This is a genomic window from Paenibacillus ilasis, assembly GCF_043195395.1.
Lineage (GTDB): Bacteria > Bacillota > Bacilli > Paenibacillales > Paenibacillaceae > Paenibacillus_AQ > Paenibacillus_AQ lautus.
The window spans coordinates 4,366,758-4,424,428 of sequence record NZ_JBHDJG010000001.1 but is presented as its reverse complement, the minus strand read 5'-3'; the positions used below and the strand labels follow the sequence as shown (position 1 = coordinate 4,424,428).

Here is a 57,671-nt window from a genome sequence, read left to right as displayed (position 1 = left end):
ATCAAACTCGCCAAGAAGCCGGGCGACGAGAAATAATAAGCCTGTTGTTCTTGAAAAAGGAGGTTGCTTGAATTATGCTGCACCAATTTTCCCGTACGGAATTAGCCATAGGGCCTGAAGGCCTTGAAGTCATGAAGAACAGCACCGTGGCGGTGCTCGGTATCGGCGGCGTGGGCGCCATTGCGGTGGAGGCCCTCGCCCGTACCGGGGTCGGCCGTATCATTCTGATCGACAAAGACGTGGTGGATATCACCAACATCAATCGGCAGATACATGCGTTAACGACCACGGTAGGTCAGAAGAAAGCGGATCTGATGGTGGATCGGGTTAAACTGATCAATCCGGAATGTGAAGCGATTGCCCTGAACATGTTCTACACTGAAGAAACGTATGAAGAGTTGTTTAAATTCGAACTGGATTATGTGATTGATGCATCGGATACGATTATTTATAAAGTGCACCTGATCAAGGAATGCCTGCGGCGCGGTATTCCGATCATCTCCAGCATGGGGGCAGCCAACAAAATGGACCCCACGAAGTTCCAGGTAGCCGACATCTCCAAAACCTCCATGGACCCGATTGCCCGTATTGTACGCACCAAGCTGCGCAAAGATGGCATCAAGAAAGGGGTCAAGGTCGTATTCTCTCTAGAGGAGCCGATGAAACCCCGCCAGGACGTTACGGAGAAGATCGTACCCGAGAATGCCCCTGAAATCCGGAAGGCGAAGCAGCCGCCGGCAAGCAATGCCTTCGTTCCGCCCGTGGCCGGACTTATTATGGTCAGCGTGACGGTGAAAGAACTGCTCGAAAAAGGCGGCGTCTCGTTGTAACAGGCATCTAGACAAACTCAAACTCGGATCGAGAAAACGATAGACAAACGGAAGGCAGGGAGAAACAGCCTTTCGGCAAAGGTTAGCGTGGTTAATAAAACGCAGTGTCCCAAGCAAGGGACGCTGCGTTTTTTTATGGTCATTGACGAAACGATTATGATGGCAAGCCGGCACCATGGGATTCCGATGACAGAGCTTTGCTAGTATATCCGGGCCAGGTGTGCTACAATGGAACTCCTTTTTGTGTCACGGCCCTTAAAGCCAGACTTTCGATGCGAAAAAAATATGTTTCTTAGGAGGTAACTGAAAGTGTCAGAATCTTTTCAAAGTGCCTATCAAGAAGAAGAGTCAAGGCTAAACGAGGTTATCGTTGAAATTGACCGTCAGCTTGAACGTTTGCGCGGGATTCCGGTATACACGGGCCATGATTTTACGGAGCAGGTGCTCGAAGCGGGGCGTGAAGAGAAACGGCAGGCCCTCGCCAAAAGTTTGCCGGAGCCTTACTTCGGGAGGCTGGATTTTCAGGAGAGCGGTACGGGAGCAAAGAAACCGCTCTACATCGGGAAGATCGGCTTCGATAAGGAAGATGCCGGGGATCACCCGATGGTGATTGATTGGCGAGCGCCGGTTGCGAGTCTTTTTTATTCGTTTACCGGCGGTACCGACCCGGCTTCGTTCGAAGCACCCGAAGGAATCATCGAGGGGCTGGTGTATTTAAAACGCAACGTCGTGATCCGAAAGCAAATTTTGGAACGGGTATCGGATACGTACAATCGGGAAAGCGGCGGGCCTGCGGTATCCGATGAGTTCTTGGTTTACCGTCTCGGGGAGAACAAGGATAACCGGCTGCGGGACATCGTGTCCACGATTCAGGCCGAGCAGGACAAAATCATCCGGGCAGCCAAAAACACCGCCCTCATCATCCAAGGGGTGGCGGGAAGCGGAAAAACGACGGTGGCACTGCATCGGCTGGCTTATTTGCTCTATCAGTACAAAGAGCAGGTAACCGCGGAGAAAATGATCATATTCGCGCCCAACCTGATGTTTCTGGATTACATATCCGACGTGCTGCCGGAGCTCGGAGTCGGTGATATACAGCAGCGGACCTTTGGCGATTGGGCAGCGGAGCTGCTCGATATTCAGCTCGCTTCGGACGATCATACCCACACGCTTCATCAATGGTTCGAGACGGAGCCGGGTCAGGGGACACCGGATATTGACGATAATGTCAGCGGGCGCTATAAAGGCTCATTGAGACTGATGGAGATCATCCGGCGCTGCGTGGTGGCTATCGAATCCGAAGCTCTCCCGGACGGGGACTTCTCTCCATGGGAGGGGGCCGTTCTGAAACAGGAGACGATCGCGGAATGGTTCTACCAGGAATATAAACCATACCCATTAGCAAAACGGAAGGAACGGCTGCTGGCCAGATTGCACCGCTGGGTCGAGATGGAACTGAAGAAATCGCCATCAGCGGTCTTGATGAAAGAACGAAAGAAAAAAGCGGCTCAACGAGAAAAGGCTTATGCAAACCGATGGCCTAAATTTGAGCCGGTCTCACTATATAAACAATTGTTTGGGGCGGTTAAGGCAACCGGATCGTGGTTTGAAGAGCTATCCGCTCTGATTCCGCCCGAGGTGCTCGCCGCAACGCGTAAAGATTTGAAGAAGAACGTGGTCCGCGAAGAGGATTTGCCTGCCTTGCTGTATTTCCACTGTTTATTGAATGATATTACCGGAGAGCAGCGTTTTGACCATATCGTTATTGATGAGGCTCAGGATTTCTCGCCATTCCAGGTGGCTGTGCTGGACCTGTTCGTCAGAGGACATTCCTTCACTATATTAGGTGATTTGTCGCAGGGCATTCATGCCTATCGCGGCGTTCATGCGTGGGAAGAGATGAGCTCCCTGTTCAAGGAAGAGGAGACAGCCTATTTTGCCTTGACACGCAGTTATCGCTCCACGATGGAGATTATCGAATTTGCGAACGGCATTTTGGAGAAGGGGGTTAGCAGTGATCTGCTCGCCGTACCCGTATTCCGAAGCGGCGATGCCGTTCGCTTGATTCCTTATGATTCGGCGAAATCCAGAACGAGAGATTTGGAACGGGCGATGGAGGCACTCATCGCTAAGGAATATCGGACGGTCGCTATACTCACTCGGACCTTGCGAGAAGCGCAAGAGCTGCATGAGGGGTTAAGTTCGAAATGGCCGGAGCTGAACCTGATTGATGGCAGCAAAGGAACGTATCAGGGCGGTTATTCCGTGCTTCCTGTTTATTTGTCCAAGGGGCTTGAGTTCGATGCGGTTGTGGTGGCGGATGCAGATCAGGCGCATTACGCGGAGAAAGCTTGGGATGCCAAGCTGATGTATGTGGGATGTACGCGGGCACTGCATGAGCTGTGGCTGCTGCATGGGGAGCCGCTGCCTTCGTATATCATGACGGAGACCTCAGAAATTACGGCCAGCGGCTGGCCTGCGGAGTAAGGTGAGATGGTGTTACTAACGAAGTAACGTTAAGCGTGAAGAGGAAAGAACGGAAAATGTCCCGTGGGGTGGTACATGTCGGCATGTGCTTGTCTCTGCGGGTCATTTTGTTGTGCTTGTGCCTAACCAAGCATTTGGTAGGAAGAGCCCAGATTTTCGATAAACCGGATCAAAGTCCATACAGCGAGGATGGAACCTGCAGTTGCCAGGATGATGAAGAGTGTCATTTTTCGCATAGGCTTTCGTTTCAATTCAATAGCCTCCCTTCGTGCGTGGTATTCGAGTGATACGTTTATAATGAAACCTCGTCCTCTTCCTCATTTCGGATGCCCTGCTTATATTCATAGAGAATGATGGATGAACGAGTGAAGGCATAAAGGCCGACCAGGAACTGCAAGATGAGGATGGCATACAGCAGGTTAATCGCGAGTCTCTCATCGTCGAGGTATTCGGGCCCAAAGATCTCTTTTAATAGATTGTTATGGTTAACATGGGTATAGAGTCCAAGTAAACTGATCCCCATATTGATAGCCCCGTTTGATAAATTACGTTTGGACTTCTTGCGAGTTGTCATAGCCACTCTCCTTGGATAAGGATTCTCTATAGTCTCCTATAATATTGAACGCTCTGGAAAGATAAAAGTTGGTTATCATGTTAAACGAGCAGCGAATATCGATGGATTATTCGAATCACCAGATTGGATCTCATAGGCTAGCTACAGGCATAACGAAATCGAATATGGTATGATAGAGGCTGACGGATTTGATTGAAACCGGCTATCTTTGCATTGATATCAGACAAGGAAGTGTAGCAATGGATTTATTCAGTATCGGGCGTGAAGGGGACCGTGATTCCCGGCTGCTGGCCGATCGGATGCGCCCTTCGTCGCTGGATGAATATATAGGACAAGAACACATTATCGGTCCGGGCAAGCTGCTTAGACGGGCCATAGAGGCAGACCAGGTTTCTTCCATTTTATTGTACGGGCCGCCGGGATGCGGCAAAACAACGCTGGCCCATATTATCTCACAGCAAACGAAGGGGTACTTCGTTCGGCTGAATGCGGTGGAAGCCTCGGTTAAGGACGTGAGGGAAGTCATCGAGCAAGCCCAAAGCAACCGCAGCCTGTACGGCACCAAAACGATCCTGTTTCTGGATGAGGTTCACCGCTTTAACAGCTCAAGACAGGACGCGCTGCTGCCTGCCGTGGAGAACGGGACGATTATATTTATCGGCGCGACGACAGAGAACCCCTTTCATTACGTAAATGGGGCCTTGATGAGCCGTTCAACCTTGTTCCAGCTTGAGCCGCTGACTAAGAACCATTCCATGATCGCCATGTTGCGCGCGCTATCCGACCCAGATAAAGGTCTTGGCTTCATGGATCTCCAGGCCGATGAGGAAGCATTGGAGCATATTGCAACCATGGCGAACGGGGATATCCGGCGTGCACTGAATGCGCTTGAGCTGGCGGCGATGACGACCCCGCCTGATGCAGGCGGTACGGTTCATATTACGCTCGAAGTGGCCGAGGAATCGATCCGCAAGCCGCTCGTCAAGGCGGACGAGTCCACGCAGTATGACGTGCTATCCGCCTTTCATAAGAGCATTCGAGGTTCCAGCGATGCGGCCTTGTTCTGGTTCTTGTATGCGGTCGAAAAGCTGGGGATGGACCCGATGGTGTTCATCCGCCGTTTGATTGCTGCCAGCAGCGAGGATATCGGACTTGCCAATCCGCAAGCGATGGTGCAGGCGGTGAGTGCACTTGATGCCTACCGGAACAACGGGTGGCCGGAAGCCAAGCTTAACATTGCCCAGGCCATCCTGTTTGCGGTGGAGAGCCCGAAATCCGATGGCGTTGTGTCAGCCATATCCCGGGCGATGTCCGCCATGGATGAAGTGAAATCGGCAGAGGTTCCGCTTCATCTGCGTGATGCGCATTACTCGGGGGCGGTGAAGCTGGGACATGTCGGCTATAAGTATCCGCACGATTATCCGGGCCATTACGTCAAGCAGGAATATTTGCCGAAGGAGCTCTCCCGCCGGGTGTTCTATCAGGCGACGGAGCAGGGGAACGAAGCCAAGATCGCACATAATCAGCGATTACGACGCGAAGAATAGGGTCGTATTAACATGAATGGTAACTACGGCCGCGCAAATGGGGGAAATGAATGATGAAAACAGGGAAACAACGGTTTGCCATCCTGCTGCTGTCCGTCGGCATGGTGCTGAGCGGCTGCTCGGGAAAAAGCGCTTCGGAACAGGTCTCCAATGGACAGGCCGAGGCCGTGCATGAGCATGGGCATCAGACCCAGCTGTCCAATGGGGATATCCAGGAGGCGACGGCCTCGATAGACGAGCTGCCTGCCTTTTTGAAGAGCCAGACCAGCGAGCTCCAAACGATCTATGCATTATCCGCCCAGGTGAGTGATGTCCTGAAATATATTCCTTGTTATTGCGGCTGCGGGGACAGTGCCGGTCATGAGAGCAACCTGAACTGTTTTATTGATGAGATTCAGGAGGACGGCAGCGTGGTGTGGGACGATCATGGCACCCGCTGCGGGGTTTGCTTGGACATTGCCGTGGAATCTGCCAAAATGAGCAGCGAGGGCAAGAGTCTGATGGAGATTCGGATCGCAATCGACGAAAAATACAGCACAGGTTATGCTAAGCCGACACCAACCCCGATGCCGCCTGCCGAAAGTTAATCCTACTGCAGCTAAACCAAGAGGCACCCGATGTGATCGATATGATCGCTCGAGTGCCTTTTTGCTGTTGGGTATCAGGCCCTTCTTGGATGTTTTCAGGAATCGCCTGATCCGTTTCTCGGATTAATAAGCGTGATCTATCTCACAGCATTAAACTATATATGGATGTAAATTAATAAAATAAAACTATATATAGTATGTTGATGAGATGTAGACGAGGAGTTGATTATATTCATGAAAGTTATGAAGAGAGACGGATGCCTGGTGAATTTTGAGATAAGCCGGATCGTGGAGGCGGTGGATAAAGCATTTATTGCGGTTGAGGGTGCTTCCCGCAAGGAAGCCTCCTTGCGGATTGGGGATGAGGTTGCTCATGCCACCGCGGGTATGGAACAGGTGAGCGTGGAGGAAATTCAGGATATCGTTGTCGAGCATTTGCAAAGTACAGGATACGCAAAGGTGGCGTCAGCTTATCAACATTACAGGGAAACCCGTGATCTGGAGCGGATGCGGCGGGGAGAACTCTACAAGATCAGCAGGGATGTGATTGGGGTAACGAATCTGGATCTGCTCCGGGAGAATGCAAATCTGAACGGAGAATCCTTCAGTGGAAAAATGAGTCGGATCGGCTCCGAGTACGCCAAATGGATGGCAAGCAAATTCATCCTGCCTGGAGAACTCATGAGAGCGGTGAGGGATGGCTATGTGTACGTGCACGACCTGGACCAGTATGCACTCGGAACGACGAACTGCATTTTCATCCCATTTGACCGTCTATTGGCCAAGGGCTTCAATACCGGTAACGGATCGGTCAGGCCGCCGCAGAGCATCATGACCGCGATGGCGCTGGTGGCCATCATCTTTCAATCCCAGCAGAACAGTCAATTCGGCGGCGTGTCCGGAAATAAAATCGATTGGGATCTAGCGCCGTATGTCGGCAAATCGTTTCGTCGGCATTTCCGCAAAGGGCTTGCCTACTTCGGGGAAGCGGAGCATGGAGAGGATTGGTCATATGAACGAGCTCTTCAGGATAACGAAATATACATAGACAATGGGCTACTGAAGGACATGTACCCGACAATATATCACTACGCATATAACGAAACGGTAAATGAAGTAAAGCAGGCTGCGGAATCCCTGATCCATAATTTAAACACGATGAGCAGCCGGGCCGGCGGGCAAATTCCCTTTACATCGCTGAACTACGGCATGTGCACGTCAACCGAAGGTAGGCTGGTATCCCACGCTTTGCTGGATGCCACGATGAAAGGGCTCGGCGGCGGCGAGACGCCGATATTTCCGCAGCATATTTTTCAGTGCAAGCAAGGGGTTAACCAGGCGCAAGGGGAGCCCAATTACGATCTGTTCCTGAAAGCCGTTGAGTGCTCCAGCCGCAGGCTCTACCCGAATTTTGTCAATGTGGATGCGTCGTTTAATCTGGTCTACTATAACCCGGACGAGCCAGACACGATTATTGCCACCATGGGCTGCCGGACACGGACAATTTCAGACCGGTTCGGGCGAAACCGCCTGAGCGGCAAAGGCAACTTATCCTTTAATACGATCAATCTGGTTCGTCTCGGCATTGAGCATGGCATCATCGAAGGGAAACGGGATATGCCTGACCTGAATCTCTTCTATGAGCAGCTGGATCAGTATATGACCATTGCGGTAGAGGGTTTGATTCACCGTTACGAGCTGCAGGCCGACCAACCGGCCAAAGCGTCGGATTTTATGATGCGGGAAGGCGTGTGGGAAGGCGGCGAAACCCTGGCCCCGGAGGACAAGGTACGCGAACTGATTAAGCACGGTACCCTGGCGCTTGGATTTATCGGGCTGGCCGAATGCCTGAAGGCGTTGACCGGACTGCATCACGGAGAGGATGAGAACAGTCGCGTTCTGGGAATTGAGATCATCCGGCATATGCGCCAGTTTTGCGATGCAGCCAGTGAAAGATATAACCTGAACATCACGTTGTTTGCCACGCCGGCAGAAGGGTTGTCCGGAAAATTCACGAAGCTGGACCGGCAAACCTTCGGGGTGATCGAGGGTGTGACAGACCGCGAATATTATACGAACTCGTTTCATATTCCGGTGTACTATCCGATGGCCGCGTACCGCAAAATCCGTTCCGAAGCTCCTTTCCATGAGCTGTGTAATGCAGGAGCGATTTCGTATGTGGAGCTGGACGGCAACGCAAGGCAGAATACGGCTGCTTTTCAGGACATCGTGAAGTTTGCGCTGAAGCAGAACATTGGATATTTCTCTGTAAACCATCCCGTCGACCGTTGTCCGGCATGCAACTACGAAGGGATTATCGGAAGTGCTTGCCCTGGATGCGGCGCCTTGGAGGCGGATGGAAACTTCCAGCGGCTGCGGAGAGTGACGGGATACTTAACGGGCAATTATACCGAGCGCTTCAATTCGGCCAAGCAGGCTGAGGTCAGGGATCGGGTGAAGCATCTGTGAATGTGTGCGGATACATTCCCGAGAGCATCAATGAAGGTCCGGGACTTCGGGCAGTTCTATTCGTGAGCGGCTGCCGTCATGCGTGCGCCGGATGTTTTAATACAGATCCCTGGGACTTTGAAGCGGGGGAGCCGTTTACAGAAGAGTTGTCCGCGTCCATCCTGCAGGATATCATCGACAACCCCTTGCTGGATGGCGTGACCTTATGCGGTGGAGACCCGTTCTTCTCGCCGGAGGAATGCACGGTATTTGTACGCAAGCTCAGAACCCTCTGTCCCGGGAAAAGTGTATGGGCCTACACGGGCTTCACCTTTGAAGCGCTGCTGAGGCAGCCGAAGCTGCGCGAATTGGCGATGCAGTGCGATGTAATCGTGGATGGCAAATTCCAGCTGGAGTTAAGGGATGTCTCGCTTCCCTTTCGAGGCAGCTCCAATCAGCGTTTCATTGACGTAGCCGTCAGCCTAGAACGGGGAGAAACGGTAGAATATGTTCTTCGCTAGCAGGTAAAAAAAGAGCACACACTTTACGGATTCCTCCGTGTTAAGTGTGTGCTCTTTTCGTTCAGGCCAGCGGATTAATATGGAACTTTATCCGCCGTTTCGATCGTTCCTCCGCCAAGGCAGTCGTCCCCTTGGTAGAAGACAACGGCTTGTCCCGGCGTGATTGCTTTTTGCGGCTTCGCAAAAGCGACATGAACGGTTCCGTCTTCGCGCGGAGTTATCGTAACTTCCTGATCCGGCTGACGGTAGCGGAATTTCGCGGTGCAGGTGTAGGCGTCTTTGGGCATAGCGTCTTGTCCTGCAATCCAGTTGATTCCGGAGGCAACGAGTCCGGTTGAATACAAACTCGGATGATCGCCTTGAACAACGTACAGAATATTGTTAGTTAAATCTTTGTCGGCAACAAACCAAGGCTCTCCGGAGCCTGATCCGCCGATTCCGAGACCTTGGCGTTGTCCCAGCGTGTAGTACATCAAACCATCATGACGGCCCTTCACTTCGCCGGTGACAATGTCCACCATATCGCCGGATTGGGCGGGGAGGTATTGTCCAAGAAATTCTTTGAAATTCCGTTCGCCGATGAAGCAAACGCCGGTGCTGTCTTTTTTCTTGGCGGTGTACAGTCCGGCTTCCTCAGCGAGTCGGCGAACCTCCGGTTTCGGCAGATGCCCAATTGGGAACATCGCCTTGGAGAGCTGCTCTTGGCTCAGCGCATTGAGGAAGTAGGTTTGATCCTTGTTGCTGTCGACGCCGCGCAGTAACCGGTACTGTCCGTCTTCCTCGATGACGCGGGCGTAATGGCCGGTAGCCACGTAGTCGGCTCCCAGATCCATGGCCTTGTTCAGAAATTCGCCGAATTTGATTTCACGGTTGCACATGACATCGGGGTTCGGCGTTCTCCCGGCTTTATATTCATCGAGGAAATAGGAAAATACTTTATCAAAGTATTCCTTCTCGAAATTGACGGTATAGTAGGGAATGTCGAGCTGCTCGCACACGCGGCGCACGTCTTCAGCGTCCGCTTCAGCTGTGCAGTAGCCAAGCTCATCGGTATCATCCCAGTTTTTCATAAAGATGCCGATCACTTCATAGCCCTGCTGTTTGAGCAGGAGCGCTGTTACGGAGGAGTCGACTCCTCCCGACATGCCGACAACGATACGAGTGTTATGTTTTTCTTTTGACATCGTTATCACCATTTTCATATTGAATTGTGCCCATGGAGGTATTTTAACATATTGGAACAAGGTTCACACGTTTCATTTTGTCCACTCAGGGTGAACATTTTTCAGGTTTCCGATTGGAATATTACCCATTGAGGTTCAGGATATGTTACCATAAGCTGAGGGTAATGATCGGAATACGGAGAAAAACACAGGATAAGCCGCTTCACGTGTGGATTACGCCGTATTTGTCGCTCACCCGCCACCTACAATTCATGTACAGGATGGACATAATATACAAATTGCCGAAAGAGGTGTCACCTTTGAAGATATCAACAAAAGGAAGATACGGATTAACGATTATGATGGAGCTGGCCGCCAGGTTTGGGGAAGGGCCGACTTCGCTGAAGAGCATTGCTGAGAAGAACCAGCTGTCGGAACATTATCTTGAGCAGCTGATCGCACCGCTGCGGAATGCGGGTCTGGTCAAAAGCATCCGCGGCGCATACGGAGGATATATCCTTTCCCGTGATCCGGCATCCATAACGGCTGGAGATGTCATCCGCGTGCTGGAAGGACCGATATCCCCTGTGGATTTCACGGAAGAGGACGATCCGGCGAAGCGGGATCTATGGCTTCGTATCCGCGACAGCATCGCTGAAGTGCTGGATTCCACGACGCTGGACTATCTGATCAACTATCAGGAACAGTCTGCTGCAGACAACTATATGTTCTACATTTAAGGGTGACGACGGATATGAGATCAGTATATTTGGATCATGCCGCCTCAACCCCGGTACATCCGGAGGTTGCCGAGCGGATGATGAATGTGATGACAAGCCAATACGGCAATGCTTCAAGCGTTCACGCTTTTGGACGGGAAGCGAAGAAGATCGTGAACGGGGCGCGTGATCGAATTGCGTCCCTTTTAGGATGCCAATCGGACGAGCTGGTGTTCACCGCAGGCGGAACCGAGAGCGATAATCTGGCTATATTTGGATTGCTGGAATCGCTTGGCGTGAAGGGCAAGCATGTGATTACGTCGGCGGTTGAACACCATGCGGTGCTTCATACATGTCATGAGCTGGAACGGCGGGGCTGCGAGGTTACCTATGTCCCCGTCGACTCTACTGGGCGTGTCTCTGTGGAGGACATTGCGGGCGCGATTCAGGACAACACGGTGCTGGTCACCATCATGTATGGCAACAATGAAGTAGGCACCGTTCAGCCGATTTTCGAAATCGGCGAGCTCTGCCGCAGCCGGGACATCGTATTCCATACCGATGCTGTTCAGGCATTGGGATCGGAACCGATCAACTGCCGCGAGCTGCCGGTGGATATGTGGAGTTTTTCCGCCCACAAAATCAACGGGCCCCAAGGCGTCGGTGCCTTGGTTGTCCGCAGAGGACTCAGCGTATCTCCACGTCTGTTCGGAGGGCTGCAGGAGAAGAAACGTCGTGCCGGAACAGAGAATATGGCTGGAATCGCCGGTTTTACAGCAGCAGTGGAATGGACCGTTAAGAATATGGAAGCGCGGATCCAGCATTATCGTGAGCTGAGATCGACGCTGCTTGAAGGGCTTCGTCAGGAGATTGGCGAGGATGCTTTTGTGATCAACGGAAATTCGGAACATTACCTACCTCACATCCTAAATATCAGCTTTCCCGGTGCCAATACGGAGACGATGCTGATGAACCTCGATATGGAAGGAATTGCGGCGGCAAGCGGCTCGGCTTGTACGTCGGGATCTCTGGAAATATCCCATGTACTCCAAGCAATGAAACTTTCTGATCCTGTTTTGCGCTCCGCGATTCGTTTTAGTTTCGGTTTGGGTAATACTACTCAAGAAATGGAGTACACTGCCCAAAAAATTGGAACCATCCTTAATCGGTTACGTAAATAGATGTTAAGGGATTTCTCCTTCTAGGGAATAGGGGGTATGCGTTCGTCCATTTCATCCTTGGAAATGGCCCGTCAGGCTAACGAAATTTTGACCGGCGGCTGATTTCAAACCATGAAGGATGAGGAGGTGTCCACTGTATATGAAACTTCAAGAAATGATTGGACTGGCTGTATTCGACGTGGAGAACGGTAAGGAAATCGGCAAAATCCACGATTTTATACTAGATGAGAACTGGTTGATTACCGGGTTGGAGCTGGAAGGCAAGGCTTTGTTTTCCTCGCATGTGAAAAGCGTCTCATGGGAAGATATCGTAGCGTACGGGGAAGATGCCGTCATGATCCGGAGCCAAGAGGCTGTCCGCAAGCTGGGCGCCAATGATATACCGCTTACGTACCTTTTGGGCAAGCGCAAACTGAAAGAGATGCAGGTCTTGACAGAGGATGGTGTCCTGCTCGGGCGTATATCGGATGTTTATTTTGAGCAGGAACAGGGCAATACAATACTAGGGTTGGAAATATCCGATGGATTTGTCTCGGATTTGATCGAAGGTCGCAAATGGCTGCCTTGCACAGCGGAAATGGCTATCGGCGAAAGTGCCGTCATGGTACCTCCGATGAGCGAACAGCGTCTGGAAAAAGCCATTAATTCTGTGAACGGATAGGGTGAGGTAGGATGAAATGTCCAAACTGTAGTTCCAAAGATATCGGAAAAATCGGCTCCCACCAGTTTTATTGCTGGGGTTGCTTTATCGAATTGACAGTCAACGGAGAGAAAATGTCCGTATACCAGGTAGAAGAGGACGGCACACTCAGCTCGCTGGATGATTTGTTCTTCGGTGATGACATGCAGCCGGATTTCCCTCCTATGCACGCGTCTTCCTAAAGAACGCGTACATATTGTAAGATAACGACTCCTTGCTGAAGGCCTGTACGGCTGAAGCGCAGGAGTCTTTTTCATTTTGGCCGGCGGAAATGTTAGTTTATTTCTGGAAGCTTGTACATATACTACAGGGTAGCTTTCGAAAAAGGAGGGTGCCTGTGTGGAACAGCTGACCGAGAACAAATGGTTTCGATTGTTGGTATGGTTAATGCTTGGACTCATCTCTCTTTACTTTGTCTGGCTGCTGCGTCCGCTGTTTCTGGATGTCTATCGATTTCTCAAGGCTGTCCTGGCACCATTTCTGGTTGCCATGATCATATCTTATGTGTTGAATCCGGTTGTATGCATGCTCTCCGACCGCAAAGTTCCGCGGAGCATGGCGGTGCTGCTCATCTATGCCGTCTTTCTGACGTCGCTCGCCGTCATTCTAATTAACATGATTCCGATGCTGATCCGGCAACTGGAGGAACTCAACGAGCACCTGCCTGAATTAACGATGAATGCCCAAAGTCTGATGACCAATCTGGACAGCAGGCTCCTGCCTCCGGGAGTAAGGACAGGCGTCAACAGCTGGTTCTTGCAGATGGAATCGAGGTTGGCCGGGGGAATCTCGGATTTCATGGACAATATCGGCAACATGATTAATATTCTGTTTAACGTGTTAATTGTTCCTTTCTTGATCTTCTACATATTAAAAGATTTTGAGGTGTTCCAGCGAACCGCCGTATCCTATCTCCCGCGGAGCCGCCGGAAGTCGATTGTCACGCTGCTTAAAGAGATTGACATGGCCCTTGGAAATTATGTCCGGGGACAATTCCTGGTATGCTTAATCATCGGCGTACTGGCTTATGTGGGGTATATGATCGTGGGCATGCCGTACGCACTGCTGCTGGCAAGCATCGTGGCGGTGTTTAACATCATTCCGTATTTGGGTCCCTTTCTCGGGGCGGCTCCAGCAATTGTGATGGCATCCACGATTTCCTGGAAGATGGTGCTGCTGGTGGTGGTGGTTAATATGATCTGCCAGACGCTGGAAAGCAACATCATTTCACCCCAAGTGGTGGGGAAAAAGCTGCATATGCATCCGCTCCTGATCATTTTTGCACTCCTTGTCGGCGGTCAGCTCGCAGGAACCGTGGGCTTGATTTTGGCTGTTCCCGTCTTTGCCGTCATCAAAGTGCTGCTGCAGCATTTTTTCGCTTATTATGTCAGAAGGAAATCCGGCTGAGGGCTCCAGTCTGTAGTCGCAATGTTCATGCATTGACAGATAGTTTCACCCTATATATACTTGAAATGATAAACCTATAACCGTACAAATCGATGAGAAAATCGAGTAGGCTTTGCGTACCTTGCCCAGAGAACAGGTTCCTGCCCGGAGAATTTCCGGCTGGCTGCGAGAACCTGGAAGTGAACCTTAGCCGAATGCTAATTTTTGAGTGTGATTCAAATTCACCGGGTGGCTCCCGTTATCCAGCTGTTACGAGGCGATCGTCACATATGCTTTTCCAGGGGAACCCTGCTGGAGGATGAATGGACGATAACCAGGGTGGTACCGCGAGAACATCGTCCCTGAATTTAATTCAGGGGCGTTTTTTGTGTTCGGAGCCAAGTGATCCGGGCCCTATATTATGACTGGAGGAAGTGTAGAGATGAAAGCTAGTGAAATCCGTTCCAAATGGCTAGAGTTTTTTGCAGAGAAAGGCCACAATATTGAGCCAAGTGCATCGCTTGTTCCGCACAATGACCCGTCCCTGCTCTGGATTAATGCAGGCATGGCTCCGCTCAAAGCTTATTTTGACGGGCGTGTGAAGCCGGAAAATCCGAGAATTGCGAACTCGCAGAAATGCATTCGGACCAATGATATTGAGAATGTCGGCAAAACCCGTCGTCACCATACATTTTTCGAAATGTTAGGCAACTTCTCCATCGGGGATTACTTTAAGGAAGAGGTTATCACCTGGGCTTGGGAATTCCTGACGGACAAGAAATGGATCGGATTCGATCCGGAGAAGCTGTCCGTTACTGTGTATCCGGAAGACGAGGAAGCCTACAAATTGTGGAACGAAAAAATCGGTCTCCCGAAGGAACGCATCATTAAGCTGCAGGATAACTTCTGGGATATCGGCGAAGGACCGTGCGGACCTTGTACCGAGATTTTCTATGATCGTGGAGAAGGATACGACACGGATGCTCCGGAATCCGAAATGTTTCCTGGCGGTGAGAATGAACGCTGGCTCGAAGTATGGAACCTTGTATTTTCCCAGTTCAACCACAACAAGGACGGCAGCTACACACCGCTTCCGAACAAGAACATAGATACGGGTGCGGGGCTCGAGCGCTTTGCTTCCATCCTGCAAAACGTGGCGTCCAACTTCGATACCGACCTGTTCCAGCCGATCATCCAGAAGACGGCAGAGCTTGCCGGCGTTAAATACAATGAGAAGACGGAATACGATATCGCGCTGAAAGTCATTGCAGATCATATCCGTACGGTTGCATTTGCAGTTGGCGATGGCGTGCTGCCTTCCAACGAAGGACGCGGCTATGTCATCCGTCGTTTGCTCCGCCGTGCGGTTCGTTACGGAAAGGTGCTCGGGCTGGACAAACCATTCATGTATACTTTGACCGGAACCGTAGGCGATATTATGGGCGTATACTACCCAGAGGTCGTTGAGAAGCGCGCCTTCATCGAAAAGGTCATTGCAACGGAAGAAGAACAGTTCCACAAAACGCTCTCTGACGGCTTGAACATTTTGGCTGACGTCAGCGCAGAAGCGAAGAAGCAGGGCAAATCGGTAATTAGCGGCAGCGACGCCTTCAAATTGTATGATACGTATGGCTTCCCATTTGATTTAACGGAGGATTATGCGTCCGAACACGGATTGACCGTGGACCGTGAAGGCTTTGATGCCGCGATGAAGGAACAGCGTGACCGTGCGCGTGCGGCTCGTCATGAAACGGAAAGCATGAAGGTCCAAGGCGGCGTTCTTTCCGATTATACGGTTAAAAGTGAATTTGTTGGATATAATGACACCGTCAGCGAGGCTAAAGTGCTCGCCATTGTTTCCGGTGACAGCTTCGCAGACAGCGTCAGTGAAGGCGAGACTTGTCAGGTCATTCTGGACGTGACCCCGTTCTATGCCGAAAGCGGCGGCCAGGTCAGCGATCAGGGGATTTTGGAAGGCGGATCCGTTCGTGCCAGAGTGGAAGGTCTCTTCAAGGCTCCGCATGGACAGCATGTGCATTTCGTAACCGTGGAGCTCGGCGAGCTTAAAGTGGGCGATACGGTCAAGGCGCAGGTGGACTCCGCCATGCGCAATGATATTGTCAAGAACCATACAGCCACACATCTTTTGCATAAAGCTTTGAAGGAAGTGCTGGGCGATCATGTCAATCAGGCAGGTTCCCTTGTTGAACCACAGCGTCTGCGCTTCGACTTCTCCCACTTCGGCAGCATTACGCAGGAGGAGCTCGCCGATATTGAGCGCCGCGTAAATGAACAGGTATGGAAGAGCATTCCGGTCGTTATCGAGCGCAAGGCCATTGACGAAGCGAAGGCGATGGGTGCCATGGCATTGTTCGGCGAGAAATACGGGGACATCGTCCGTGTTGTCCAGGTCGGGGATTACAGCATTGAGCTGTGCGGCGGATGCCATGTAGGCAATACCTCCCAGATCGGAATCTTCAAGCTGCTTGGAGAGAGCGGCATCGGCTCCGGCGTTCGCCGCATTGAAGCCGTAACGGGACGCTACGCTTATGAGCATCTGGAGGGGCAAATGGACCTGCTCAAGCAAGCCGCCGGCTTGTTGAAGAGCAATCTTGCAGACGTGCCGAAGCGGATCGAGGGCCTGAACCAACAGGTGAAGGATCTTGCCCGGGAGAACGAGTCCCTGCAAGGCAAACTGGGAGCAATTGAGGCTAGCCAGTTGACCGATAAAGTGAAGCAGGTCGGGAACACGTCGCTGCTTGCAGCTGAAGTACAGGCTGGCAGCATGGACGGACTCCGCGGCATTGCTGACGAATTGAAGGGCAAGCTGCCGGAGACCATCCTGGTGCTCGGCTCCAAAGCGGGCGACAAGGTGAATTTCGTCGTAGCCGTTCCGCAGGACCTGGTGAAGCAGGGCTATCATGCCGGCAAGCTTGTGAAAGAAGTGGCTTCGATATGCGGCGGAGGCGGCGGAGGCCGTCCTGATATGGCGCAAGCCGGAGGCAAGGATGCTTCCAAACTAGCCCAGGCGCTGCAGCATGCTGAGGATCTCATAGCCCAGGGCGTGTAACAGATTTGTCCAGATTGTGTACAGCAAGCCATAGTAAGCGGGATCCAACATTTTGCTGTACACAATCCTGAATTTTTTGGAACACTCTCTAAATATTTCGCTTTCGATTTCCGTAGAGACTTAGGATTATGTTATGATATAACTAGATCAAGCTGGTAAATATTTATTCGACGAAGCATGGTAAACATGTTCTTTGAAGAAGCGAGGTGTGTCACACATGGACTCCATGGATAAGACAGTCAAGTTCAATGTAAAAGGTGATGAAAAGGAGGCTTCCGCCCAGGACATTCTACTTTCGGTATACGATTCGCTGGTAGAGAAGGAATACAATCCGATTAACCAAATCGTAGGGTATCTTCTGTCCGGGGATCCCGCTTATATACCTCGGCACAATAATGCCAGAAGTTTGATCCGGAAAAAAGAGCGAGATGAATTGATTGAAGAACTGGTCCGGTTCTATTTAGCCAGTCACCGTTAGGAGCACACAGGGATGAAGAAGATCATGGGATTAGATTACGGGGACCGCAGAATCGGTGTTGCCATAAGCGACGCGTTCGGATGGACGGCCCAAGGGGTTGAAGTTATCGAGCGCCGCCGTGATGAAGGCGAACTGGACAGAATTGCCACCCTCGTCAAAGACAACGAGGTCGGTGAAATTGTGGTCGGCTTGCCTAAAAATATGAACGGCACGATTGGTCCGCGGGGCGAAATCTGCATGGAATTCGCAAGTACATTGCGAGAGTCCCTATCCTTACCCGTTCACCTTTGGGATGAACGGCTATCAACAGTATCCGCTGAAAGGACATTGCTTGAAGCCGATGTCAGCCGAAAGAAGCGAAAACAGGTTGTAGATAAAATGGCGGCAAGCTTGATTTTGCAAAACTACTTGGATTCTAAAAGGTAAAGGTGAGGGTGATTACAATGGCTAATGAGCATATTGGTATGGAAGAAGAACCGGAAATTATTTATATTCCCGACGATGAAGGCAACGAGGAAGAATTCGAAGTCATCATGAAATTCGAAGTGGATGGCTCGGATGCTAAATATATGATGGTCGTACCAAGGGAGTCTGCCGACGAAGAGACAGACGAGGTCTACGCCTTCCGTTATGAGGAAGACGGAGACGACTTGAAATTGTTTATGATTGAAGACGATGAAGAATGGGCCATTGTTGAAGAAACCTTCAATACGCTCGTGGAAGAGCTGGACGGGAGAGACGAATGATGTCTGATTTTTCGGTTGAGAATATCGTATGGACCCAAGTACTTAAGGAAGCATTCGGTGAGAGTGTAGAGCTTGAGGACGATAAAGGCCATATCGAGGTTTATGATATTGCCGCCGAATTTGAAGTGGATGGTCAAGGGTATGCCATTCTGGTTCAGCCGGATCGAACCGATGAGGAGTACGAGGTGCTCCGTATCGTCAAGGGCGAGGACGGCGGATTGCAGCTGGCAACCATTGATGACGACGAGGAATGGGAGAATGTGTCGGAGCTTTATGATGAGCTGACGTTTCCCGAAGGAGACGAGGATTAAGTTCTCTCCTGCAGGAGCACATGCTTAATTTTCAAATGAAAGTTCAGGAAGGGGCGGAGCTGTCCGCCCCTTTTGGTGTGAAGGGATGAGTAGATTGAAGAAACTGGCAATAGCAGTATTGGTCCTGATCCTAGTTGCGGGCGGGGCCGTATTCTACGTATGGAATGGTTTACAGCCCGTTCAAAGCTCGGAAACTCCTGTCGAATTCACCGTGGAGTCCGGCATGAGCACGTCCTCTATCGCCGATCTGCTTGAGGAAAAGGGACTGATCAAGAATGCCCTTATACTTAAAGGTTATTTAAAGCTTAGCGGGGAAGGAAGCCGTCTGATGGCAGGGACCTATGAGGCAACCCCAGGCACTCCGTTCAAGGAACTGTTATCGAAGATGAACAAAGGCGAAGTGAAGCCCGAGGAGATGGTTCGTTTCACGATCCCTGAGGGGTATACGATCCTTCAGATGGCAGAGACCATCGCGAAAGAGAGCGGAATCGATGAGAAGGAATTTCTGAAAGTTGTGGATCAGCCTACCGGCTGGGATGTTCCGATTGCGGGAGAAATTCCCCAAGAAGCACATCTCAGGCATCATCTCGAGGGATACTTGTTCCCTGCGACCTATGAATTGCCGAAGAAGGATATCACGGCAAAAGGCATTGTCGAAACCATGCTGAAAGAAACGGAGAAACGTTTGGCCGATATTCCGGGTTGGGAGAGTCAATTGGAGGCTCGCGGCGTAACGTTCCATGAACTCATGACCATCGCTTCACTGGTGGAGCGCGAAGTGGTTGCAGATCAGGAGCGCGCCCTGGTGGCCGGCGTTATTTATAATCGATTGGAAGAGGATATGAGGCTGGAAATCGATGCCACGGTTCAATATCTGTTAGATAAACCGAAGGAACGGTTGCTTTATGCCGACCTCGAGGTTGAGAGCCCGTATAACACGTATCGTCAAAAGGGTTTGCCGCCTGGGCCCATCTCAAGCCCGAGCCTGGAATCCATTCAGGCTGCCCTGAATCCGGAGAAATCCGATTATTTGTTCTATGTGACAAAGAAAGACGGTACACAAGAGCATCTGTTTGCCAAAACGTATAAAGAGCATTTGAAGAATATCGAGACCAGCAAGAAGATGGCACAACAATAATATCACGTGTTGAGCAAGTCCCCTGATACGCTGGTGACAAGGAACAGATCCAGCTGTACTCAGAAGAGTCTTGTTGTACAACCTCTAACTAGGGAGGAATTTTTAAATGAGTATCAAACCTGAATTATTAGCGGCAGCCGGGTCCGTGGCTGATGCTGCTGCTTACCTGAAAGCGGGAGCCGATGCACTGCTTGTCGGCGAGGATCGATTCGGCATGAGATTGCCTGGCAGTCTGACATTGGACGAAATAACGCAAGTTGTACAGCTTGCACACGAACGAGGAAGTAAAGTATACGTAAGCTTGAACAATTTGATGACAAATGATTTGCTGCCCGAGCTCCCCGCCTATGTTAAGACGCTCGGAGAAATCGGCGTTGATGCGGTGGAATTTAACGATCCCTCCGTGCTCACTACCGTAAAAGAGCTGGCTCCACAGGTCAAACTTCATTGGAATGCAGAAATGACCGCCACCAACTATTCAACGGCCAATTATTGGGGAAGCAAAGGCGCCTCCCGGGTTATTCTTGCGCGTGAATTAAATATGGACGAGGTAACGGACATGAAGCCGCAGCTTCAGCTGGAAGCACAGGTTCAGGTTCATGGCATGACCAACATCTATCATTCCAAGCGGCGCCTGGTGAACAGCTATATGCAGCATCAGGGCAGACCCGTGAATGAAGGCAGCCTTGGCAAGGAGCGCGGTTTGTTTCTCATTGAAGCTGAGCGTCAAGAAGAGAAGTATCCGATCTATGAGGATATCAACGGAACCCATATTATGAGCTCGGAGGATATTTGCATTCTGGAGGATTTGCATCTGTTAATGGCAGCAGGCATGGACAGCTTTAAGGTGGAGACGCTGCTGAAGCCGCGGCATTACAATGAGCTGGTGATTCGAACCTATCGTCAAGCGATTGATTTATATGCTGCAGATGCTTCCACTTATGCATTTCAGGAAGAGTGGATGGACGGAATCCGTGCGATTCAGGATCCGGAACGTGAATTGTCGTTTGGATTTTTCTATAAGGAACAAGTTTATTAAGGAGTGGACAGCATGGAAGCAATGGCACAGCCAAAATACAAGGGCAAACGCTATCGCCTGGACAAGCCGGAATTGCTCGCCCCGGCTGGTAATTTGGAAAAATTGAAATTTGCGGTGCATTATGGCGCCGATGCAGTTTATATTGGGGGGCAGAAATACGGCCTTCGTTCAAATGCAGACAACTTCAGCTTTGAAGAAATGAAAGAAGGCGTGGAGTTCGCCAAGAAATACGGCGCCAAAGTTTTTGTGGCCACCAACATCTATGCGCATAATGAGGACATTGAGGGAATTGAATCCTACCTGCGAAGTTTGGAGGAAGCAGGCATTGCGGCAATCATCGCTGCAGATCCGGCTATTATTGAGGTGGCTAAACGTGCTGCGCCCAAGCTCGAAGTTCATCTGAGCACACAGCAATCCACACTTAATTGGCAGGCCGTGAAGTTCTGGAAGGACGAAGGATTGCCGCGGGTCGTACTGGGACGCGAGGCGAGCCTGGAGGAGATCGCAGCGATTAAAGAGCATGTCGACATTGAGATCGAGGCCTTTATCCATGGCGCGATGTGCTCTTCGTTTTCCGGTCGCTGCGTGTTGTCCAATCATTTTACGGATCGTGATTCCAACCGGGGCGGATGCTGCCAATCCTGCCGTTGGAAATACGATTTGTTTGTAGATGAAAGAGAAGAGCAAGGCCAGTGGGTATCGGAAGAGCAGCAGTTGATGGAGCAGCCGGCCCCTGCACCGTCCCCATTCCAACCGGGCGTTACGCAAATCCCGCTGTTCCAGCCGGAGGACAACCAGTTTACGATGGGGTCGAAGGATCTCTGCATGCTCGAGCATATTCCGGATCTGATTGAGGTGGGAATCGACAGCTTCAAGATTGAAGGACGGATGAAATCGATCCATTACGTAGCGACTGTGGTCAATGTATATCGACAAGCCATTGATTTCTATATGGCTGACCCTGATCAATATGTATTGAAGCCGGAATGGATTGAGGAAATCAATAAAGCGGCCAACCGACCGCTGAATACCGGATTTTTCTATGATACACCGGACCATGAGGATCATATCTATGAACCCGAAGAGAAGGCGGTTCCTTATGACTTCGCCGGATTGGTGATGGAGTATGATGAGAAATCGGGAACGGCCGTCATTCAGCAGCGGAACCACTTTAAGCCCGGGGATGAAATCGAGTTCTTCGGACCGGAAGGAACCTTCTTTAAGCAGGCAGTTGGTCCTATCGGAGATGAGAATGGCAATGAGCTCGATGCAGCTCGTCATCCTTTGCAGCTTATTCGCATGAAGGTGGATCAGCCGGTGCGTCACTTTGATATGATGAGAAAACGTAAAGGGTAATAAAAATACAGTTCTTAAGAACTACACAATTGAGAATCCGGGTCTGTGGATGGACCTCGGATTCTTTTTGTTTGTAAAAAAATTAGGGATTAGGAATTATTTTTTTGCGAAAAGCCAAAGGAAAACACCTCCAATTGTCGAAATAAAGAGTAACGAATACGTTTCAAGGGATTGGACCGACGTATTAATAATATGATTGTGGTAGGTGAACAGCTAATGTCAGAAGTTGAGCAGCATGATAAGAAACCGAAGAAGGACAAGAAGCCCGGAGGAATCAAAGAGAAAAAGAAAAAACCTTCGGCATCAACAGGGATACATACTGCCAAGTCGTTTTTTTCAAACGTGGGAACGGCTATAGGCCGGATGCCGATGAACCCGGCGAAATCCGTCGGTATCCGGTTGTTCCTGATCTTTTTGTCAGCGATTGTATTTTTTGTGATCGTCTTGGGTTATCTGTCGTACGATAAGGCGAAGAGCACGATTGAGAAGAATGCTGCGAACGGCAATCAGCAGACGATCATTCAAACCTCTGAGAAAATCGACATCATTCTGGAGAAGTATGAGAATGCCGGTAGACAAATCTTCTATGACATTGAATTGCAGAAGTTATTGTCGGAGTACACGGATAAAAAATTAAGCGATTACGATTCGTTTACGGTGGAACGCAGCATTCGGGATAAACTATCCAATCAGATCACATCGGATTCGTCGATCAGAGCCATATATCTGATTCCTACCAAGGGAGAGAAGATCATATCGGCAGGTCAGGCCTCGGAATCCTCCAAAACCGTCCTTGAGCAAAGCTGGTATACCGAACTGAAGGAAGGCGACAAGAAGATTATGTGGCTGCCAACGATGCAGAACAGCGGAGCTCCATATTTCACGATTGCCCGTTCTTTGGGGTCTATGAATGATCTAACTTCAACGTATGTGGTTATGTTTGAACTTAACGCCTCGGTGCTGGATACGCAGCTGAAGGGAATCAACCTGGGCGAGAACGGCCAACTGCAATTGATCAGTCCGGAAGGCATCGTTGTTTCCTCCAGCGAGTCCTCCATTGTGGGTTCGGAAACCGCCTGGACGTTTGCGAAGGAGTTCCCGGCCGACACCAAAACGGATGACGTAAGAACGAAGGATGAGCAAGGAAGAAATGTGCTGGCGGTTTATAATACGCTGAACACCAACGATTGGAAGCTCGTAGGTTCTGTCCAAACCAGCGAGCTCACGAAGGATGCGTCCAGCATACTGGTCATCACGCTTATCGTGGCTGCCATCGACGTTATCTTTGCCATTCTGATCGGGATTTGGATGGTAAGAATGATTGCCCGTCCGTTAGGCAAGCTTAACCTGTTGATGAAGGAAGGCGCCAAAGGCAACTTGAATGTTCGTACAGACCATAAGAGTCAGGATGAAATCGGTCAGCTCTCCGCAAGCTTTAACGATATGATGGAGCAGATCACCGGGCTCGTGCAGCAAACGAGCAATACCGCTCAGGAAGTGCTTAGAACGGCAACCGAGTTAAGCGATGCCTCGAAGAAGACGGCTATTTCCGCCAAAGAAATTGCCGTAGCTACCGAGGAAATTGCCAACGGTGCCAGCAGTCTGGCGGTAGAAGCCGAACGCGGCAGCGATCTGACCAACAACATCTCGAAGCAGATGCAAATGGTCGTTTCAGCCAACGAAGAGATGGGCAAATCGGCCCGTCACGTGGAAAGCGCGAGTGAGCTTGGAACGAAGCATTTGAGTGACTTGCTGGATAAGACCCATCAGACCGAGGATATGACCCGCTCGATGATGCACAAGGTCGATGGCTTGAAGGAGACGACTTCATCGGTTGTCAAAGTGCTTGACGTACTTCAGAACATTACGAAGCAAACGAATATCCTCTCATTGAATGCAACAATCGAAGCGGCCCGCGCTGGGGCGGCTGGCAGAGGCTTCATGGTCGTGGCCGATGAAATCCGTCAGTTGGCAGACCAATCCAGACAATCCATCGATATGGTCAGCCAGATTACCGATCGCATCATGACCGAGATGAATGAGACCGTGCAGGTGTTGCTGGATGCGAACCCACTCTTCAAAGGACAGATGAATGCTGTTAAGGAAACGAACGATATCTTCGTATCCGTTCAGCAGCAGATGGTCGACTTTATCGAGTCCTTGGATTCGGTAACGCATTCGATTGATGAACTGAATGAATCTCAGAATGTACTTTCGGAAGCGATGAGTAATGTGAGCGCGGTAGCCGAGGAATCCTCTGCAACTTCGGAAGAGGTGGCTTCTCTCTCCACAGAGCAGCAAAGCGTCAGCAGTCAGCTGGTTAATCTATCATCGCAGCTGGAGAATGTATCGAATGAACTGAAAGAGACCTTGTCTCGTTTTAGACTGTAAGATTGATTGCATAATTCAAAGGCTGTTCCATCAGTTTAAGCTGATGGGGCAGCCTTTTTTTCAGATTACAGAATGTATAAGCTTTCAGCGAAGCGAAAGCCATTCTGTATTCGCATTTATAGGTTGGGGGCCCCGCAAAGTATATGGAATAAGCATAAGAAGCATAGGCTCCACTTTGCGCGGCTATTTTCCATACCGGATAAAAATAACTTTCAGGGGAAATGATAACAAAGAATATGGTTGAAGGAGTCGAGGTCACTTGAATACAAGGCAGCCTGGTCATACACCTGAATTCCTGTCAACGAATCTTAAAGAAAACCTGAAAACATTTAGCTTGTTACTCAACGATCCTAGCGACCTCACCACGAAAGTGCTGCAGGTTGGAGGGAGCACTTATACCTCTGCTATTGTCAGCCTCGAGGGGTTATCTGATCCATTGTTGATTAAGGAGCAGATTATCCAGCCGATCCAGCATAATCAGGAACTCTCCCAGGAATCCATGATGAATACTCATATGATGCTCCATGAGATTGAGAACCGGATGATATCTCCGCAGATCACCAAACGAACGAGACGCTGGGATGAAGTCATTCCAGTCATACTGTCGGGCGATACGGTTCTCATGTTGGAGGGGACGGATGAGGTCTTACTGATCAAGAGCCGGAAGTGGCCGGCACGCAGTATTGAGGAGCCTCAAACGGAAGCGCTGGTTCGCGGTCCGAGAGTAGGATTCACGGAGAGTATCTACACCAACATCTCCTTGCTGCGAAGACATATTCGTGAGCCTAATCTGACGATCGAGCCCCACACCATCGGCAGGCGGTCGAATCAGTCACTTGCGGTCGTCTATATGAAAGGGCTGACGAATCCGGATCTGATCAAAGAAGTTAACCGCAGGCTGAAGTCACTGGATCTTGATTATGCCCCTGAATCCGGGACGGTTGAGCAATGGATTGAAGACAGCTTTTTATCGCCGTTTCCTCAGATTCTGAATACCGAACGACCTGATAAAGTGACATCAGCATTGCTGCAGGGAAAAGTTGCGATTTTGCTGGATGGTACCCCCTTTGCGCTTCTTCTTCCTTTTACTTTCGTTTCTCTGTTACATTCCCCCGAAGATTATTATGAACGATGGAGTATTGGCTCGCTAATACGTTTGCTGCGCCTTGCGGCTATCGGAATTACCTTGTTTCTACCCGCGCTGTATATTGCCATTCTGTCTTTTCATCCTGGGATGATCCCATTTAAGCTCGTATTCTCGATTGCTGCTTCTCGGGAAGGGGTACCCTTTCCTGCGGTGATCGAAGCCTTACTGATGGAGGTTACACTGGAATTGCTGCGTGAAGCGGGAATCCGCCTACCCAAGCCGATAGGTCAGACGATTGGCATTGTCGGTGGGCTTGTAATAGGCGAGGCTGCGGTTCAGGCGGGGATCGTGAGCCCGATTATGGTTATCATTGTGGCTCTGACAGCGATATCGTCTTTTGCCATTCCGTCATACAGCGCAGGCATATCTTTTCGAATGCTGCCCTTTGCGATCATGATTGCTGCAAGCTTTCTGGGACTGTATGGGATTGTGCTGACCTTTATCATGATCTGTATCCACTTGATGAGGCTGCATAGCTTTGGAATCCCATATCTGAGCCCCGTTGCTCCCTCTGTTCAGCACGATTGGAAGGATATGTTCATCCGCGTGCCGGTGACTTGGCTTACGCGCAGACCTTTATTTATGAAGCCCCAAGACATCCATCGGGCAAAAAAGCGGTGATTCGAAATGAACCATAACCAACTAAGTAATCAAACGATTGGCAGTAAAGAGATTGTATATTCAGTTAGCAATATGTTGATAGGGCTCGGGATCCTTACGCTCCCCAATACGATTGCAAGGAATACCCTTTTCTCGGATGGCTGGATGTCGATCATGCTCGGCGGCATGATCGCTCTTGGATTTGCATGGGCGATCGGGACGTTGGCTTCGAGGTTTCCCGGTAAAAATTATCATACGATGGCAACGATCATCATGAATCGAAAAGCAGCCCATGTGGTGACGCTGCTGATCAGTCTTTACCTCTTGTTGTTTGTCAGTTATCAAGTGCGCGGGGTATCCACAATCACGAGACTATATCTATTTGATAACACGCCAGAGGAAATCATCGGTTTGGTTTACTTACTAGTGCTCATCTACGCTGTCGCGGGGCCAAGCATCGCTTTGCTGCGCTTGAATCTGATTTTTTTCCCCATCGTTGTATCGATCATGCTGCTCATCGTTTTCTTGAATCTCGGAAGTTTAAACGTGCATTATCTGTTACCTGTGTTTAAAACCGATTGGAAAAAAATCATTATCACTTCAAAGGATACGGTATTCTCCTATTTAGGGCTGGAGATCATGCTGTTCTATAACATTTACGTTGTTAGGAAAAGCAAGCTTCTCGGTTCCATCTTCCGGGGGGTATTGATACCCATCTTGATCTACTTCATTATTTTCGTTTTTGTCATTGGCGTTTTTGGACCGATGGTGGTCTCCAATACGCTGTATCCGTTAGCCGAATTGGCTAAAGAGGTTGAGGTCCCTGGAGGGATATTTGAACGGTTTGAATTTTTCTTTTTTGTCATCTGGCTGATGACGTTATTCAGCACGAATGCGATGGCGTTTGATGTAGCTTTACTGGCACTGGAATCCGTGTTCCCTAAATATCGTAGATTTACGATGATCCTTGTTATGGCACCGATCCTGTTCATCCTCGGTTTATTGCCAAGCACACTTCGAGAGCTCAATGTATTTGCCGAATGGATCAGTTATATGGGAATTGGATTCGCTTGGGTGCTTCCGGCTCTGCTGCTTTTGGTGGCCAAGGTTCGGGGGGTGAAGGGTGATGGCTAGCATGCTTCGGATCCTCATCGTGTTCATGCTGGTGTGGCCTATCGCAGGCTGCTGGGACCGCATAGAAATTGAGGAGCGTGGATTTGTAGTAGGTACTGCCCTTGATGCAGCAGAGGGTGGACAAATTAAGCTTACATTTCAAATTGTCGTGCCTACGCAGATGAAAGGGTCCAGCGGCCAGAAGAATGAGGGAGGAAGCCCTTTTATCAATCTGTCCGCAACGGCGGACAGCGTCTTCAAGGCGGCGCGGAAGATGTCGAATGAGATCAGCCGCTCTCCTTATCTTGCCCATAACCAAGTAATCATCATCTCGGAGGGGCTGGTTGGAACGGAGCACGTAGGTGATGTACTGGATTTATTCGTCAGGGATCCGGAGAACCGAAGAGCTTCCAATATTATGGTTGCTCATGGAGAGGCAAGCAAGATACTGGAGATCCATTCGAAAATTGAAACCTTGCCCGTGCAATACATTCGTTCAACGCAAGAGAATAAAGACAAGAGTGAATCCATCACGCCTCCTACCAATATTGGGGAGCTGCATAATTTTCTGTTATCCAAGTCCAGTTATGCACTACCCAAGGTTTCCATCACGGAAGATGACAGAATATCCACCAGTGGTGCCGCAGTGTTTAACGGTGAGAACTACGAGTTCAAAGGCTTTCTGGACAATGATGAAACCACGGGCCGCAATATGATGCAAGGAACGGTTAAAACAGCATCATTGGAACTTGTTGTTCAAGGCAAGCAGCTCGTTTATGAGGTCAGGGAATTCAACCGGATCGTTCGCGTTCATTTGGATGACCGGGGACTTCCTGAGTTTCATGTTGAAATTTCGGTCAGAGGCAATATTGGGGAATCAGAGCTGGATGAGAATGAAAACCTACGCGAATTAAACGGAGAAATCAAACGCAAGGCAGAGCAACGGATCAAGCAAATTGCCATGGACGTTATTCTTAAGGCGCAGAACGATTATAAAACCGACTTCCTGGGATTTTGGAAAAAATGCCAAGAGCGTGAATATGGCACATGGATGCGTTATAAGAATGACTGGGACCGTGGTCGAAATATATTTTCGCAATGCAAGATTCATGTGAACGTTGACGCAAAAGTCAGAACCATTGGAACCATTACCGGTACCGAATAAGAAAAGAGGGCAAATGATGGACCTTCGCTACGATCTTTTGTTAAATCCGCTTGTAATAATATGCTCGCTGCTGCTCATCATTGTTCCTTTCACCCTGTTCAAAATAAATCAGTATTTGCATAAATATGGTGACCCGCCCTGGAAGCAACCAAAGAAACCGGATTAAAAGTCAATGTTTTAATCAAGAGTGGTCTTTTTTTGGAGAGCTCATTTTTGGTAGAGAAGTGAACGTGATTGAGTCAGGTTCCATATGGAAATAATGATGAGACCATAGACCATATTGGAGGAGCAAGACATGAGGCTTATCCGCAATAAGCGAATTACATACGGATGGCTGATACTGACGATTTTAATTGCCGTTTTGACGCTGCGTCTTGGATGGGTACAACTCGTGATGAAGCATCAGCGGGTTCCCGGCAGCAAGCATACGATGGTAGAGGCATCGCTGATACAGAGGGAGCGGGGCATTGTGCTGGATTCCGGTCGCGGACATTTTACGGATCGGAACGGAAAACCGCTCACGGGCAAACTCATCTGGGCAGCCGTGTTGTTTCCTGCTGGCGAGAAGGAACTGAAGAATTTCCATAAACAGTTAGTGAAGCTGGCCCGTATACTGGGAACGAATAAGGATCATTTGATACAGACTTGGGGCAAGTTAAAGGAGCCAGAATTGTGGCATGGAGACAACTCCCTCATTCCTCGTTCCTTAACCAAAGATCAGATAACGCAGATTCAAGAACTTGAACTACCTAAACTCAAGGTTCTTCCTTATGAGCAGCGGTACGGCCATCGCCAATCGGGAATGCAGTGGCTTGGTTTTGTGTCCGGTCAGCGTAAGGAAAGCCTGTTCTTTGACGATGATCCGGAGGTCACCGGAACCAGTGGATTGGAGAAAACGATGGATTCATTGATACGGGGACAAGGGCCGACTATCGTCTATTTTCCGGTTAACAGCACCAATGAAGTCATTCAGGATATCAAGCCGATGGTGAAGGCGCCTGACAATCGGTACTATCCGTTACGGGTAACCACCACGATTGATATCGATATTCAACAAGGGATTGAGGCCATAACGGAGAAAGCGGGCATGAAAGAAGGGGCGGTTGTTGTACTGGATGCCCGAAATGCGGACATCGTGGCCATGGTTTCCAGACCCTTCTACGATCCGGAGCAGATTCACCCGAAGGATGGTCAGTGGGAGAACCGCGGGTTGAAAGCAGCCACGCCAGGGTCCATCTTCAAGTTAGTCACGGCTGCAGCCATACTTGACAATGGGTTAAGCTCTGAAGGTGAACACTTCCATTGTGATGGCGAATACGGTAAGTTCGGAATGTCCTGCTGGAAAAAGGGAGGGCATGGAACGATTGATCTTCGTGAAGGCTTCGCGGAGTCATGCAACGTCGTATTTGCTGCACTTGCGGAGAGATTATCTGCTCAGCAAATGGCGGAGGCGGCCTCCGCGCTGGGTTTCGGGCAAACGGTAGGTTGGAAATCCCAGCAGTTTCTGGGGCTCCGTTCCTTCGCGCCATTGGATCATGAAGAGAAGGGCACGGTATTTTCCAGTTCTGTGGACGCCTCTGATGCAGGTGTCAGGGTTCAGACAGGCATAGGCCAAAGAGACGCTGCCGTATCCCCGCTGCAAGCTGCTAATGCGATAGTAACGCTCCTTCATGGCGGGGTGAAGACCAAGCCCCGTATTTTACAGCAGATCCGGTATGCTAACGGCCAGTTGCTTCAAGATACGGATCCGCTAAAGGAGCAAACATCAGGAAAGGGGATTTCCCGTGAAACCTCTTCCATCCTGCTCGAGTGGATGAAGGATGTTGTCGAAGAGGGAACTGGCAGCTCATTAAAAAATCGCAAATGGACTCTTGCCGGTAAATCCGGAACGGCTCAGGTAACAGTAAAAGGCCGTCCCCGAAACAACCAGTGGTTTGTCGGGTACGGCCCAGTGGAGAAGCCACGTTATGCCGTGGCTGTATTGGTTGAGAATCGGAGCCCGAACAGCAGCAATCAGGCAACCGACGTATTCGGTCAGGTTTCCGATTTCTTGGCTTCGGTTGAATCGGCCTCCGGCTCTGCGTAAGAGCGGGACATGTCCCAAGGGGACACATCGAATTCTTCGCTCGGCAGCCGGATCCACTGCTTCAGATATCCTTGGGTAAGCAATTCCTTGATGAGAATCAGCAGGATGGGAGCCAGGATCAAACCGGCAACTCCAAAAATGGACAGCGAGATCATCATGAAGGACAGCATCAGAAATGCAGAGGATACGCCGATCGAGTTACCTGTAATTTTTGGCTCAAGCAGCTGTCTGGAAATCACAACTACGGCAAGCAGTACGATCAAGCCAATGGCAAGCCCGGTGTTGCCGACGATGAACAAATAGGTAATCCACGGAATAAGAATAACGGGAACACCCAGCAGCGGCAGTACATCGAACACAGCGCAGATGAGCGCAACGGACAAGGAATTTCCCGTACCTAATATTAAGAGTCCTATGTATACAATGACAAAGGTAATGCTGACCAGCTTCATCTGGGCTTTTAAATACGAGCCAATCGCCTTGAATACATTTTCCTTGAGGAAAACAAAAGCCGTCTTGAGGGTCTTTGGCGTCTTGTCTTTGGCAATTCTCCGCCAGCTGCCGATCTCAATGCTCAGGAAGAAGGCAAGGATGATCGCAACCCCGAAATTAGCGATGAACGAGGAGAACGACCCCATAAAGCCAACGACATAATGGAAGAACGACTCGGCTGCACCCTGGGCAAAAGTGGTAATGTCCTGAAAATAACCGTTCAGACGGTCGGTCAGATCCGGTGGCAGCGCGTCGAGCTTGGATTGGAGAAACATCAGGCTCTCTGAGAAATGCTTCTGGATTGTTTTGGTATAACCCGGCAAATTATCCTGCAGATTCATGAACTGCGATACGATGAGCGCCCCGGCTCCGAACAGGATGCCCAGGATAACGAGCAGGAAGAGCAGAACGGATATCGCGGCGGCAAACGGTTTTGGCAGCCCCCTGCGGTGCAAGAATTTGGAGAAAGGCTCGATAATCAGGAAAACGAGGAAAGATAAAAACACCGGAGCCGCAATTTGGTACAGCTTGCTGAATATGAACATGATCAGGTAAACCGTAAGCACGATTAAACCTATATCGAAGGCGGTTCTCCAATATTTTTTATACAAGGGAAGCATAGTGGGATATCGGCTCCTTTATACTTTATTAATTGATATCATTGTACACGATTTGTGAAAAAAAAGCCTATTTCTTTAAGTGCTATGCTAAAATAATAATAGTGGGTTCATTAGAAAAAGAAATAAAAAGCGGGGAGTAAGCATGCAAACATTACTGCTATGGTTGTTTTACCTTTCATCTTTTTATGCATTCATTCCCGGCATCTTGACCCGGATATTTGGTTTCCGAGTATTTCGCAGGGGAACAGGCTCGAACGACTTCGCCTTAACCTTTGATGATGGTCCTGATCCGTTCTATACACCAAGACTGCTGGATCTTTTGAAGCAGTATAATATGAAGGCGACGTTTTTCCTGGTGGGTTCTCATGCCGAGAAACATCCAGAAGTTGTAAAACGCATTCATAGTGAAGGTCATCTGATCGGGATTCACAACTATGTTCACAAGAGCAATTGGTTTATGCGGCCGGTCACCGTCCGTAAACAAGTCAAGCGCACGGATGATATTATTTACTCCATCACCGGTGAACGTTCGAGTTATTACAGACCGCCATGGGGAATCGTGAATTTATTCGATTTTGCCAAGAATACCGGCTGCCGCATTATCCTATGGTCGTCGATGTTTAATGATTGGCGGAGCAAGATTGGCGCCGACAAGCTAACGCAGCGAATGCTTGCCAAGCTTAGCGGTGGCGAGGTCATGCTCCTTCATGACTGCGGCACGACGATGGGGGCGAACCCCGATGCACCAGAGCAAATGCTGATCGCGTTGGAACGTGTTCTCAAAGTCGCAGAGCAGAAGGGAATGAGAAGCATCCGAATCGACGACATGATGGCGAAGGAAAGCAAAGCAAAAGCGAAGAAGCTGTCTCCTCTCAAGCGTATGATCGTCTCGTTGTGGCTTTTGTGGGAAAAAGGATTTCATGCGGTATTTGCACTCGAAACGGTTACTCCGGCAGATCCGATGCTGCATTTCCGGAAGCGTGCTTTTACCGGTAAAACGGTTGTGATGGAAGATGGCAGCCGGCTTGAAAAGGGAGACCAGGTGCTGGAGCTCCATTTTGATAACAAAAAATTGTTCGAGATCGGCAGCCGCTCCCGTTCGGAAGTACAGCTCGCCATCAAAATGATTCGTGCCGTGCAGAAAGACCTGCCTTCTATGGCTAATATGGTATTGGAACGGCCCGAGTACAAGGATATCAAGGGATTGTATGCTGTAACCATGATTTCACGGGGACCGGAGCAATTCGGATTTCTTGTCATGGATTTACCGCGGGGACTGTTTGCCAGCTCGTCCAGACTTTATCTGAAACTGCTGCTTAGCGTCATCCACCCGAAAGGGCAGGCCCGTCTTAAAGAGGGCAGTCATATCATGGAGCCGAAGATGCTCATGATGCCGGTGGATGTTCTGATCGGGCGTTACGCTGAGAAGAAGAGTCAGCTTCAGCCTCCATCCGAGGAGCAGCAGGAAATACAACAGGAACATGTGGGTGACCTGGCGGTTGCCAGTGCATCGCAGGGCATGTAGTTCATCGAACCGATTTGTTTACTGTTATTATGTATGGATTATCTCTAAGATGTAATTAGGATATAAAAAAGGGGTTATCCCCGCAGGCTTACCAATGCCTGCGAGGGATAACCCCTTTGCTTTGTATGAGTTAGATTTTCAATACGCCGCCTGAGCTGGCGTTCGTCACAAGCTTCGAGTAGCGAGCGAGATAACCGGTCTTTACCTTCGGTTCGAAGTCAACCCATTTGCTGCGGCGTACAGCCATTTCCTCATCGGAAACGTCCAGCAATTGTATGGTCCGGTTATTCAGGTCAAGCTCAATGATATCTCCGTCTTCAACGAAAGCGATAGGTCCGCCTTCTGCCGCTTCCGGCGAGATATGCCCGATGCTGATGCCACGGGAAGCACCGGAGAAGCGTCCGTCTGTGATCAGACCGACTTTAGCTCCAAGCCCCATACCTGCAATCTGGGAGGTCGGCGCCAGCATTTCCGGCATGCCCGGTCCGCCCTTCGGCCCTTCATAACGAATGACAACCACGTGACCTTCCTTGACCTTGCCGTTGGCAATACCGCTAAGCGCTTCATCCTGCGAGTTAAAGCAGATGGCAGGCCCTTTATGGTATCCGCCAACCGATGGATCAACGGCACCGACTTTGATGATCGAGCCTTCTGGAGCCAGATTACCATACAGTACTGCGAGACCACCGCGCTCGGAATACGGGGAATCGATCGGATGGATGACGTTCTGATCCTGGATTTCACAGCCCGCTACGTTCTCGGCCAGCGTCTTGCCTGTTACGGTGATGCAATCCCCATGCAGTGCGCCCGGCTTCTTGAGAAGCTCATGCAGAACCGCGCTCACACCGCCCGCCAAGTGTACGTCTTCAATAAAGTAATCCGAAGCTGGAGCCAGCTTGGAGATGTGAGGAACGCGGTCAGCAACTTCATTGATCCGCTCCAGCGGGTAATCGAGACCGGCTTCTTGAGCGAGAGCCAGCGTATGAAGCACCGTGTTGGTGGAGCCGCCCATCGCCATATCCAGCGCAAACGCGTTGTCGATCGCTTCAACGGTAACGATATCACGCGGCTTGAGGTCCATTTTTACGAGCTCCATCAATTGTTTGGCGGATTGTCTAACGAATTCTTTGCGCTCTTCGGCGATGGCAAGAATGGTACCATTGCCTGGGAGAGCCAGACCAAGCGCCTCGGCGAGACAGTTCATGGAGTTGGCGGTAAACATGCCGGAGCAGGATCCGCAGGTTGGACAACCGAATTGTTCCAATTCCAGGAGCTCATCATCATTGATTTTGCCGACCTGGTGAGCGCCCACGCCTTCAAATACGGAGGTCAGGGACAATTTACGGCCTTTGCTGTCCACGCCGGCTTTCATCGGTCCGCCGCTGACAAACACCGTCGGAATATTAACGCGCAGGGCACCCATCAGCATGCCGGGCGTAATTTTGTCACAGTTCGGGATACATACCATACCATCGAACCAGTGAGCGGATACGACGGTTTCCAAGGAGTCCGCTATGATCTCGCGGCTTGGCAGCGAGTAGCGCATGCCGATATGTCCCATGGCAATTCCGTCATCCACGCCGATGGTGTTGAATTCGAACGGAACGCCGCCGGCCTCACGGATCGCTTCCTTCACGATTTTACCGAATTCCTGTAGATGCACATGACCTGGAACGATGTCGATGTAAGAGTTACATACGGCGATAAACGGTTTGCCGAAATCCTCTTCCTTAACGCCTGCTGCACGCAGAAGGCTGCGGTGCGGCGCGCGGTCAAAGCCTTTTTTGATCATGTCTGAACGCATTTTTTTGGTTGTCATGATGTCGATTTCCCCCCAGATCTATTATAAAATTGTTACGCTTTAGCGCGGTCTTCCGGCAAAGCAGCCGGGTACCTGTAAACAGCGAATAGGTTTTAAATGAGTCTATCACAAAAAGGTAGGTTTTTCTACATGATATTAATAGGAAGCGATGGAAAGAAGCCTGTCGCGATGGCATGTAAAGAGCCTGCTCCCCTAGGGCGGGAACAGGCTTCTTTTTGAGTGATGATGCTATTTCTTGCCGCCTTTGCGGCCAATTTCCTGATAGAATTCACGATTATGATTCCGCGAGGTAGCTTCGCCGCCCTTTTGACCGATCTCCTGGTAAAACTCGCGGCTATGGTTCTTGGACGTCGCTTTGCCGCCTTTTTTGCCGATTTCCTGGTAGAATTCTCGGCTATGCTTTTTCGCGGTCGCTTCGCCGCCAAGACGTCCTGCTTCTTCGCGGGTCATCTTTCGATTGCTGCTGTTTGCCATCACAAATCACTCCTTTACCGTCGTATTTGCTATGCGTATATGTTACTTACCACGGCTTATTTGTCATGAATCAAAACATTCGACTAAAGATTGGTAAATTTCCATATCGGATCGATTTCTGAATCCCAGCGTTAATTCCGTTTAAATCAGAGTTTATTTCATGGTTTAATAAGAGTATGATCAAGAATAGGATAGGGAGGTTTTTTACATTGCCGTTTGTTCAAGTGAAGGGACGAACCGTTCCCTGCAAAGGGATTTTGTTTGATAAAGACGGAACGCTGCTCCATTTCATGGCGCTGTGGGGAGGATGGGCCGATTATGTGCTCAAATTCATGGAGGAACGGCTGGAATTAATGGGAGCCGGCTTCACGCTGCCGAAAGAGCAGGTGCTGGGCACAAATCATGATGCTAACGGGCGGGTGTCGGGTTACGATGTTCAGGGTCCGCTCGCCATGGGCACCGTGGAGGAGACAAACGGGCTGCTAGCCTGGCAGCTGTATGCTGCGGGAATGCCCTGGAACGAGGCAATTATGCAGGTCCATCAAATTACGAAAAATGCCATGTATGAAGTTCGTCAGCAGAAGCCGGCATTCCCGATGCCGGGGCTTGAGAATTTTCTGAAGAAGTGTAGCTTGGCTTCCGTGAAGATGGCCGTGGTTACTTCGGATGATACTTCAAATGCCGTGGAGCAGTTGGAGTGGATGGGGCTTCACTCTTCCTTTACGGCCATTTTGGGAAGAGATCAGGTTCGAAACGGCAAGCCGCACCCGGAAATGACGGAGACTGCATGCCGACTGCTTGGGATTATGCCCGAGGAAGCGGTGGTGATCGGTGACAGCAACGCGGATATGCAAATGGCGAAGCAAGCAGGCGCCGCTCTGGCTGTGGGTTTATTGACAGATGAAGGGGAACCTGTACATCTGACAGATGCCGATGTCGTCATATCCGATTATAATGAATTAGACGTGCACAGGTAGACGTGTTATTTTAAGGGCTGTACGGAGGTGTAAAAGAGTGGAGAACAGGGAAAAAATCGAGCAGTTGGCAACATGGATCGAAGCGAGCGACTACATTGTTTTTTTCGGGGGAGCCGGTACCTCCACGGAGAGCGGGATTCCTGACTTCCGTTCGGCAGCCGGACTATACCAGAGCGAGCACCAATCTCCGTATCCGCCGGAGGTCATGCTCAGCCACACTTTTTTCATGAAGCATCCGGAAGTGTTCTACGACTTTTACCGAAGCAAGATGCTTCACCCGCATGCACAGCCGAACGGCTGTCACCGTCTATTGTCGAGACTGGAACATGACGGTAAGCTGAAGGCGGTGATTACGCAAAATATCGACGGTTTGCATCAGACCGCAGGATGTTCCGAGGTGTTGGAGCTTCATGGCTCTGTGCATCGCAATTATTGCATGGATTGCTCCAGGCACTACAGCCTGCAGGATATTCTGGACATCAAGGAAACCGTCCCGCGCTGCAAGGATTGCGGAGGGCTGGTGAGGCCGGATGTTGTACTGTATGAAGAGGAATTGGACCAGAACATCATCATGCGCTCGATTCAGGAAATATCGACGGCGGATTTATTGATTATTGGCGGGACTTCCCTGACGGTACACCCCGCTGCGAGTTTGATATCCTATTTTCATGGAAGCAAGGTAGCTTTGCTGAATGCAGATCCAACCCCTTACGATCACCGGGCAGGCCTCTTGATTGCGGATCGGATCGGTCAGGTCATGACGCAGGTGGATAAGCTGATCCGTACGTAACGGCGACAGCGGAGGCGTGCTGCTGCATCTATGTCTGTAATCGTTTTCTTGTCAAAGGACGTTCAAACACGTTAAGATGGAATTTAGCAATGGACCTATCACTTAGAGAGGCAGGGATTGCAAGTGACCTATGTGGCTAGTGAAGACCGCTATGAAGGAATGAAGTATAACCGCGTGGGGCGATCCGGATTGAAACTTCCGGCGATCTCCCTTGGATTATGGCATAATTTCGGTGGTGTCGACTCGTATGAAAACGGGCGTAATATGATTACGCGCTCCTTCGATCTGGGCATTACCCACTTCGATCTGGCGAACAATTACGGACCGCCTGCAGGCTCTGCCGAAGAGACGTTCGGTAAAGTTCTCTCAAGGGATCTTAAGGCTTACCGTGATGAAATCGTCATTTCGTCCAAAGCGGGCTATTATATGTGGCCGGGACCCTACGGTGACTTCGGGTCGCGCAAATATCTGGTAGCAAGTCTCGATCAGAGCTTGAAACGAATGGGCCTGGACTACGTCGATATTTTCTATCATCATCGGATGGATCCGGAAACGCCGCTGGAGGAAACCATGGCAGCCCTGGATCATCTTGTTCGTTCAGGCAAGGCGCTTTATGTTGGAGTATCCAATTATTCGCCGGAGAAGACGCGGGAAGCGATATCGATTCTGAAAAGCCTGGGAACTCCGCTGCTCATCCATCAACCAAGCTATTCCATGCTGGATCGCTGGGTGGAGAACGGATTACTCGATTGTCTGGAAGAGAACGGGGTCGGAAGCATCGCATTCACTCCGCTTGCTCAAGGACTCCTCACCAACAAGTATTTGAACGGCGTGCCTGGCGATTCACGCGCCGCAAGTGCATCCGTATTCTTGAACGAAAGCAATATCACCCCCGAGGTGCTGCGCAAGATCAGAGCTTTGAACCAAATCGCCCAAGCGCGGAACCAGAGTCTCGCCCAATTTGCCCTCGCCTGGGTCCTCCGTGGCGGCAGGGTGACATCTGCTTTGATCGGGGCAAGCAAGGTGAGCCAGATCGAAGACAATGTGGCTGCCTTGAACAACCTGGAGTTCTCGAAGGAAGAACTGGATCGCATTGAAGCGATCCTGAAAACGGAAAACGCCTCTTCTGCAGAGGGGTAGATCATGTACCATTTATGAATGGATTTTGAACAGAATATCATAGATACCAACATACATGAATGGAGCGCCTCAGGATGATTACAGACCTGACAGGCGCTCCTTTTTCGTTTAGATCTATCGGGCAGACGATATCGTTAAGTATGTGCGGATGATGAGAGGATATCCTTGCGGTACCGCGTCGGGGATCGGCCGACGAGACGCTTGAACTGACGCGAGAAATAGAGCGGATCGGTGAGCCCGACGGATGCGGAAACCTGCTCGATGGACAAGTCGGGACGTTCGCGCAGCAGCCGCTTGGATTGGTCGATTCTTAATTTAAGCAGATACGTAATCGGAGTCATGCCCGTTTCCTGCTTGAAGATGCGCGACAGGTACGCGCGGTTGTAGCCCAGGCTTGCGCACATTTGTTCAATCGAGACGGGATGAGCGTATTGAGAAGCCATGTAATTGATCATCTGCTTCACCGTACGCTGAACCTGCGGTTCTGCCAGCGTTAAACGGGACGGCCGATCACTCCGATTCATGATCTCAGCCCAGATTAAATGCAGATAACCGATGGCAGCGATATGGGAGCTTTCTTCCCTGGATTGAAAATGGCTTTGAATGAGGGACACATAGCCGGGAATCGGATTGTTCTCCATGAGATGGAGAACAGGCTTATCTTGTGTGAGTCCCGAATGGTATACGCCTTCGCCGGCGTGTTCTCCATCAAAGGCGACCCACCGGTAACGCCAGGGATGGCTCGCATCGGATACATAACTGACAATTTGGCCGGGATGGATCAGGAAGCAGTCGCCGGGGCCAAGCTGATACCTGTCGGTTTCGGTTCGAAATACGCCATGTCCCGACTCGATGATATGCAATAAGTAATGATCGTATATTTTCGGCCCCAATGCATGTTCCGGCCGGGTCTGGCTCTCGCCGGCGAATCGGACGTGGAGCGAACCGCTGCCTTGCTGCGCAGGATTGGAAGCAACAGAATAGGTTGGTTTCATCATTCATTTTCCTTTACAATAAGTTTGGGAAAAAGAGGAACTGCGGGGTCATCGTTGATTTTATAAATTCATTGTACCCCCGGAAGTCACATAAATCCATATGTAACGCACAAGATTTCATTATCGGTTAACGAGATTTCCATTATACTGAAGACAGTAAAACTACCATATGTACAGGATGGAGTGATGGGCAGTGACGACGCAACAGCTTATGGAAAGATTTATGGACAAGCACGGTGAGAGTCAGCATAAGGTTCGCATATTTAACGCGCCCGGACGCGTGAATCTGATCGGGGAACACTTGGATTACAACGGGGGTTATGTGCTTCCGGCAGCCTTGGAGTTTGGCACAACCTTGATTATCAGACCGCGTGACGATAACAAGGTGAGCTTTTCATCCACCAATATCCCCTATGAACTAACAATCAGCCTGGATGAGGATTATGGCTACAAAAGCGATCAATGGACGGATTACCCGGTCGGCGTCATAACGGAGCTGAATAAAATCGGCTGCACTCTTAGCAGCGGCTACGACCTGCTCTACCATGGGGATATCCCGAACGGCGCGGGCCTCTCGTCCTCGGCGTCCATCGAAGTGGTCACGGCTTACGCCTTCTTGAAAATGGAAGGCAAGGAGACGGATACGGTGGAGATCGCGAAGCTTTCGCAGCGGGTGGAGAACTTGTTCGTCGGCGTCAACTCCGGCATTATGGATCAATTCGCCGTAGCCAACGGCAAGCAGGATCATGCCATTCTGTTAATGTGCGATACGCTGGAGTATGAGCTGGTGCCTTTCCGAACCGGAGCATACAAAATCGTGATTTCGAATACCAACAAACGGCGCGGACTCGTCGATTCCAAATACAATGAACGCCGCAGCGAGTGCGACCGCGCTTTGGAAATTTTGCAGAAGGAGCTGCCGGCGTTATCGTATCTCGCTCAACTGAATCCGGATCAATTCGTAACCTTGCAGGACAGCATCCGCGATGAAACGGTCCGAAGACGCGCCCAGCATGTCGTCGAGGAAAACCAGCGTGTGCATGATTCCGTGGAGGCCTTGAAGAACGGTGATCTGGAAGCATTCGGACAATACATGAACCAGTCCCATGACTCTTTGCGTTATCTGTACGAAGTTACGGGCGACGAGTTGGATGCGCTGGTGGAAGAAGCTCAGCGGATTCCGGGTACGATCGGTTCCAGAATGACCGGAGCCGGCTTTGGAGGCTGCACGGTATCCCTCGTACACGAGGACGCGGTGGAACGTTTCATCGCGGAAGTGGGACAGCAGTACGAAGCCAGAACGGGACTGAAGCCCGACTTCTACGTATGTGGCGTAGGTCAAGGCGTGCATGAAGTGAAGGAGGGCGAATAATATGGCTATTTTAGTGACTGGCGGAGCGGGTTACATCGGTTCTCACACCGTAGCGGAGCTCTTGGAGCAAGGGGAAGAAGTTGTTGTGATCGACAGCCTGGAGACGGGACATCGCGAAGCGCTGCTGGGCGGAAAGCTGTATGTCGGCGATTTGCGCGACAAGGCGCTGCTGAAGCAATTGTTCTCGGAAAATGAGATTGATGCCGTTATCCATTTTGCCGCGAATTCTCTGGTTGGCGAGAGCATGAAAGATCCGGTGAAATATTACGATAACAACGTATACGGAACGCTGTGCCTGCTGGAAGCCATGAATGAAGCGGGCGTGCGTAAGATCGTCTTCTCGTCAACGGCCGCAACCTACGGCGAGCCTGAGAAGGTGCCGATCGAGGAAACGGACCGGACCCAGCCGACGAACGTGTACGGGGAAACCAAGCTGATGATGGAACGGATGATGTCCTGGTTCGATACCGTGCTTGGGGTGAAGTATGTATCCCTTCGTTACTTTAACGCAGCCGGCTCGCATGCCAGCGGAAAGATCGGCGAGGATCATCGGCCGGAGAGCCATCTGATCCCGCTTGTTCTGCAAACCGCTTTGAAGCAGCGCCCAAGCATCTCGGTGTTTGGCGACGATTACGCAACGCCTGACGGCACGTGTGTCCGTGATTACATTCATGTCAGCGATCTGGCAAATGCGCATCTGCGCGCGGTTGATTACCTCCGCCGCGGGGAATCCAGCAATGTGTTTAATCTCGGGAACGGCCTCGGGTTCTCGGTGAAGGAAGTAATCGAGACATCGAAGCAGGTGACGGGTGCCGATATTCCGGTTGTCATGGAAGCTCGCCGTGCAGGTGACCCTGCGGTATTGGTGGCGTCATCGGATAAAGCGCGAACGGTTCTCGGATGGACGCCATCCAGAACGACGCTTGAGGAGATTATCGAGAGCGCATGGAAGTGGCACAGCAGCCGTCCGGACGGTTACGGTGACAATTAATCCAAGGGGGACGATGAACATGAATGCTGCAACATCAAGTACTCCCGAATCCAAGCAGGTCCTTCATGCGATTGAAATGCTGGTGCGATTTGCGCTTCATAAAGGCCTGATCCAGGCAGCGGATGCGGATTACAGCCGCAATCTGCTGCTGGAGGATTTCGGGTTCAGCGAACCGTACGGTGACGAAGTGAACGACCTAATACCGGATGGGCCTCAGGCTATGCTCGACATCCTGATTGATTACGGTGCGGCGCATGGCATGATCCCGGAAAATACAGATACGTACCGGGACTTGCTGGACGCCAAAATCATGGGCCGTCTCATGGCAAGACCTTCGGAAGTGGCCGCTCGGTTCCGGACGGTTGAGCATGAGCAGGGGATCGTCGAGGCTACCCGACAATTTTACAATTTGTGCATCGATTCCAACTATATTCGGATGGATCGCGTAGCCAAAAACGAATACTGGCGGCATGCCAGCGCGTACGGCGATATTGAGATTACCATCAATCTATCCAAGCCGGAGAAGAGCCCGAAGGAAATCGCCATGGCCAAACTGCTGCCTCCGCCGATCTATCCGAAGTGCCAGCTCTGCCGGGAGAATGTGGGTTATGCAGGCAGGGTCAATCACCCGGCGCGGCAGAACCTGCGCATTATTCCGCTGGAGTTGAACGGTGAGCCATGGTTCTTCCAATATTCTCCATATGTTTATTATAACGAGCACTGCATTGTATTCCATCACGACCATGTACCGATGAAGCTGACCAAAGCGACGCTTGCCCGCCTTTTGAGCTTCGTCGATGCCTACCCGCACTACTTTCTCGGCTCGAATGCGGATCTTCCGATTGTCGGGGGCTCGATTCTCACGCACGATCATTTTCAAGGGGGACGACATACCTTCCCGATTCAGAAAGCGCCGAAGGTGGCCGGATTTGCGCATGGGGATTATCCGGACGTATCCGTGGCCATCGTGAAGTGGCCGATGTCGGTTATCCGGCTATCCTCAAAGGACCGGGAATCCCTCCTTGAATGCGCGAACAGTATATACGAGGGGTGGAAAATCTACAGTGATCCTTCTGCAGACATTGAAGCGTTCAGCGAAGTGGACGGAGAGCGGGTCCGCCATAATACGGTGACTCCGATTGCCCGCCGAAATGACGAGGGCATCTATGAGATGGACCTGGTTTTGCGGAACAATCGGACGAATGAGCAATATCCGGAAGGGATCTTCCACCCTCACCGGGAGATGTTCCACATCAAGAAAGAAAACATCGGCTTGATCGAAGTGATGGGACTGGCGATCCTGCCGGGCAGACTCAAGGAAGAGCTGGACCAAATCGCCGAGATTCTGGCGGGGGACGAGGCGCTGTATGCGGACAGCCAGGCCGCTGACCATCCGCTCGCCGTCCATGGCGACTGGATCGAGGAGCTGCGAGGACGGGGAATGACCGCATCCGATAAAGCCGGGGCCACCGAACTGATACGCCGTGAGGTCGGCAGCAAATTCACGACCATTTTGGAGCATGCCGGGGTATATAAACAGACGGCGGAAGGACAACAGGCATTTCAGCGATTCCTGAGCCATATGGGATACGTTCCAGACAGCAGATAGACATTCATTGATGGATATATGAGATATTGAAGTTAACGATAACTAGGATCATCATTCAAACAGCCGATTCTTTCTGGAGAAGGACGGCTGTTTGTTTTGCATAATGGGAATGGTATAGAATGAAAAAGCATGCACGATAGAATATAGATGCAAACAAGATGCCATGGAGGTAATGTACATGAGACCTTTTGTCTTTCATAATCCGACTCAGTTGATTTTTGGAAAGGGCAAGCTGAGTGCTTTAAGTAGTGAAGTGGCCAAATACGGCCGGAACGTATTGCTTGTATATGGTGGCGGCAGCATTAAGCGCAGCGGGCTGTACGACCAGGTTATCGCGTTACTGCGGGAAGCAAATGCGGTAGTCACGGAGCTTGCCGGTGTGGAACCGAACCCGCGCCTGTCGACGGTTCATAAGGGTGTGGCATTGTGCCGGGAGCATAACATTGATCTCATTCTGGCCGTTGGCGGCGGAAGCGTCCTTGACTGCTCCAAGGCCATTGCCGTTGGCGCCAAATATGACGGAGATATGTGGGATTTCGTAGAGCGCAAAGCGGCTCCGCAAGCGGGTCTTCCACTTGGAACGGTGCTTACGATGGCTGCAACGGGATCGGAGATGAACGGAGGCTCCGTTATCACCAATGAAGTAACCCAAGAGAAGATGGGCTGGGGAAGTCCTCATGCGTACCCCGCATTTTCGATTCTGGACCCTGTACATACGTTCTCTCTTCCGCGGGATCAAACGGTGTACGGTATCGTAGATATCATGTCTCACGTGCTGGAGCACTACTTCCACCAAGACACCAACACGCCCGTGCAGGACGGATTCTGCGAAACGATACTTCGTACCGTTATCGATACGGCACCGAAGCTGGTGGAGGATCTGGAGAACTATGAGCACCGCGAGACGATCATGTACTGCGGAACGATGGCGCTCAACGGTATGATCAATATGGGGATGGCCGGTGACTGGGGAACCCATAACATCGAGCACGCGGTATCTGCCGTATACGATATTCCGCATGGCGGCGGACTGGCGATCCTGTTCCCGAATTGGATGAAATATAATCAAAGTGCGGATCCTCAGCGCTTCAAGTCACTTGCCGTGAACGTATTCGGAGTGGACCCGGCAGGAAAAAGCGATGAAGCCATCGGATTGGAAGGAATTGAAGCGCTTCGCAGCTTCTGGACTTCCATCGGTGCGCCTAGCACACTGGGAGCGTACGATATTGACGACAGCCAGATCGAGGCTATGGCCGATAAGGCGATGCGGTTTGGTCCTTTTGGCAACTTCCGCAAGCTGCAGCGTGAAGACGTCGTGGAGATTTATCGGATGTCACTATAAGGGTTGTCCTGTCGTTATATGACAAGGAATAGAATCATTTCAAAGCCTGCCGGTTCATGCCGTGCAGGCTTTTTAATTGGGACGTGGAATATAGATATGAAGAGATTTTCATACGTTTGAGGGAAATAATTGAAACTTTAGCAAACATTTTGCCGTATTACTTGTTATACACAGTAAGGAATTCTAGAGGGGGCAATCAACATGGAAGCGTTATATTGGGGCTGTCTAATCGGTGGCGTGATATTTGCCATCGTAACCGTGGTGCTTGGCGACATACTTAGCTCGGCGCTTGACGGATTGTTGGACTTTTTGTCAGTGGATTTTTTCAATCCGGTTGTAATCGCTGGGGGAATCACCGTATTTGGCGGTACCGGAATCATGCTGACGAAATACACGGACTTAGCGGCAGGTGCCCATGTAACGCTGTCTGTCTTAGCGGCTATCGTCATTTCGATTCTCGTCTACTTCGGCTACGTTAAACCGATGGAGAACAGCGAGAACTCGACGGGCTTCTCCATAAAGGAGCTGGCGGGCATGATCGGCGTTGTCACCGTACCGCTTCCTGCAGAAGGATTCGGTGAAGTGATGGTTAAGATTGGCGCAGGCAACACAACGCACATCGCGTCTAGCTTTGATCGTCAAAATCTTGCCGCAGGTGTCCGTGTGGTGGTAGTCGACGTTGTTGAGGGTGTCTTGAGAGTGTCCGAACTGGAAGAACGAAAAGGAGAGGATTGATTCAATGCCAGAGTACTTAGTAATTCCGTCGATTGTTGTAGGGGTCATTGTCGTGCTAGGACTTGCGTTCTGGGCTCGTTACAAAACGGTGAGTCCGGATGAAGCGATGATCGTAACCGGTTCTTTTTTGGGAAGCAAAAATTTGTCGGAGGATGAATCCGGCCGCAAAATCAAAATCGTGCGCGGCGGCGGCGCTTTTATACTCCCCGTATTTCAGCGCTCCGAATTTGTATCGCTCTTATCTCATAAGCTGGATGTCATGACACCTGAAGTGTACACGGAGCAAGGCGTTCCGGTTATGGCCGATGGGGTAGCCATCATTAAAGTGGGAAGCTCGATCGAAGACGTGGCAACGGCAGCCGAGCAATTCATGGGCAAGCCGATTGAAGCGCTGAAGGGCGAAGCCCAGGAAGTGCTGGAAGGCCATCTTCGTGCCATTCTCGGCTCCATGACGGTAGAGGAAGTATACCGTAACCGCGACAAGTTCGCGCAGGAGGTTCAGGGTGTGGCTGCAAGAGACCTGAAGAAAATGGGACTTCAGATCGTTTCCTTTACCATTAAGGACGTTCGCGACAAGCATGGATATCTGGAAGCGCTGGGTAAACCGCGGATCGCTACGGTAAAGCGGGATGCCGAGATTGCCGAAGCGGAAGCGATGCGCGACGCGCGGATTCAGAAAGCGCGCGCGGAAGAAGAAGGACAGAAGGCCGAGGTAATTCGCGACACGAATATTGCGGAAGCCGAGAAGGAACGGGAGCTGAAGGTCGCTTCCTTTAAAAAGGAGCAGGATACGGCCAAGGCCGAAGCGGACCAAGCCTATCATATCCAGGAAGCCCGTGCCAGACAAACGGCGGTTGAGGAGCAGATGAAGGTTGAGCTCGTTCGTAAAGAACGCGAAATCGATCTGCAGGAAAAAGAAATCATGATTCGCGAGAAGCAGTACGACGCAGACGTGAAGAAAAAAGCCGAAGCGGATCGCTATGCTGTTGAGCAGGCGGCCGAAGCGGATAGGATCCGCAAGATGCGCGAAGCGGATGCGGTGCAGTACTCCATCGAAACTCAAGCTAAAGCTTCTGCCGAACAGAAGCGCCTGGATGGTCTGGCGGTTGCGGATGCCGAGCGTGCGAAAGGTACGGCCGAAGCCGAAGTCATTCGCCTGCGCGGTCTTGCCGAAGCCGATGCCAAGGAGAAACTCGCCGAAGCATTCCAGAAGTTCGGAGAAGCTGCGGTGCTCGACATCATCGTAAAAATGCTGCCTGAGCTTGCCGGCAAGATTGCGCAGCCAATCTCATCCATCGACAAGCTGACGGTTGTTGATACAGGCAAAGGCGAAGGAGCGGCTCGCGTGAGCAATTATGTGACCGAGCTGATGTCCACGGCGCCTGAAATGCTGAAGAGTGTGTCAGGGATTGATGTGGAAGAACTGATTAAGGGCCTGACAACGAAGAAAGCTGCTCCAGTCCAAAAGCCGGTAGCCGCCCAGCAGGAGCTTGTCCCGGTACCTGTAGCTGTAGAGACAAGTGCTGCGAAGGAAGAATAGAACGAACGGCAAGTAGGATTGGAATAGTGGTCACAGACAGCGGTACAGCGCTTTGGAGACCTTTGGCAACCACATATGATTTTGCCGCGCTCTTATATTTCTGATAAGATATCCGAGTATACGCGTATGAATCAAAAAGAGGTGCAAACGTGAGCAGCTTACAAGTGGCTAAAGTGTTGAACAATAATGTAATCATAGCGAAGCATCCTCAACATGGCGAGGTTGTTGTTATAGGCAAGGGAATCGGCTTTAACCGGAAGAATAAAGACCGTATTCTAGCCTCCGCTGCCGAGAAGATGTTCATTTTGACCAAACCGGAGGAGCAGGAGCAGTATAAGCAGTTGGTGCCTCACATCGATGAGAAGCTGATTGAGGCGATGAATGACATTATTCTGAATGCTGCCAAATCCAGCGACGCTCCTCTGAATGAGCATATCCACATTGCGTTGACTGATCATATCGCATTTGCCATTAAACGCCATGCCCAAGGTCTCTATATTCATAATCCCTTTTTGTACGAAACCAAAGAGATGTATCCTGAAGAGTACGAGATGGCGGAATATGCCGTCCGTACCATCCGGGAGAAGCTTGGGGTGGACTTGGGCCAAGAGGAGATCGGATTCATTGCCCTTCATTTTCACGGTGCGCTCACAAACCAGCACATTTCGGAGGTCCGCAAACATTCGGAGCTGATCGCCGATCTAGTACACACTGTTGAACAGCAGCTGGATTATGTCATCCCGAGGGATACGCTGGACTATTCCCGCCTGTTGACTCACCTCCGGTTTGCCTTGGAGCGGATTCGGCGGGGAGAAGCGGTGAACGAGACGAGTTCATTGGACGGTCTGCTGAAGCGTGAATATCCCGATACGTATTCCTTGGCATGGAAACTGACGAAGATGATGGAGCAGCGGCTGAAGAAGCCCGTATATCCCGCCGAGGCCGGTTATTTGACCATTCATCTGGAGCGGCTGGTCCAGCGTAAAGAGCAGGGCGAGCAAATGTGAAGATTTTATTAAGTCCTTCACCATGTGGTTGCAACGAAAAATGAACGGTGTTACAATACGAACAGTTATGAAGCATAAAACTTCAAATCAAACGTGTAACTGATTCGATCAGGCATGAGTATTACAGGAATTTGGTTGTTATTACCCATTTTTGGGTAATCTAATCCATGAGATTAGCCATCCATTTTCCCGTGGTTACTCATGCCTTTTTTTGATTTGGTTGTTTTATGATGCTCTACATTCAACTTTGTGACCACAACGAGATAGAGGGTGAGAATTTTCATGTTTAAGCGGCTTTTTGGTGTACTGCAAAGGGTCGGTAAAGCTCTGATGCTGCCCGTGGCCATATTGCCGGCGGCCGGACTATTGCTCGGCCTTGGAAATATGCTGGTCAACCCCGATTTCCTGCAATATGCACCGTGGCTTGATGCGGCTTGGGTTCAAGCAGCTGCCACGGTCATGATGAATGCGGGACAAATCGTGTTCACGAATTTATCCTTGCTGTTTGCAGTGGGGGTTGCCGTCGGCTTGGCCGGAGGCGAAGGTGTGGCCGGGCTTGCTGCTATCATCGGTTACCTCGTCATGAACGTTACCATGGGCAGCGTTATAGGTGTGACGCCATCGATGATTGGCACGAATTACGAATATGCCAGCGTGCTTGGCATTCCGACCTTGGCCACCGGGGTATTCGGCGGGATTATTGTAGGTATATTAGCGGCAAGCATGTACCGGAGATTTTTCAAAATAGAGCTTCCGTCTTATCTGGGCTTTTTTGCAGGAAAACGGTTTGTTCCGATTATGACGGCTGCAACGTCCGTTTTGCTTGGTCTGTTAATGGTCTTTATATGGCCTCCGATCCAGTCTGCGCTTAACACTGCATCCCATTTCATGCTGGAACAAAACCTGACGCTGTCCGCTTTTGTGTTCGGCGTTGTGGAACGCGGATTGATCCCGTTCGGTCTGCACCACATTTTCTATTCTCCATTCTGGTTTGAGTTCGGGGAGTATTTGAATCAGGCAGGTCAAATGGTGCGCGGTGATCAAAATATATTCATGGCTCAGCTTCGGGATGGCGTCGAGTTTACGGCAGGCACCTTCATGACGGGTAAGTATCCGTTTATGATGTTTGGTCTTCCTGCCGCTGCGCTTGCTATCTATCATGAAGCGAAACCGGAGAACAAAAAGTTTGTCGCCGGTATTATGGGGTCGGCAGCGCTGACCTCCTTCTTGACGGGGATCACGGAACCGCTTGAGTTCTCCTTCCTGTTCGTTGCACCGATCTTGTTCGCCGTGCATGCACTGTTCGCAGGTCTATCCTTTATGACCATGCATATTCTGGGTACCAAGATTGGCATGACCTTCTCCGGCGGTCTGATCGATTACATGATATTCGGTGTCATTCCGAACCGGACGCCATGGTGGAATGTACTCATTGTTGGTGCTATCATGGCGGTAATCTATTATTTCGGTTTCCGGTTTGTCATTCGGAAATTCAATCTGAAGACGCCGGGCCGGGAGGACGCTTCCGCACCTGAGTCGGAAACGGGCTCTCAGAGAGCAGGCGGTGACAGCAAAAATGATCTGCCGCTTAACATTCTGACTGCGCTTGGCGGCCAGCCTAACATTGCGCATCTGGATGCCTGCATTACCCGGCTACGGGTAGAGGTGAAAGACAAGGGCAATGTCGATAAGGCTAGGCTGAAACAGCTGGGTGCGTCAGGTGTGCTGGAGGTGGGGAATAATATCCAGGCGATATTCGGCACCCGTTCCGATACGATTAAATCGCAAATCCAGGACATTATGTCGGGTATAACACCGACTACCGCATCTAAAGCAGCGGATGTGGAGACGATGCCGACTGCTAAAGAGGAGCAGCAGGCTGGTCAGGACGGAGAAACGCTTGTCATGGAGGAGATCGTATCCCCAGTCGATGGGGAGCTTATGGATATTTCCCATGTGCCTGATCCTGTGTTTGCAGAACGAATGACGGGGGATGGATTTGCGGTATTACCTCATAACGGAACGATCGCTTCTCCTGTTAATGGAACCGTGTTTAACGTATTCCCGAGCAAGCATGCGGTCGGCATTATGTCGGATGGCGGCAAGGAAGTGCTTGTCCATATCGGCGTTAATACCGTTAAGCTGAAGGGGCAAGGATTTGAAGTTCTTGTACAAGAGGGGGATCTGGTATCCACGGGACAACCGATCATGCAAGTGGATCTGGATTATGTGAAGGCGAATGCCAAATCGATTATTTCTCCTGTGATCTTCTCGAATTTGCCGGAGGGAGCTTCCGTGAAGCTGAACAAGACCGGTGAAGTAAAAAGCGGTGAAAAAGGGATCATTACGATATCGAAACCTTAACTTCACGGTTATCTCAAGGATTCTAAAAAATTAAAATATACGAAAGTAGGATGATGAACATGCAACAAACATTCAGAATTATTGACGAAGATGGAATTCACGCACGTCCGGCAACAGCATTGGTAAATACGGCTAACAAATTCCAGGACACCAATTCATTTGCCGAAGCGAACGGCAGAAAAGTAACGCTGAAATCGATCCTGGGCGTTCTGTCCCTCGGATTGGAGCAAGGTGATACATTGACACTGATCACGGAAGGCGGCAATGAGAGCGAAGCGCTGACAGCACTGCAAGAAGTGATGGTGAACGAAGGGTTAGGCGAGCTTCATGAATAATCTGAAAGGAATCGCGGCTTCCGCTGGCATCGCGATTGCACGTGCATTTACACTGGAGCATCCTGATTACTCGGTTACGGAAAAGCAAGTGACAGACACGGATGCTGAGCTTGCGAAGCTGGATGCGGCGCTGGCTCAGTCCCAGGCTGAGCTTGAAGCGATCAAAGCCCGCACGCTTCAGGAACTCGGGGAGAAGAAGGCTGAGATTTTCGAATCTCACCTTCTCATCCTGAATGATCCTGAATTGATTGAACCAGTTAAAGCGAAAATCGCCTCTGAGTCGCTTAACGCGGAATACGCCTTAAATGAAACGGCAACCCAATTCATTCAAATGTTCGAGAACATGAAGAGTGCCTACTTGCAGGAGCGGGCAGCGGATATGCGCGACGTAACCAAACGTATCCTGAAGCATCTGCTCGGCCTGAATTATGTCAGTCCTTCAGAAATCAGCGAAGAAGTCATCGTGGTTGCAGAGGACCTGACTCCTTCGGATACCGCGCAGTTGAACCGTAACTACGTTAAAGGATTCACGACGAATATTGGCGGGCGTACCTCGCATTCTGCCATCATGGCCCGTTCGCTTGAAATTCCGGCTGTCGTCGGAACGAAAAACGTGCTCTCTTCGGTCCAAAACGGGGATTTGATCATCGTTAACGGACTGGAAGGGGACGTCATCATTAATCCTACGGAAGCCATCGTGGCCCAGTACCGTGCGAAGCAGGATGCCTACGCCAAACAGGTCGAGGAATGGAAGAAACTCCGTTCCGAACCGACGGTATCCAAGGACGGGATCCATGTGGAGCTGGCCGCCAATATCGGGACGCCGAACGATGTAACCGGCGTGTTGGAGAATGGCGGAGAGGCGGTAGGACTGTATCGCACGGAATTCCTGTACATGGGCAGGGATAAACTTCCTTCCGAAGAGATCCAGTATGTCGCCTATAAATCGGTACTGGAGAAAATGGAAGGCAAGCCGGTTGTTGTCCGCACGCTCGATATCGGCGGGGACAAGGAGCTGCCTTATTTGGATCTTCCTAAGGAAATGAATCCGTTCCTGGGATTCCGGGCCGTTAGGTTGTGCCTGGACCGTCAGGATATTTTCAGAACACAGCTTCGGGCACTGCTCCGCGCAAGCGTCCACGGCAATCTGCGAATCATGTTTCCCATGATCGCGACGCTCGGTGAGTTCCGCGAAGCCAAAGCGCTTCTGGAGGAAGAGAAATCCAAGCTGGTAAGCGAAGGCATTCCGGTATCTGAGGAGATCCAGCTCGGGATCATGGTGGAGATTCCATCCACTGCGGTGCTCGCGGATCAGTTTGCCAAAGAGGTTGATTTCTTCAGTATCGGAACGAATGATCTTATCCAGTATACGATGGCGGCTGACCGCATGAATGAACGGGTTGCTTATCTGTATCAACCCTATAATCCGGCGATCCTGCGACTGGTTAAAATGGTCATCGATGCCGCTCACCGCGAAGGCCGCTGGGTTGGTATGTGCGGTGAAATGGCAGGTGACGCCACGGCGATTCCGATTCTCCTTGGTCTCGGGCTGGATGAGTTTAGCATGAGCGCTACATCCATTCTTCCGGCGCGCAGCCAGATCGGGAAGCTGTCCCGCAGTGATATGCAGGCACTTGCTGCCAAAGCGCTTGAAATGGGTACCGCAGAGGAAGTAGTGGCTCTGGTGGAATCCATTGAGGTAACAGGCGAGTAAACGGAAGACGCCTTGAGCGATGTGAGAAATTAATGAAGCACTTCGTTTGTTCTGGGACTCTACCAATCTTTTTCCACTATAGCCATACATTGACAACATCTGTCCATTTGGGCAGATGTTTTTTTTGTCTAAAGAAAGACACCCGGCATATTTGCTAGTATAATAGCCTAAATATATAGTTATTTGGCATCAAACCCAAACCAAAACAGGGCTTTTGGCATATCATGATATATGAAAGCGTTCTACATTCATGTGCTAGAGGTCTGTCTTATGATTCAGGCGCCCATACTAGGAAGTAAATCTACTTATAAGTGACGGTGATGATGACTATGGACATGATCAAGAGCTGTACAAGTGTTAAGCTGGGGGCTACCTACCGAAGAGAGGGAACGGCCTTTCAGGTGTGGGCTCCGGATGCGGTTCATGTGAAACTGGCTTTGTATGAAGGTCCGGGAGAGTATAACGAGCAGGGTCTCGTAACGGATCACGAGAGCGGTACTTTATATTCGATGGAATGTAATAGCGACGGCATATGGTCGGCTGTCATAAACAGAGATCTTCACGGAACCTATTATATGTACCGAATCGAGTCAGCGGACGGCGTCGTTTGTTATGCCGTTGACCCCTATGCAACGGCGGTGTCCGCCAATGGATGCCGCGGCGCGGTTGTTGATCTGGCGAAGAGCAATCCGCCGGGGTGGGAGCAGGATGTTAGACCCACGCTGCTGAAACCTACGGATGCGGTGCTCTATGAGCTTCACGTACGCGATTTCTCGATTCATACCGATTCGGGAATGAAATATAGAGGGAAATACAAGGCATTCACGGAGGGGGGCCTGCGGGATTCCGAAGGGAATACCATTGGACTGGATCATCTTCAAGAATTGGGTGTGACCCATGTGCATCTGCTGCCGGTATTTGATTTTCGAACGGTCAATGAGCTGGATGGCTATGCAACCGGCTGCTTAAGCCGCGAGTATAACTGGGGCTATGATCCGCAGAATTACAATGTTCCTGAAGGTTCGTATGCGACAGACCCTATGGATCCGATGGTGCGCATCCGGGAGCTGAAGGAGATGATTCTGGCTCTGCATGCAAGGGGAATCCGTGTCGTCATGGACGTGGTTTACAACCATACGTATACGGTGGATGACGGTCCGTTTGAACGATTGGCGCCTGGGTATTTCTATCGTAAGGATGGATACGGAAATTTATCGAACGGTTCAGGCGTAGGCAACGAGCTCGCTACGGAGAAGCCGATGGTACGCAAATACATCAAGGATTCCCTAAGGTACTGGGCCGAGGAGTATCACATCGACGGATTTCGGTTTGATCTGATGGCTCTGATCGATACAACAACGATGAAAGAGATTGTAAGCGAGCTGCGGCGTGAAGTGGATCACTCTCTTCTGTTTTATGGTGAGCCATGGACGGGAGGCTTAAGCCCGTTAACGGAGCAGACCGTCAAAGGAAGCCAGAAGGGTCAAGGCTTCGCTGTATTTAATGATCATTTTCGGCAGGCCATCAAAGGTGACAATGACGGGCGCGGCCCTGGATTTGCTACGGGCGAACCGTGGTGCGAGGGTGCTATCGTTGAAGGGATGATGGGCTCGATCCATGATTTTGCGCTTCATCCGGAAGAGACGGTCAATTACGTCACCGTGCATGATAACTTGAATCTGTGGGACAAAATTTTAGTGGCACACGGGATGGAGGAACAGGCAGGACTGCTCCGTCTAATGGACGGTAGGCTGGTTAACGGCGGCGATATATGGCAGGCAACCGCTGCATCCAAGCCTTATATCGATATTCCTGATGAAGCTGTGATGTCGGCAGCGCCTGTGCGCCGCAGCTTGCTGGCTAACGGCATTGTACTGCTCTCTCAGGGGATTCCGCTGCTGCATGCCGGCGATGAGCTGCTTCGCACGAAATTTGGCGATCATAACAGCTACCGCAGCGGGGATGCCGTTAATGCCATCCGCTGGTCGAACAAGAAACGATTCAAACCTGTGTTTGATTATTACAAAGGCCTTATTGCCCTGCGCAAAGCCCATCCGGCATTTCGCATGGCGGCAAGAGAAGAGATCGAGAAACATATGGAAGTGCTGCGCAGCAGCGATCGGATTATCGCTTACCGGTTAACGCATCATGCCGCACAAGATAGCTGGGGACAAATTGTAGTGATCGTGAACGGGAATGAGCATGAAATGACGGTTGATCTGCCGCCTACCCCTTACCGCTGGAACATCGTAGTGAACGATTGCCAGGCAGGTACAGATACGATCGACACGTTGGACCAGGGAGCTATCGCGGTCCCAGGGCTGTCGCTGATGGTGTTGTACGAGGATCAGACCCAGAAGAAGCAGGGATTGATTACCGTTGAGATCGAATACGAGAGACGTGATCAAGCATATGATGGCTGGAATGTATGGGTGTGGGGAACGGGTGTGCAGGATGGCAGCGTGCCATTCACTAAGGCGGACAGCGGCAAAGCCCGAGCGGTCTTCCATGCAACTTCCGGAACCAAGCGGGTCGGCTGTATCGTCAGGTTGAATGATTGGGAGGATCGGGAAGGCGAGAAAGACTGGTTTATCGATATTCCGCCAGACGAAACAGAGGTACGGATTTCGCTGCCAAGCTCCAAAGAAAACGGCTCTGCGGGCCAAGAGCAGCGGGATATGGCGAGTTGAGGATTGTATTGTAAAAAAAATAAGGAGCCCTCCTTTTGTACTGAAAGGGGGGCTCCCATTATTTATATTTCAAAAGGGGTATCATTCATTACCCACTGGATTGAAATTTAAAACATCTGAAACTCATGATTAGTTAGCAGGTAAATAGGGTAATAATGAGATAGACTTTGTTTTCGATAAAGGAGGATGTCACTCATGTCAAAAGGAAACACAGTTCAACTCCAAGCAGATGTTCGTGATGAGTTTACCCGGGCTTCTCGCCGAGTGCTTCGCGAAAATGGCGGAATCCCTGGCGTAGTATACGGTGCGGGCGAGGAAAGCATCCCCGTTGCTGTTAATTTCAAGGATACGGCCAAGCTGTTCCACACCGGAAGGTCGGAGGTGTTCCAGCTTGATATTCCAGGCTCCGGTAAAATTCCGGTTTTGATTAAGGATATTCAAAAGAGACGCGGCACTGTATCCCATGTGGACTTTCTGCGGATCTCCATGAATAAGCCGGTTCGTGTCAGCATTCCGGTGGATTATCAAGGCACTGCTGCCGGAACGAAATCTGGCGGTATTCTGCAAACCCAGGTGACCGAAATCGAAGTAGAGGGATTGCCAGGCGAGCTGCCTTCTACCCTCGAAGCGGATGTATCCGCTCTGGAGATTGGCGACAAGCTTACGGTTGCAGATATTAAAGTACCGGAAGGTATTACATTACACGCTTCGGATGAGGAGATTCTCGCAACCGTCATCGTGCCTCGTGCCGTTGAGGCTGCAGAGACAGAGGATGAAGCGGACGCTGAGGAAGCGAATGCGGGAGAGACAACCGAAGAGTCATAATATGCACATTAAAAAGGCGCTTGCTTTTTGCTGGTATCCAGCGGAGCAAGCGCCTTTTTGTCAGGGATATTGATAACTCTATTTACCCTTTCGATCATGGATGCCTTTATAACTCATTGGGGCGTCTCCAAAGTATTTGTTCCAAATGGTCAAATATGTTCCGTCCTGCTGCATGGTAGCCAGTGCATTGTCAACGGCGGCCACGAGATCCGGATTCCCTTTGACAAAGGCAGCGGAAATCTCGAACACCTGATCGGCGGATTCGGCGGCAGCGACCGGAAGATCCGGGAACTGCTGCTTCAGGTTGGTCACGGATAACTGGTCCGAAATGACAGCATCCAGGTCTCCATTTGCGAGCTTGTTGGCTGCGTCTGATATATATTTGATCGGGACGATTTCCGCTCCATGCTTCTTGGCCATATCCTTATAGATTCCGGTCGGGTTCAGGCCGACACGCTTGCCCTTGATATCCGAGAAGGTACGGATTTGATCTTCGCCTGAGGAACGCACAAGCAGAACCGGGGTAGAGGATAGATAAGCGACGGAAAAATCATAGAGGGCCCGCCGGTCCGGCCGGTCTTCAATCTGGTTGAATACGGCGTCGTATTTGCCTTCCGTCAGCCCTGACAGCAGATTCTCCCACTCGGTTTCAACGAATTCCGCTCTTAACTCCATATGACGGGCAACCTCTTCAGCGATCTCCACATCGAAACCTGTAAGTCTTCCGCCCGTTCCATGATAACTGAAGGGGGGATAATCCCGTTCCGTTGCAATTCGCAGCGTTCCGCGTTCCACAGCATTCCGAAGCAGGAAGCCGGTGTTCACCCGGTAAGGATTTACGCCCATGTTGGGGGTTGGCACCCGGTCATTGCTGTCAGGCGTGCATCCGGTAAGTATAATTGACCCGATCAGTGTGAGTAAACAGGCAAAACTAATCCAACGTATCGATATTGTTCCGCGCATGACTCCAGAAACCATCCTTTCTTTATTCACGGTCCTTCGAGGCCCATTTCGTAAAGTTAGGATGTCCCAAAGGATGGTTCGTATATTCGTGAAATGTCGGTACGCGGCAAGAACTTAGGGGCGATAATCCAATTTAAGAGGAAAATGGACGGAAAAGAGACTGTGCTTCCTCTGCCTGCAGCAGCAGCGGACATGCACAGCCTCTTTTCGTTAGATTGGGTTGAAGCTTAGGTTGACATGGTTTTGATCCAGCGCTTTATGATCCTTAACGGGCCATCCATCCGCCATCAACACAAAGTACATGTCCGTTCATATAATCCGAAGCGGCGGAAGCGAGGAATACGGCTGGTCCGCCAATATCCTCGGGTTTACCCCAGCGTCCGGCAGGGATACGGTCCGTAATGGAAGTGCGCCGTTCCTCATCCTGACGGATGGCTGCCGTATTATCGGTTTCGATATAACCGGGAGCAATGCCGTTCACCTGGATGCCGCTGGCTGCCCATTCATTGGCCAAAGCTTTCGTGAGACCGGCAACCCCATGCTTGCTTGCTGTATATCCGGGTACA

49 protein-coding genes and 1 pseudogene (2 of these 50 cut by a window edge) are annotated in these 57,671 nt (G+C 50.6%); 41 read left to right on the top strand and 9 right to left on the bottom strand.

All coding sequences use genetic code 11. The annotated features are described in order from the left end of the window. The 3 genes from aspS to ACETK5_RS19995 form a co-directional block, all read left to right on the top strand. Window positions 1-36 carry the 3' end of an aspartate--tRNA ligase gene (gene aspS / locus ACETK5_RS20005; RefSeq protein WP_100535769.1) on the top strand. Its footprint begins 1,740 nt before the window's first position, so only the last 36 of its 1,776 coding nucleotides appear in the window; the start codon falls outside the window, past its left edge; it ends in the stop codon at window positions 34-36. 38 nt (window positions 37-74) lie between these two features. Then, window positions 75-830 (top strand): tRNA threonylcarbamoyladenosine dehydratase, encoded by a 756-nt coding sequence (locus tag ACETK5_RS20000; RefSeq protein WP_100535770.1) that lies wholly within the window; start codon window positions 75-77, stop codon window positions 828-830. 309 nt (window positions 831-1,139) lie between these two features. Further along, on the top strand, window positions 1,140-3,317 hold the full coding sequence (locus tag ACETK5_RS19995) for a HelD family protein (protein ID WP_100535771.1): 2,178 nt from the start codon (window positions 1,140-1,142) through the stop codon (window positions 3,315-3,317). A 122-nt stretch (window positions 3,318-3,439) separates the two neighbouring features. Here the strand turns inward: ACETK5_RS19995 and ACETK5_RS19990 are convergent, their stop codons facing one another. After that, window positions 3,440-3,568 carry a hypothetical protein gene (locus ACETK5_RS19990; protein WP_272868173.1) on the bottom strand — a complete coding sequence of 43 codons (129 nt, stop codon included), beginning with the start codon at window positions 3,566-3,568 and terminating at the stop codon, window positions 3,440-3,442. 41 nt (window positions 3,569-3,609) lie between these two features. Then, the gene (locus tag ACETK5_RS19985; protein WP_100535772.1) at window positions 3,610-3,891 is read right to left on the bottom strand and encodes a hypothetical protein; all 282 of its coding nucleotides are present in this window, start codon (window positions 3,889-3,891) and stop codon (window positions 3,610-3,612) included. A 239-nt stretch (window positions 3,892-4,130) separates the two neighbouring features. On the opposite strand from ACETK5_RS19985, the gene ACETK5_RS19980 reads away from it, so the two are divergent. The 4 genes from ACETK5_RS19980 to nrdG all read left to right on the top strand — a co-directional run bounded on the left by ACETK5_RS19980 (window position 4,131) and on the right by nrdG (window position 8,994). Further along, window positions 4,131-5,438 (top strand): replication-associated recombination protein A, encoded by a 1,308-nt coding sequence (locus tag ACETK5_RS19980; RefSeq protein ID WP_100539272.1) that lies wholly within the window; start codon window positions 4,131-4,133, stop codon window positions 5,436-5,438. Between the two features lie 50 nt (window positions 5,439-5,488). Next, a complete protein-coding gene (locus ACETK5_RS19975; protein WP_100535773.1) occupies window positions 5,489-6,025 on the top strand; it encodes a PCYCGC motif-containing (lipo)protein in 537 nt (178 codons plus the stop codon). Window positions 6,026-6,259: 234 nt separating this feature from the next. Continuing rightward, entirely contained in the window at window positions 6,260-8,494 is a 2,235-nt protein-coding gene (locus ACETK5_RS19970; protein ID WP_100535774.1) for an anaerobic ribonucleoside triphosphate reductase, read from the top strand. Further along, window positions 8,491-8,994 carry an anaerobic ribonucleoside-triphosphate reductase activating protein gene (nrdG, locus tag ACETK5_RS19965; RefSeq protein ID WP_394057272.1) on the top strand — a complete coding sequence of 168 codons (504 nt, stop codon included), beginning with the start codon at window positions 8,491-8,493 and terminating at the stop codon, window positions 8,992-8,994. Before ACETK5_RS19970 ends, nrdG begins: the two co-directional genes overlap by 4 nt. A 74-nt stretch (window positions 8,995-9,068) precedes the next feature. On the opposite strand, the gene mnmA is transcribed toward nrdG, so the two are convergent. After that, entirely contained in the window at window positions 9,069-10,178 is a 1,110-nt protein-coding gene (mnmA, locus tag ACETK5_RS19960) for a tRNA 2-thiouridine(34) synthase MnmA (RefSeq protein ID WP_326093786.1), read from the bottom strand. A 299-nt stretch (window positions 10,179-10,477) separates the two neighbouring features. On the opposite strand from mnmA, the gene cymR reads away from it, so the two are divergent. The 18 genes from cymR (at window position 10,478) to ACETK5_RS19870 (ending at window position 30,783) form a co-directional block, all read left to right on the top strand. After that, complete coding sequence (cymR, locus tag ACETK5_RS19955; RefSeq protein ID WP_071222772.1) at window positions 10,478-10,897, top strand: cysteine metabolism transcriptional regulator CymR; 420 nt, start codon at window positions 10,478-10,480, stop codon at window positions 10,895-10,897. 14 nt (window positions 10,898-10,911) lie between these two features. After that, window positions 10,912-12,057: a cysteine desulfurase family protein gene (locus ACETK5_RS19950; RefSeq protein ID WP_394057269.1), complete on the top strand. Its 1,146-nt coding sequence runs from the start codon at window positions 10,912-10,914 to the stop codon at window positions 12,055-12,057. 139 nt (window positions 12,058-12,196) lie between these two features. Beyond that, a complete protein-coding gene (locus ACETK5_RS19945) occupies window positions 12,197-12,718 on the top strand; it encodes a PRC-barrel domain-containing protein (protein ID WP_009592754.1) in 522 nt (173 codons plus the stop codon). Between the two features lie 11 nt (window positions 12,719-12,729). Then, the gene (locus ACETK5_RS19940; protein ID WP_100535777.1) at window positions 12,730-12,939 is read left to right on the top strand and encodes a hypothetical protein; all 210 of its coding nucleotides are present in this window, start codon (window positions 12,730-12,732) and stop codon (window positions 12,937-12,939) included. Between the two features lie 157 nt (window positions 12,940-13,096). After that, complete coding sequence (locus ACETK5_RS19935) at window positions 13,097-14,164, top strand: AI-2E family transporter (protein WP_100535778.1); 1,068 nt, start codon at window positions 13,097-13,099, stop codon at window positions 14,162-14,164. 421 nt (window positions 14,165-14,585) lie between these two features. After that, window positions 14,586-17,213, top strand: a complete 2,628-nt coding sequence (gene alaS, locus ACETK5_RS19930) for an alanine--tRNA ligase (protein ID WP_100535779.1) — start codon at window positions 14,586-14,588, stop codon at window positions 17,211-17,213. Between the two features lie 217 nt (window positions 17,214-17,430). Continuing rightward, complete coding sequence (locus ACETK5_RS19925; protein WP_006208869.1) at window positions 17,431-17,691, top strand: IreB family regulatory phosphoprotein; 261 nt, start codon at window positions 17,431-17,433, stop codon at window positions 17,689-17,691. 12 nt (window positions 17,692-17,703) lie between these two features. Beyond that, the gene (ruvX, locus tag ACETK5_RS19920; RefSeq protein ID WP_100535780.1) at window positions 17,704-18,117 is read left to right on the top strand and encodes a Holliday junction resolvase RuvX; all 414 of its coding nucleotides are present in this window, start codon (window positions 17,704-17,706) and stop codon (window positions 18,115-18,117) included. A 17-nt stretch (window positions 18,118-18,134) separates the two neighbouring features. Next, entirely contained in the window at window positions 18,135-18,437 is a 303-nt protein-coding gene (locus tag ACETK5_RS19915; RefSeq protein ID WP_071222779.1) for a DUF1292 domain-containing protein, read from the top strand. Beyond that, the gene (locus ACETK5_RS19910; RefSeq protein ID WP_174819256.1) at window positions 18,437-18,748 is read left to right on the top strand and encodes a DUF1292 domain-containing protein; all 312 of its coding nucleotides are present in this window, start codon (window positions 18,437-18,439) and stop codon (window positions 18,746-18,748) included. Before ACETK5_RS19915 ends, ACETK5_RS19910 begins: the two co-directional genes overlap by 1 nt. A 94-nt stretch (window positions 18,749-18,842) precedes the next feature. Continuing rightward, the gene (mltG, locus tag ACETK5_RS19905) at window positions 18,843-19,886 is read left to right on the top strand and encodes an endolytic transglycosylase MltG (protein WP_326117916.1); all 1,044 of its coding nucleotides are present in this window, start codon (window positions 18,843-18,845) and stop codon (window positions 19,884-19,886) included. Window positions 19,887-19,992: 106 nt separating this feature from the next. After that, window positions 19,993-20,925 carry a peptidase U32 family protein gene (locus ACETK5_RS19900; RefSeq protein ID WP_394057265.1) on the top strand — a complete coding sequence of 311 codons (933 nt, stop codon included), beginning with the start codon at window positions 19,993-19,995 and terminating at the stop codon, window positions 20,923-20,925. Between the two features lie 12 nt (window positions 20,926-20,937). Then, on the top strand, window positions 20,938-22,281 hold the full coding sequence (locus ACETK5_RS19895; RefSeq protein ID WP_394057263.1) for a peptidase U32 family protein: 1,344 nt from the start codon (window positions 20,938-20,940) through the stop codon (window positions 22,279-22,281). Window positions 22,282-22,497: 216 nt separating this feature from the next. Next, the gene (locus ACETK5_RS19890; protein ID WP_100535784.1) at window positions 22,498-24,672 is read left to right on the top strand and encodes a methyl-accepting chemotaxis protein; all 2,175 of its coding nucleotides are present in this window, start codon (window positions 22,498-22,500) and stop codon (window positions 24,670-24,672) included. 259 nt (window positions 24,673-24,931) lie between these two features. Next, the gene (locus ACETK5_RS19885) at window positions 24,932-26,440 is read left to right on the top strand and encodes a spore germination protein (RefSeq protein WP_394057262.1); all 1,509 of its coding nucleotides are present in this window, start codon (window positions 24,932-24,934) and stop codon (window positions 26,438-26,440) included. A 6-nt stretch (window positions 26,441-26,446) separates the two neighbouring features. Then, window positions 26,447-27,553 (top strand): GerAB/ArcD/ProY family transporter, encoded by a 1,107-nt coding sequence (locus ACETK5_RS19880; protein WP_394057260.1) that lies wholly within the window; start codon window positions 26,447-26,449, stop codon window positions 27,551-27,553. After that, window positions 27,546-28,697, top strand: a complete 1,152-nt coding sequence (locus tag ACETK5_RS19875; RefSeq protein ID WP_100535787.1) for a Ger(x)C family spore germination protein — start codon at window positions 27,546-27,548, stop codon at window positions 28,695-28,697. The genes ACETK5_RS19880 and ACETK5_RS19875 overlap by 8 nt, the downstream gene beginning before the upstream one ends. Before the next feature lie 295 nt (window positions 28,698-28,992). Then, window positions 28,993-30,783, top strand: coding sequence for a peptidoglycan D,D-transpeptidase FtsI family protein (locus ACETK5_RS19870; RefSeq protein ID WP_394057257.1), 1,791 nt, complete (start codon window positions 28,993-28,995; stop codon window positions 30,781-30,783). On the opposite strand, the gene ACETK5_RS19865 is transcribed toward ACETK5_RS19870, so the two are convergent. Next, window positions 30,732-31,895, bottom strand: coding sequence for an AI-2E family transporter (locus tag ACETK5_RS19865; RefSeq protein WP_100535789.1), 1,164 nt, complete (start codon window positions 31,893-31,895; stop codon window positions 30,732-30,734). The genes ACETK5_RS19870 and ACETK5_RS19865 overlap by 52 nt on opposite strands. Window positions 31,896-32,037: 142 nt before the next feature. Here ACETK5_RS19865 and ACETK5_RS19860 point away from each other — a divergent pair, with 142 nt between their 5' ends. Next, window positions 32,038-33,420 carry a polysaccharide deacetylase family protein gene (locus ACETK5_RS19860; RefSeq protein ID WP_100535790.1) on the top strand — a complete coding sequence of 461 codons (1,383 nt, stop codon included), beginning with the start codon at window positions 32,038-32,040 and terminating at the stop codon, window positions 33,418-33,420. Window positions 33,421-33,550: 130 nt separating this feature from the next. On the opposite strand, the gene ilvD is transcribed toward ACETK5_RS19860, so the two are convergent. After that, complete coding sequence (gene ilvD, locus ACETK5_RS19855) at window positions 33,551-35,239, bottom strand: dihydroxy-acid dehydratase (protein WP_100535791.1); 1,689 nt, start codon at window positions 35,237-35,239, stop codon at window positions 33,551-33,553. A 237-nt stretch (window positions 35,240-35,476) separates the two neighbouring features. Then, window positions 35,477-35,716: pseudogene (locus ACETK5_RS19850) on the bottom strand (KGG domain-containing protein); the annotation flags it as partial. Window positions 35,717-35,925: 209 nt separating this feature from the next. On the opposite strand from ACETK5_RS19850, the gene ACETK5_RS19845 reads away from it, so the two are divergent. From ACETK5_RS19845 to mgrA, 3 genes are all read left to right on the top strand, one after another. After that, window positions 35,926-36,693 (top strand): HAD family hydrolase, encoded by a 768-nt coding sequence (locus ACETK5_RS19845; RefSeq protein WP_100535793.1) that lies wholly within the window; start codon window positions 35,926-35,928, stop codon window positions 36,691-36,693. Window positions 36,694-36,730: 37 nt separating this feature from the next. Then, complete coding sequence (locus tag ACETK5_RS19840; RefSeq protein WP_100535794.1) at window positions 36,731-37,483, top strand: NAD-dependent protein deacylase; 753 nt, start codon at window positions 36,731-36,733, stop codon at window positions 37,481-37,483. 123 nt (window positions 37,484-37,606) lie between these two features. Continuing rightward, on the top strand, window positions 37,607-38,623 hold the full coding sequence (gene mgrA, locus ACETK5_RS19835; RefSeq protein ID WP_100539274.1) for an L-glyceraldehyde 3-phosphate reductase: 1,017 nt from the start codon (window positions 37,607-37,609) through the stop codon (window positions 38,621-38,623). A gap of 134 nt (window positions 38,624-38,757) precedes the next feature. Here mgrA and ACETK5_RS19830 read toward each other — a convergent pair whose 3' ends face one another. Then, window positions 38,758-39,621, bottom strand: coding sequence for an AraC family transcriptional regulator (locus tag ACETK5_RS19830; RefSeq protein WP_100535795.1), 864 nt, complete (start codon window positions 39,619-39,621; stop codon window positions 38,758-38,760). 208 nt (window positions 39,622-39,829) lie between these two features. Between ACETK5_RS19830 and ACETK5_RS19825 the strand changes: the two genes are divergently transcribed. The 12 genes from ACETK5_RS19825 to ACETK5_RS19770 all read left to right on the top strand — a co-directional run bounded on the left by ACETK5_RS19825 (window position 39,830) and on the right by ACETK5_RS19770 (window position 56,142). Next, a complete protein-coding gene (locus tag ACETK5_RS19825) occupies window positions 39,830-40,990 on the top strand; it encodes a galactokinase (protein WP_394057254.1) in 1,161 nt (386 codons plus the stop codon). 1 nt (window position 40,991) lies between these two features. After that, a complete protein-coding gene (galE, locus tag ACETK5_RS19820) occupies window positions 40,992-41,981 on the top strand; it encodes a UDP-glucose 4-epimerase GalE (protein ID WP_100535797.1) in 990 nt (329 codons plus the stop codon). A gap of 19 nt (window positions 41,982-42,000) precedes the next feature. Beyond that, complete coding sequence (locus ACETK5_RS19815; protein ID WP_394057252.1) at window positions 42,001-43,590, top strand: UDP-glucose--hexose-1-phosphate uridylyltransferase; 1,590 nt, start codon at window positions 42,001-42,003, stop codon at window positions 43,588-43,590. A gap of 178 nt (window positions 43,591-43,768) precedes the next feature. Continuing rightward, window positions 43,769-44,932 (top strand): iron-containing alcohol dehydrogenase, encoded by a 1,164-nt coding sequence (locus ACETK5_RS19810; protein ID WP_326114853.1) that lies wholly within the window; start codon window positions 43,769-43,771, stop codon window positions 44,930-44,932. A 201-nt stretch (window positions 44,933-45,133) separates the two neighbouring features. Beyond that, window positions 45,134-45,667: a protease gene (locus ACETK5_RS19805; protein WP_326114855.1), complete on the top strand. Its 534-nt coding sequence runs from the start codon at window positions 45,134-45,136 to the stop codon at window positions 45,665-45,667. Between the two features lie 4 nt (window positions 45,668-45,671). Next, complete coding sequence (locus ACETK5_RS19800) at window positions 45,672-47,207, top strand: flotillin family protein (RefSeq protein ID WP_100535801.1); 1,536 nt, start codon at window positions 45,672-45,674, stop codon at window positions 47,205-47,207. Between the two features lie 149 nt (window positions 47,208-47,356). Then, window positions 47,357-48,214 (top strand): glucose PTS transporter transcription antiterminator GlcT, encoded by an 858-nt coding sequence (glcT, locus tag ACETK5_RS19795; protein ID WP_394057249.1) that lies wholly within the window; start codon window positions 47,357-47,359, stop codon window positions 48,212-48,214. A 282-nt stretch (window positions 48,215-48,496) separates the two neighbouring features. After that, window positions 48,497-50,578, top strand: coding sequence for a glucose-specific PTS transporter subunit IIBC (ptsG, locus tag ACETK5_RS19790; protein ID WP_326114859.1), 2,082 nt, complete (start codon window positions 48,497-48,499; stop codon window positions 50,576-50,578). A 59-nt stretch (window positions 50,579-50,637) separates the two neighbouring features. Further along, on the top strand, window positions 50,638-50,913 hold the full coding sequence (locus ACETK5_RS19785; RefSeq protein WP_100535804.1) for an HPr family phosphocarrier protein: 276 nt from the start codon (window positions 50,638-50,640) through the stop codon (window positions 50,911-50,913). Further along, window positions 50,906-52,627, top strand: coding sequence for a phosphoenolpyruvate--protein phosphotransferase (gene ptsP, locus ACETK5_RS19780; RefSeq protein WP_394057247.1), 1,722 nt, complete (start codon window positions 50,906-50,908; stop codon window positions 52,625-52,627). Before ACETK5_RS19785 ends, ptsP begins: the two co-directional genes overlap by 8 nt. 329 nt (window positions 52,628-52,956) lie before the next feature. After that, window positions 52,957-55,317: a type I pullulanase gene (gene pulA, locus ACETK5_RS19775; RefSeq protein WP_394057479.1), complete on the top strand. Its 2,361-nt coding sequence runs from the start codon at window positions 52,957-52,959 to the stop codon at window positions 55,315-55,317. A 195-nt stretch (window positions 55,318-55,512) separates the two neighbouring features. Further along, window positions 55,513-56,142, top strand: coding sequence for a 50S ribosomal protein L25 (locus ACETK5_RS19770; protein ID WP_100535806.1), 630 nt, complete (start codon window positions 55,513-55,515; stop codon window positions 56,140-56,142). 78 nt (window positions 56,143-56,220) lie between these two features. Here the strand turns inward: ACETK5_RS19770 and ACETK5_RS19765 are convergent, their stop codons facing one another. Together ACETK5_RS19765 and kduD are read right to left on the bottom strand one after the other, a co-directional pair. After that, entirely contained in the window at window positions 56,221-56,988 is a 768-nt protein-coding gene (locus ACETK5_RS19765) for a transporter substrate-binding domain-containing protein (protein ID WP_394057245.1), read from the bottom strand. A 382-nt stretch (window positions 56,989-57,370) separates the two neighbouring features. Next, on the bottom strand, window positions 57,371-57,671 hold the 3' end of the coding sequence (gene kduD, locus ACETK5_RS19760) for a 2-dehydro-3-deoxy-D-gluconate 5-dehydrogenase KduD (protein ID WP_100535808.1). The gene runs 452 nt beyond the window's last position; only the last 301 of its 753 coding nucleotides appear in the window; the start codon falls outside the window, past its right edge; the stop codon is at window positions 57,371-57,373.

Coding starts and splice junctions, on each gene's coding strand:
- ACETK5_RS19830 (WP_100535795.1), bottom strand. CDS start 39,621: ATGATGAAACCAACCTATTCTGTTGCTTCCAATCCTGCGCAGCAAGGC.
- ACETK5_RS19815 (WP_394057252.1), top strand. CDS start 42,001: ATGAATGCTGCAACATCAAGTACTCCCGAATCCAAGCAGGTCCTTCAT.
- ACETK5_RS19970 (WP_100535774.1), top strand. CDS start 6,260: ATGAAAGTTATGAAGAGAGACGGATGCCTGGTGAATTTTGAGATAAGC.
- ACETK5_RS19940 (WP_100535777.1), top strand. CDS start 12,730: ATGAAATGTCCAAACTGTAGTTCCAAAGATATCGGAAAAATCGGCTCC.
- ACETK5_RS19945 (WP_009592754.1), top strand. CDS start 12,197: ATGAAACTTCAAGAAATGATTGGACTGGCTGTATTCGACGTGGAGAAC.
- ACETK5_RS19985 (WP_100535772.1), bottom strand. CDS start 3,891: ATGACAACTCGCAAGAAGTCCAAACGTAATTTATCAAACGGGGCTATC.
- ACETK5_RS19765 (WP_394057245.1), bottom strand. CDS start 56,988: ATGGGCGTAAATCCTTACCGGGTGAACACCGGCTTCCTGCTTCGGAAT.
- ACETK5_RS19875 (WP_100535787.1), top strand. CDS start 27,546: ATGGCTAGCATGCTTCGGATCCTCATCGTGTTCATGCTGGTGTGGCCT.
- ACETK5_RS19890 (WP_100535784.1), top strand. CDS start 22,498: ATGTCAGAAGTTGAGCAGCATGATAAGAAACCGAAGAAGGACAAGAAG.
- ACETK5_RS19895 (WP_394057263.1), top strand. CDS start 20,938: ATGGAAGCAATGGCACAGCCAAAATACAAGGGCAAACGCTATCGCCTG.
- ilvD (WP_100535791.1), bottom strand. CDS start 35,239: ATGACAACCAAAAAAATGCGTTCAGACATGATCAAAAAAGGCTTTGAC.
- ACETK5_RS19825 (WP_394057254.1), top strand. CDS start 39,830: ATGGAAAGATTTATGGACAAGCACGGTGAGAGTCAGCATAAGGTTCGC.
- ACETK5_RS19870 (WP_394057257.1), top strand. CDS start 28,993: ATGAGGCTTATCCGCAATAAGCGAATTACATACGGATGGCTGATACTG.
- ACETK5_RS19785 (WP_100535804.1), top strand. CDS start 50,638: ATGCAACAAACATTCAGAATTATTGACGAAGATGGAATTCACGCACGT.
- ACETK5_RS19770 (WP_100535806.1), top strand. CDS start 55,513: ATGTCAAAAGGAAACACAGTTCAACTCCAAGCAGATGTTCGTGATGAG.
- ptsG (WP_326114859.1), top strand. CDS start 48,497: ATGTTTAAGCGGCTTTTTGGTGTACTGCAAAGGGTCGGTAAAGCTCTG.
- ACETK5_RS19860 (WP_100535790.1), top strand. CDS start 32,038: ATGCAAACATTACTGCTATGGTTGTTTTACCTTTCATCTTTTTATGCA.
- ACETK5_RS19980 (WP_100539272.1), top strand. CDS start 4,131: ATGGATTTATTCAGTATCGGGCGTGAAGGGGACCGTGATTCCCGGCTG.
- ACETK5_RS19880 (WP_394057260.1), top strand. CDS start 26,447: ATGAACCATAACCAACTAAGTAATCAAACGATTGGCAGTAAAGAGATT.
- galE (WP_100535797.1), top strand. CDS start 40,992: ATGGCTATTTTAGTGACTGGCGGAGCGGGTTACATCGGTTCTCACACC.
- ACETK5_RS19910 (WP_174819256.1), top strand. CDS start 18,437: ATGTCTGATTTTTCGGTTGAGAATATCGTATGGACCCAAGTACTTAAG.
- mnmA (WP_326093786.1), bottom strand. CDS start 10,178: ATGTCAAAAGAAAAACATAACACTCGTATCGTTGTCGGCATGTCGGGA.
- ACETK5_RS19975 (WP_100535773.1), top strand. CDS start 5,489: ATGATGAAAACAGGGAAACAACGGTTTGCCATCCTGCTGCTGTCCGTC.
- ACETK5_RS19800 (WP_100535801.1), top strand. CDS start 45,672: ATGCCAGAGTACTTAGTAATTCCGTCGATTGTTGTAGGGGTCATTGTC.
- pulA (WP_394057479.1), top strand. CDS start 52,957: ATGGACATGATCAAGAGCTGTACAAGTGTTAAGCTGGGGGCTACCTAC.
- ptsP (WP_394057247.1), top strand. CDS start 50,906: ATGAATAATCTGAAAGGAATCGCGGCTTCCGCTGGCATCGCGATTGCA.
- ruvX (WP_100535780.1), top strand. CDS start 17,704: ATGAAGAAGATCATGGGATTAGATTACGGGGACCGCAGAATCGGTGTT.
- ACETK5_RS19950 (WP_394057269.1), top strand. CDS start 10,912: ATGAGATCAGTATATTTGGATCATGCCGCCTCAACCCCGGTACATCCG.
- ACETK5_RS19810 (WP_326114853.1), top strand. CDS start 43,769: ATGAGACCTTTTGTCTTTCATAATCCGACTCAGTTGATTTTTGGAAAG.
- ACETK5_RS19805 (WP_326114855.1), top strand. CDS start 45,134: ATGGAAGCGTTATATTGGGGCTGTCTAATCGGTGGCGTGATATTTGCC.
- ACETK5_RS19925 (WP_006208869.1), top strand. CDS start 17,431: ATGGACTCCATGGATAAGACAGTCAAGTTCAATGTAAAAGGTGATGAA.
- ACETK5_RS19900 (WP_394057265.1), top strand. CDS start 19,993: ATGAGTATCAAACCTGAATTATTAGCGGCAGCCGGGTCCGTGGCTGAT.
- alaS (WP_100535779.1), top strand. CDS start 14,586: ATGAAAGCTAGTGAAATCCGTTCCAAATGGCTAGAGTTTTTTGCAGAG.
- ACETK5_RS19865 (WP_100535789.1), bottom strand. CDS start 31,895: ATGCTTCCCTTGTATAAAAAATATTGGAGAACCGCCTTCGATATAGGT.
- ACETK5_RS20000 (WP_100535770.1), top strand. CDS start 75: ATGCTGCACCAATTTTCCCGTACGGAATTAGCCATAGGGCCTGAAGGC.
- ACETK5_RS19915 (WP_071222779.1), top strand. CDS start 18,135: ATGGCTAATGAGCATATTGGTATGGAAGAAGAACCGGAAATTATTTAT.